This window comes from Streptomyces paludis (genome assembly GCF_003344965.1).
Classification (GTDB): domain Bacteria; phylum Actinomycetota; class Actinomycetes; order Streptomycetales; family Streptomycetaceae; genus Streptomyces; species Streptomyces paludis.
On sequence record NZ_CP031194.1, the window covers coordinates 341764 to 399434 of the forward strand.

A 57671-nucleotide genomic window follows, 5' to 3' on the forward strand; every position below is an offset into this window, starting at 1 on the left:
CGGGCTCGCCGCCCTCCGGCAGGCCAACCGCGATGTCAGCGACAGCTGCCGCGAGCTGTCCGGCCCGCTCGCCGACCACATGGACACCGCGAGCGTCGTCCGTGACATGGACGCGATACGGGCGGCGCTCGGCGAGCGGCGGATCAGCTATTACGGCGCCTCCTACGGCACCCTCATCGGCCAGCAGTACGCCGAGCGCTACCCGCGCCGGCTCCGCGCGATGGTCCTGGACTCGAACATGGACCACAGCCTCGACGCGCGCGGTCTGCTGCGGACCCGGGCCGAGACGCTGGAGGGGGCGTTCGGCCAGTTCGCCGAGTGGTGCGGCCGGACGGCGGGCTGCGCGCTGCGCGGACGCGACGTACCGGCCCTCTACGACTCGTTCTACCGGCGCGCCGAGGCCGGGGAGCTGGCCCTGCCCAACCCGCACCGGCCCGTCACCGTACAGACCCTGCGCAGCATCACGTTCAGCCACATGTACAACCCCGCGGACTGGTACTCCTTCGCGACCATCCTCGCCTCCATGGACGAGGGCACGGCCGGCACGGATACCGTTCCGGACAGCGCACTCACCGCCGCGGCGGCCGGCACGCCGGTCACCTTCCCGTACTCCCCCGTCCTCTGCCAGGACTACGACCTCGACATGCCGTCGTACGCGACGATGGCCGGACTCCAGCAGGAGCTGGCTCAGCTCGCGCCGCTCACCCGGCTGCCCTCGCTCGGCTGGTCCGATCTGACCGGCTGCCAGAACTGGACACCCCGGGTCGCCAACCCCCAGCGCCCCCTCCACATCGAGGGCGCCCCGCCCATCCTGCTCGCCAACAGCCGCTGGGACGTGGCGACTCCACACGCCTGGGCCGCCAACGCCGCCCGCCAGATCGGCCGGGAGGCCGTCTCACTGACGTACGAGGGCGTGGGCCACGGCGTCTACTGGCTGAGCCCCTGCGCGCGCGGCGCGATAGACACCTACCTGACCACCCTGGACACCACGTCCCTGGCAACCCACTGCCCACCCGCCTGGCCCGGCGCCACGAGCACATCCTCAACCGACAACCCCCTCCCCACCCCCTTGACCGGGCCACCGGCCGCGCGGGCCGAGGGGGTCATCCCGTAGCCGCCTCGACGCGGGGCTCCTCCGGAGCCGTCCGGTGCGCGCAACTCCGCTCGGACACGCGTGTCGCCGCTTCGAGCGCCCAGTAGTACGCGGCGGGGCGCTGCGCGAAGTCCGCCCGGGCGGCTAGCCCTTCGGGGTCCGGATCGGCGCCGCGCAGCAGCTCGACCGATGCCTGTGCGAGGTGGCGGGCGAGGTGCTCCTGCCCTGCCTGGGCCAGGACACGGTGCAAGGTCCGGGCGGCGACGTGCCCCTCGGCCTGCTCCCGCTCGCTCGCCCAGCGCCCGCTCCGGCGGGGGCGCGCGGCCGCGGCGATCAGCTCGGGCGTGAGGTGGACGCCGAGGGCACGGGCCCGCTCCACCGCCCAGTACGTCTCGGGCCCCGCCGCCACCAACACCCGTAGCGCGCGGAGCAGCGCGGTGGTGTCCTGTCCGGGGCGCTCCGCGTCGAGGCGTACGGCCGCGCGGTCGCATGCCTCGGCGGTGGTGTGTTCCAGCGCGGCAAGCACCTCTTCGGTGGCCCGCCGTCCAAGTCCGGGCAGCCGACCGGGGTACCGCACGGCCGCGTCACGCACCGCGTTCACCGTGCTCAGGTCCTGCTGCCGGAGCGCTCGCGCGTGGGGCAGGCCCCGGACGGTGAGGCCGTCGAGTGTGGCACGCACCTCGGCCGTGTGAACGGGGGCCCAGGCTGCCACGACGGCTTCGACCGCGCGGCGGTGGTCCTCGTGGACCCGGGCGGCGCTCTCACGCAGTTGGTGTGCCCGCCGTACCGTCGCGCGGCTCACGCCGCCCGTCCGCAGCTCTACCGCACGCAAACCCCCGGCGATCAGCCCCACGAGGGTCACGGGCAGCCCCAACAGCAGCAGGATGTCACTGGCGTCGCCGAGCGCGCCGCCGACGTCCTTGTCCTGGTCGAACGAGTACAGCTCACCCTTGTGGGCACCCTCGGCAAGAACCCAGCCGCTGTCCCAGCCCTCGCCGCTCTCCGGGTCGTGGAGCGAGTCCTTGAGGATGTCGTCCCGGTCGGGGTCGCACTGGTAGGCATCCTCGCGGTCCCTGTCGGTGTACGGGTCGCGCCAGCGCACCTGGCAGCTGCCGTCCGGCTTCTCCGCGAGGACGGTCAGTTCGACCTGGCGGATCTCCGGGAGGTCGGGCGTCGCCGCGTACATGCCTGCCGACAGCGCGATCAGGGCGACCCCCACCACCACGACCCACCGGGGCCACCGCACCTTGTCCACGCCGCCCCCTGCCCACCAGCGCCGTCGCGCTCGTACGGAAACAGCATGAAGGGGGACGGTTCGAACGGCCAGCGACCCGACCGGCAGCGTTGAGGGCTCCCACCTGCCGTGTTCCGGCAAGAGCGGTGTTGTACGGGACCGTGGCTTCGAGCCGGAGCCGGCTCAGTCGGCCGGGTCGGTGAAGAGTGCGCGGTGCAGCATGGTGCGGGCGCGGTCGGCGGCTTCGGGGCGGCCTGCGCGGTCGCTGTCCGCCATGGCTCCGGCCGCCATCGGGAAGGCCAGCATCACATCCTCGACGTCGACCGCCGGACGTACGATGCCGGCCGCGCGGCCCCGGGCCAGGAGGGGTTCGAAGGCGGCGATGGTGCGGGCCGACAGTTCGGTGAGCCAGGTGAGGTCGGCGGCGGACAGCAGCCGTTCGAATCCCCGGTTGGCCCGTTGCTGGTCGAGCACGAAGCCGAACAGCGTGACGATCCCGTCGTCGGCGTCCCGCAGTTCGACGGCGCGGCGCTCGATCAGCGCCACGTTCTCCTCGAAGACCGCCGCCGCGAGCTGCTCGCGGGCCGTGAAGTGCCGGTAGAGCGTGGTGCGGCTGACCTCGGCCAGCCGCGCGACCTCCTCCAGGGCCACATCGGCCCCCCGCTCCGCGAAGACCTGGCGGGCCGCGGCGAGGAGCCGCTCACGGTTGCGGATGGCGTCGCGCCGGGGGGCGCGCTGTGCGTCGTCTGGCATACCCCGCAGACTACTGGCAGCTTTCCGTACACCGGTGTACGTTTTCTTGTGACACCAAGGAGAGCAATGAAAAGCGTGACAGTGACCGGTCCTGGCCGGCTTGAGACCGTCGAGATCCCGCGGCCGGTGACCGGCCCCCGTGACGTCCTCGTGAAGATGAAGGCGTGCGGCATCTGCGGCGCCGACCCGCACGCCCTCCAGGAGGGCGGCATCATGCCCGGCGCCGCGTCCTCGCCCATGGGCCACGAACCGGCCGGGGAGATCGTCGAGGTCGGCGCCGAGGTCACCGGGCTGCGCGTCGGAGACCGGGTGGTCATCGATCCGACCGGGGTCGCCGACGCCATCATCGGCGGCGGCGGACCGCAGGGCGCCCTCAGCGAGTACCTCGCCGTCCGGGAGGCGACCGCCGGCAGGAACGTGATCGTCATGCCCGACCACGTCCCCTGGCACGTGGCCGCGCTCGCCGAGCCCCTCGCCGTCGCCCGCCGCTGCGTGGACAAGACCGGCCCCCGGCCCGAACACCAGGCGGTCGTCTTCGGCGCCGGACCCGTCGGCCTCGGTGCCCTGCTCGCCCTCAAGGCCCACGGCGTACGGCACGTCGTGGTCGCCGACGTACAGCCGAACCGCCTGGAGAAGGCCATCGCGCTCGGCGCCGACGCCGTCATCGACTCGCGTACCGAGGACGTCCGCGCCCGGCTGGTCGAACTGCACGGCGAGGGCACCGACGCCTTCGGGCGCCCCGGGCTGCCCGGCACCGACATCTACCTCGACGCGGCCGGCGTCCCGGCGGTGGCACAGACCGTCTTCGCCGGTCCCAAGCTCGGCGCGGTCTTCGGCATCGTCGCCATCTACCACCAGAGCGTCGAGGTCGACTTCCAGCAGCTGATCCCCTCGGAACTGACCATCGTCCACTCGATGGGCCACCCCACCGAAATGGCCGCGGTCGCCCAGGACATCGCCGAGAACACCGACAAGTACGCCCTCATCGTCAGCGATGTCGTCCCCTTCGCCGAGACCGCCCGCGCCATCGACCTCGCGGGCAGGCCCGGCGCCACCGACAAGGTCGTCGTCACCTTCGACTGATCCCCCGATCCCCAAGTGCCCCTCCCCGGCGGCCGGCAGGCCCCACCGGCCGGCGCGCGGTGCGGTGATCGGCTGCGATCGGCGGTGATCGCGGGCCTACGCCGTGTGCCCGGCCCGTGGGTCAGTAGAGTGATGCCGTGACAGCGAGACCGTTGAGTGAAGTTGTTGAGCCGGGATGGGCACAGGCACTGGGTCCTGCCGCCGAACGGATCGCCGCGATGGGGGACTTCCTGCGGGCGGAGGTCGCCGCGGGGCGCACCTATCTGCCGTCCGGCGCGAACGTACTGCGCGCCTTCCAGCAGCCCTTCGACGAGGTGCGGGTGCTCATCGTCGGACAGGACCCCTATCCGACCCCCGGCCACGCGGTGGGGCTGAGTTTCTCGGTGGCGCCGGAGGTGCGTCCGCTGCCGGGGAGTCTGGAGAACATCTTCCGGGAGCTGCACACGGACTTGGGGCTGCCGCGTCCCTCGAACGGTGATCTGACACCGTGGACACAACAGGGCGTCCTCCTGCTCAACCGGGCCCTGACCACGGCGCCGCGCAAACCGGCCGCGCACCGGGGGAAGGGATGGGAAGAGGTGACCGAGCAGGCCATCCGCGCGCTGGCCGGCCGGGGCAAGCCGCTGGTCTCGATCCTGTGGGGGCGCGACGCCCGCAACGCCCGTCCCCTGCTGGGCGATTACCCCGCCATCGAGTCCGCCCACCCCTCCCCCATGTCCGCCGACCGCGGCTTCTTCGGCTCGCGTCCCTTCAGCCGGGCCAACGACCTGCTGATCGGCCAGGGCGCCCAGCCCGTGGACTGGCAACTGCCGTGAGCGGACGCCTGGTTCGGCCGGATTCCGGGGGCCGGCCGTGAGCTGGGTGCTGGGCGTGGACTCGGGCGGCTCCGGGCTGCGCTTCGCCCTGGGGCGCACAACCGACACAGGCGGTACGGGCGCGGTCGCCCCGGTCGCCACCTGTTCCTCCGCGGAGCCGGTGCGTACCGGTCCCGGCGGGATCGATCCCGTACATCTGCTGTCGCGGCTGGTGCCCGCGGTGGACGAGCTGGCGGCGCGGGCCGGGGTGGCCGGGCCCGTCCCGCTCGGCGCGGTCGCGATCGGCGCGGCCGGGATGGCGACGCTCGGCGACCGGCTGCGCGCGGAGCTGCCCGCCGCGCTGGAGCGCTCCCTCGGCGTACGGCGCCTCGCGCTCGCCGCCGACGCGGTCACGGCGTACGCGGGCGCCCTCGGACAGCGCCCCGGAGCGGTCGTCGCGGCCGGTACGGGGCTGATCGCGCTGGGTACGGAGCTGCGCCGCTGGCAGCGCGCCGACGGGTGGGGCCACTTGCTCGGCGACTGCGGCGGGGGTGCGTGGATCGGCCGGGCGGGGCTCGAAGCGGCGCTGCGCGCGTACGACGGCAGGCCGGGCGGTTCGCCCGTACTGCTGGCCCGGACGGAGGCGTTTTTCGGTCCCGCGCCCGAGCTGCCCGGGCTGCTCTACCCCCGGAGCGACCGGCCCGCCGTACTCGCCTCGTTCGCGCCCGAAGTGGCCGCCGCGGCGGCCGTCGATCCGGTGGCCGCGGGGGTGCTCGCGGCGGCGGCGCGGCATGCCGTGGAGGCCGCCGCCGCGGTCTGCCCGCCGTCCGGACCCTGCGAAGTCGCTTTCACCGGAGGTCTGTTCAAGCTCGGCGAGCCGCTGCTCGGCCCCCTGCGCGCGGAGCTGGCCGAACGGCTCCCGCGGGCCACCCCGGTGGCCGCCGCGGCCGGTCCGCTGGACGGCGCGCTCCTTGTCGCGGGGGCGCTCGCCACGGACTCGCTCGCGCTGCCGCAGGACCCGCGTCTGCTCACCACCCTGACAGACCAGGACAGATGAGGGGAAAAATACCTAACGGATAAATAAGGACAGATGGCTCGCGACCTGCCCCTCCCCGAACAGCGGCCCCCACAAAGCCAGTAGCATTCGACGCCATGAGCACCCCCACTGGGCCCGCATCCGGCCTGCCTGTACGAATGCCGCGACCCCGCCAGTCGGGGCGCCACCGCCGACCCGAACCGGTGGCGGCCCCCGAAGGGGCGCCCGCGCTGGTTCTGGCCGTGCCCGGAACCCCCTCTTCGGCCGTCCGCGGGCTGGCCGAAGAGGTCATCAGCATCGCCCGTTCGGAGCTGCCGGGCCTCGACGCGGCCATCGGTTACCTGGACGGTGACGACGAGGAGTACCCCACGCTGCTGAGCGTCCTGACCGGGACCGCCGCGCTGCGTACCGAACGCTACGAGCAGGCCCTGGCCGCCGGGCGCGAGGCGGAGGAGCCCCAGGGCCCCTCGGCCGTGGTCGTCCCGCTGCTGGCCGGTCCGGACCGCTCCCTGATCGCGCGGATAGGCGAAGCCGTCGCGGAGAGCGGCACGGCCGTGGAGCTGACCGATGTGCTCGGTCCGCACCCGCTGCTCGCCGAGGGCCTGCACGTACGGCTCTCGGAGGCCGGTCTCGCCCGTGCCGACCGCGCCAGGCTCTTCACCGTGGCCACGGCGGCCGACGGGATCATCCTCGGCACGGTGGGCGGCGCCGAGGCCGTCCAGACCGCGGGGATCACCGGGATGCTGCTGGCCGCGCGGCTCGCCGTACCGGTGATGGCCGCCGCGCTCGACGAGCACGGCTCGGTCACGGCGATCGCGGAGGAGCTGCGCGGGGCCGGTTCCACACAGCTCGCGCTCGCGCCGTACCTGGTCGGGCCGGAGCTGCCCGAGGGGCTGCTCGACGCGGCGCTCAAGGAGGCGGACTGTGCCGCCGCCGAGCCGCTGGGCGCGTACCCGGCGATCGGCAAACTGGTGCTGTCGAAGTACGCGTCGGTGCTGGGCATCAGCACCCAGCCGCAGGGGGCGCCCGCGCACTGAACCCGGGGATGCGCGGCCGGGGATGCGTGAACAGCCGGGACAGGGCCCGTACGGGGAGCGATCGCTTCCCGTACGGGCCCTTCCGTATGCCCGTCGCGCCTCACCCTTTCGGCTGATGGGCGGTGGGCTGTGGGGGTTATCCGTGGGGGTGCTGGTCCGTGCGGGGCGTGCGGTGTGTCAGGTGGTGGTGCAGTTGCCGATGGTGGGGGGTTGGGTGTTGCCGTTGGTCATGATGGTGAAGCCGAAGGTGGTGGAGGCGCCGGGGGCGAGGGTGCCGTTGCCCGCGGGTTTCATGGTCATGATGTTGCCGGTGGTATCCCAGGTGGGGGTGCCGTTCCAGGTGGTGGAGATTTTCTGGGGGGAGCGGACGGTGACGGTGGTGGTCCAGGTGGTGATCGCGGTGGTGCCGGCGGTGATGGTGACCTCGCCGTTGAAGCGGTCGGCCCAGGAAGTGCCGGCCCGGTAGGTCGCCGTACAGGTCGCACCGCCCCCGCCGCCACCGCCGCCGCCCGACGAGCCGGCGAGGCCGAAGAAGGCGATGGCCTCGGCGGCCATGCCGGACTGGGGCAGGTCATGGCCGCCGCCCTGGACGCTGATGGCCTCGACCGGGGCCTGCGCGCCGGTGGCGCCGTAGCGGGTACGGATCCGGTTGGCCTGCGGGTAGTCCGTGGCGGCGGGTGTCTGGCTCACCCCGAGGACATTGGTCCACTGCTTGATCTCTTCGCCGAAGTTGTTGTAGTGGAGCGTGCCGTCGTTGGTGCCGTGCCACAGCTGCATGCGCGGGCGCGCGCCGGTGTAGCCCGGGTGGCCGGAGCGGGCGAGGTCGCCCCACGCCTGCGGGGTCCTGCTGATCTGGCCGTTGGCGCAGGCGCTGTTCCAGCCGGAACCGTCCGTGGTGGCGAAGCAGCCGAAGGGCACGCCCGCGAAGGCGGCGCCGGCCTTGAAGACGTCCGGGTAGTCGCCCAGCAGGACGTTGGTCATCATCGCGCCGGACGAGGCGCCGGTGACGTACACCCGGTCGGGGTCGCCGCCGTAGCGCTGCTGCGCGTAGGTGACCATCGACATGATGCCGACGGGGTCGCTGCCGCCGCCCCGCCGGAGGGCCCCCGGGGAGGACACGTCGTAACAGCCGCCGGAGCGGGTCGCGGTGGGGTAGATGACGAGGAAGCCGTACCGGTCGGCGAGCGAGGCGAACTCGGTGCCCGCGTAGAAGCCCGGACCCGTCCCCGTGCAGTAGTGGATCGCCACCACGATCGCCGGGCGGGCGGGGGCGCTGTCGGGTACGTACACGTGCATCCGCAGATTGCTCGGGTTGGTGCCGAATCCGGTGACCTCGGTGAGGGACGCGGCCGAGGCGGTGGGGGCCGAGACGGTGTTCAGCAGCAGCGCCGCCAGCAGTGGCAGGACCGCCGTGAGCAGGGTGGTCGCCAATGTGCGTGGCTTTCTGGACGCGGGCATGGGTTTCCCTTCCCGGGACTACGAAAGTTTCGCCACTTGTGCGAGAGATTTCGGGAACCGTAGGGCTGTCCCGAGGGGGCGTCAAGGGTTCCGGACGTCACCCACCGGAGTCCGCCGGACCGCTCGCGACCGTATGCCGTCCGCGCGCCGTTCACACCGGCGGCGCGCACCTCGCCGGAGCTGGAATTTCCCTCAACTGCCTTTGACCAGAGGTCGACTGACAGAACATCACCAGTTGACTGATCGTCCATACATTTCGAAGACTTTTCGGAAATACGTCGTTGACGTAAGGCGGCCCCGGCGCAACACTCGTCAGCAATCCTCTCCCCCACACACCCACCGAGGTCGCGATGAACACACACGCACACACCACCAACGGCCGCGCTCCGGACCGGAGTCCGCGCCGGAGCCGCCTCCGCGCACCGCTCGCGGCGGCCCTGGCCGGGCTGGTCGCCACGGGCAGCCTGATCGCCCTGGCGGGCACCGCGCAGGCCGCCAGTACGCTCGGGGCCTCGGCCGCGGCCTCGGGCCGGTACTTCGGTACGGCGGTCGCGGCGAACCACCTCGGCGAATCGGGGTATGTCTCCACCCTGAACACCGAGTTCAACTCCGTGACCGCCGAGAACGAGATGAAGTGGGACGCCACCGAGCCCTCCCGGGGCTCCTTCACCTTCGGCGGCGCCGACCAGGTCGTCAACCACGCGCGGGGCCAGGGCATGCGGGTCCGCGGCCACACGCTCGTCTGGCACTCGCAACTGCCGAACTGGGTCGGACAGTTGGCCACCGCCGATCTGCGGACCGCCATGAACAACCACATCACCCAGCTCATGAACCGCTACAAGGGCCAGATCCACTCCTGGGACGTGGTCAACGAGGCGTTCCAGGACGGCGGCAGCGGCGCCCGCCGCAGCTCGCCCTTCCAGGACAAGCTCGGCGCCGGCTTCATCGAGGAGGCGTTCCGCACCGCCCGCGCCACCGACCCCAACGCCAAGCTCTGTTACAACGACTACAACACCGACGGTGTCAACGCCAAGAGCAACGCGGTGTACGCCATGGTGCGGGACTTCAAGGCGCGCGGTGTGCCGATCGACTGCGTCGGCTTCCAGTCCCACTTCAACAGCCAGTCCCCCGTCCCCGGCGACTACCAGCAGAACCTCCAGCGCTTCGCCGACCTCGGTGTCGATGTGCAGATCACCGAACTCGACATCGCCGGCTCCGGAACCGCCCAGGCCAACAGCTACAGCTCCGTGATCAGGACCTGTCTGGCCATCAGCCGGTGCACCGGGGTGACCGTGTGGGGCGTCACCGACAAGTACTCCTGGCGCAGCGGTGACACCCCGCTGCTCTTCGACGGCAACTACGCCAAGAAGGCCGCCTACACCGCCGTCCTCACCGCTCTCGGTGGTTCGCCGGGCGGCGGCGGTGGTGGCGGGGGCAGTGCGAGCTGTACGGCGACCTACCGGGCCGGCACTTCCTGGGCCGACCGCTTCAACGGCGAGGTCACCATCACCGCCGGCACCACCGCGATCACCACCTGGACCACCACCGTCACCGTCCGCTCCCCCCAGAAAATCTCCACCACCTGGAACGGCACCCCCACCTGGGACACCACCGGCAACATCATGACCATGAAACCCGCGGGCAACGGAACCCTCGCCCCCGGCGCCTCCACCACCTTCGGCTTCACCATCATGACCAACGGCAACACCCAACCCCCCACCATCGGCACCTGCACCACCACCTGACACACCGTCAGACAGCGAGCGGGGTGCGCGGGGCGGCCCGCAGGGGCGCGGACAGCTCGGCGAGCGCCCCTTCCAGCCGGTGCAGATGAGCGAGCGCCGGCTCGGCTCCGGGATGGTGGGCCGGCGCCCGGCCCGCTGTCCCGGCGGGCCGGTGGGCCGGCTCCGCGGCGGGCGGTACGAGGGCGTGTACGGCGTCCTCGACGCGCCGGCAGGCGGCGGCGAGCCGCGCGTCGTGCGGCCCCACCGGACCCGCGGCGGCGGCCACGGCGGCGAATCCGCGCACTTCGCGGGCGCAGTCGTCGAGCAGGAGCAGCACCTGCCGGGCACGCCGGCCCCGGGCGCGCAGCGGGCTGAGCGGGTGGACGAGCGGCGCCACCGAGGTCCGTACCCGTCCGAGGAGCACCTCCAGCTCCGCGGCGGCGGCCACCGGGTCCGCCCGCTCGTCCCCGGCGAGCCGGCGGGCGGCCGTGGTGGTGCAGGTGTGGACGCTCGTCAGCGCACGGCGGATCCAGGCGTCGGTGGCGGCGTGGGTGGTGACGGGCAGGATCAGGGCGACGGCGAGCGCGGCGCCCAGCGCGCCCGCGGCGGTCTCCTCGAACCGGAGCAGAAGGAGCCCCGGGCGCAGCACACCGAGCAGGCCGTAGAGGAGGCCCGCCATGACCGTCACGAAGAACATCATCCAGGAGTAGGAGACCGGGGCCGTGTAGAAGATCCCGAAGACGCAGCAGGCGATCAGGGCGGCGGCGGGGGTGAGCGCCCCGTCGAGCGGGACGGCGACGAGCAGTCCGGCGGCGATGCCCGCGACGGTGCCGACCATCCGGCGGAAGCCGCGGACGAGCGTCTCGCCGCGCGAGGCGGTGTTGACGAAGATCCACCAGGCGGTGCCGACGGCCCAGTACCAGCGGTCCTCGGACAGCAGCTGCCCGGCGGCCAGCGCGAAGGCGCAGGCGGCGGTGGTCTGGACGGCCTGGCGGGTGGTCGGGCGGGACAGGCCGCGGCCGGTGAGCGGCGCGGGTACGGCGGCGGGCGGCAGCCGGCGCTCGAAGCACCAGCAGCCGAAGCGGACGGCCGAGGACACGGCCAGGGCGAGCGTCATCGCACCGTACAGCTCGGGCAGTTGGCCCGGTACGGCGTGCAGGAACTGCGCCATGAAGAAGGCCATGAACGCGAAGATCCCCAGGGCGTGGCCGCGCGGTCCCCAGCGGCGGGCGTACACCCCGGCGCAGACGACGGCGAGGAACACGGTGTCGCGGGCGCCCGGGTGGCCGTGCAGGGCGGTGGCGAGCGCCAGTACGGGGAAGCCGACGGCGGGCAGCAGGGCGGTGGTCAGGGCCTGGCCCCGGACGGTGGCGTCGGTGACGGTGAAGAGCGCGAGCAGCGCGGCGAGGCCGCCGGCGATCACGGCGGTGAGCGCGTGCCCGGCGAGGCCGGAGGCGGCCGTGGCCGCTCCGATCCCGACGACGGCCCGGGCGGCGGCGCGCAGTCTGCGGCGTTCCGGGTCCGGGGCCACGAACATCCTGGTCAGCATGGTTCCCGCCTTCTGGGCGTGCCTTCCGTGCTTTCCGGATCCGGCACGGAAAAGGCGCCGCGGAGGTCCGCGGCGCCATCGACGCGCCCATCACAGCATCCGCCGGGGCCGTGGCTCAAGTGGATCCCCGAACGCTGTGCCATTGGTCCAGTGGGGCTCATGCGCCGCCCGCCGGGCCAGGCCAACGGATCAGTCGAGGAGGCGGCCGGGCGCGGCCTGCCGCCAGGAGTCCTCGACGATGTCGCGCAGCTCGTCCAGGTCCTCCAGCGCCGCGATCCGTACCCGTACCCACGACGAGGACGCCTCGTGCGGCGGCACCCAGAACTTCTCGGGCTCCGCCGCGATCAGCTCCTCCCTCTCGTGGCGGGGGCAGCGCACCGCGAACGACGTCCCGTCGTCGGGCACGGTGACGAACATCTTCCCGGCGACCCGGAACGTGGGCATGCTCCACGCCTCCTTCTCCAGCGTCTCCGGCAGGCTCAGTGCGGTACGGCGCACATCCTCGGCGTCCATGGCGTTCATGGTCCCCATCATGGTCGGCGCCGGCGGGCTCCGGCAATTGGCCCAGTGCGCGGTCCCGGGCGGGTGCCATCGGTACAGTGGGAGCCGTACGGGGTGCGGACAGCGGAAGGTCTTGGCGGACGATGGCGGTGGACGCGCTCGACACCCGGATCCTGCGGCTGCTCATCGAGCGTCCGCGCACCTCCGTGCGGGAGTACGCGCGGCTGCTCGGGGTCGCCAGGGGGACCCTCCAGGCGCGGCTGGACCGGTTGGAGCGCACGGGAGTGATCGCCGGCAGCGGCCCGTATCTCTCGGCCGCCGCGCTGGGGCATCCGGTGCTGGCGTTCGTGCACATCGAGGTGACGCAGGGGCATCTCGACGAGGTCGGGGACGCGCTGGCGGCGGTGCCCGAGATCATCGAGGCGTTCTCGATCACGGGCGCCGGCGATCTGCTGACCCGGGTGGTGGCGCGGGACAACGGCCATCTGGAGGACGTGGTCCAGCGGCTGATCCGGCTGCCCGGGGTGGTCCGTACCCGTACCGAGATGGCGCTGCGCGAGCGGGTGGCGCACCGGATGCTGCCGCTGGTGGAGTCGGTGGGCCGGGACGCGGCCGACCGGACGCGGTAGCCGACCGGACGCGGTAACTGCCGACCGACCGCGGTAACTCGGGAAATGTCGGAATCCGATTCACTTTAACGTTCTCCGCGCGGAACATACAGATAAACGCGCCCAAAAGGCACCGGAAATCCTTTCCCAGAAGAAGATCCGACGGCCATTGACACGTGCCGACGCGCTGATTGATCATCGTGGTGTAGACCATGTGACATGCACAGCACCCCAGTTGGACGCTGTGCAATTTTAGCCGTCTTCAACTTGATTTCTCAGGCAAGAAATTCATTCGGTACCTCGTGTGAATAATTCTCCCGCCAAGGGGAAGGGCCGGCTTTGCCCATACAGCACACCGTCAGCAATTCACGCTCCATTTCTTTCGCACAGCAGCGGTTGTGGTTCCTCGCCCAGTTGCCGGGCGCGAACGAGGCGTACAACGAGGCGATCGCCTACCGGCTGAGGGGCCCCCTGGACCGTCCGGTGCTCGCCCGCGCGCTCGACGCGGTGGTCGCCCGGCACGAGGTGCTGCGGACCCGGCTGGTCGACGGCGACGGCTCCGTACGGCAGGTGATCGATCCGCCGGAGACGGGCTTCGCCCTGGTGGTGGACGATCTCAGCGGGCTTCCCGGTGCCGACGGCGAGGCGCGGCTCGACGCGCTGCGGCGGGCGGAGGCCGCGGCGCCGTTCGATCTGGGCCGGGGTCCGCTGGGGCGCGGCCGGCTGGTCGTGCTGGCCGAGGACCATCATGTACTGCTGCTGACGTTTCATCACACCGTATTCGACGGCTGGTCGTTGACGGTGCTCCTGCGTGAACTGGGCGTGATCTACCCGGCGTTGCGGCGCGGCATGGCCGATCCGCTGCCGCCGCTGCCCCTCCAGTACGCCGACCACGCCGCCCGCCAGCGGGAGTGGATGTCCGGAGCCGAATGCGCCGCACAGGCCGCCCACTGGCAGCGGAATCTCGCCGGCGCCCCCGCCCTGCTGGAGCCGCCGGCCGACCGGCCGCGCCCGCCCGAACAGGACCACCGGGGGGACCGGGTGGCGATCTCGCTGGACCGGGAGCTGACCTCGGGGCTGCGGTCCCTCGCGCGGCGCGGCGGCGGCACCCTGTTCGTGGCCGTGCTGACCGGCTGGTCCATCGTGCTGTCGCGGCTGACGGGACAGACCGATGTCGTCGTCGGCACCCCCGTGGCGAACCGGCGTGGCCGCGAACTCAACGATCTCATCGGCTTCTTCGTCAACTCCCTCGCGCTGCGCACCGATCTGTCGGACGACCCGACGGGTACCGAGCTGCTGAAGCGGGTACGCGGGACCGTACGGTCGGCGCTCGACCACCAGGATCTGCCCTTCGAGCGGGTGGTGGAGCTGGTCAATCCGGTGCGCGGCACCGACCGCACTCCGCTGTTCCAGACGATGTGCGCCTGGGTGCCGTCCCGGAAGGGGCTGCTGGCGCTGCCGGGGGTCGAGGCGGAGCCTCTCCCGATCCCGTACGCGCCGGCCAAGTTCGATCTGGCGCTGTCGATGGCCGAGGAGGACGGCCGGCTGGTCGGCCATCTGGACTACGCCACCGCCCTGTTCGACCGTGCGACGGCCGAGCGCTACGCCGGGTATCTGCGGCGGGTGCTGGCGCAGCTGGTGGAGCGGCCGGAGCTGCCGGTGACGGATCTCGCGCTGATGGACGAGGCGGAGACGCGGCGGCTGCTCGCGGACTGGGACGCCACCGAGGGCGCGGCAGCCGTGCCGCCGTCCGGGCTCGGCGGGCTGGTCGAGCGTTTCGAGGCGTGGGTGCGGGAGCGGCCGGACGGGCCGGCCCTCGTCGGCCCGGCGCACGGCACTGCGGCTCCGGACGGCCCGGCCCCGGGCGGCGACCCCGCCAAAGACGGCGTTCCCGCCCCGGACACCCCCGCCACCGGCGGCGCGGTGCACCGGCTCGACTACGCCGCGCTGGACCGGCGGGTGAACCGGCTGGCGCACGCGCTGATCGCCCGGGGCGTCGGGCCGGATCAGGTGGTGGGCCTGCACACCGGGCGCTCCGCCGAGCTGGTCGTGGGCATCCTCGGCATCCTCAAGGCGGGCGCCGCGTATCTGCCGCTCGACCCCGCGCAGCCCGCCGAGCGGCTGGCCGCGATGGTGGCGGACGCCGCACCGGCCCTGGTGCTGACCGACGCCGCCGAACCGGCCGAGGGCCGCCACTCACTGACCGCCGTCGAGTCCGAGGGCCTACGCGACGACGCGCCCGGCGTCCGGGTCGGCCCGGACCGTCTCGCCTATGTCATCTACACCTCGGGCTCGACGGGCCGCCCCAAGGGGGTGGCGGTGACGCACGGGAATGTCATCAACCTGTTCGACACCTGGCTGGCGCGGTTCGGGGCCACGCCAGGGGAGGCCACATCGGCGTGGTCGAACATCGGCTTCGACGCGTCGGTGCACGAGATCCTGCTGCCGATGACCACCGGGGCCGTACTGCATCTGGTCCCCGACGAACTGCGCGCCGATCCGGCCGCGTTGATGGAGTGGCTGCGCCAACACCGGGTCGTACAGGCGTTTCTGCCGCCCTCGTACATCACCTGGATCGACGAGGATCCCAAGGAGCGTCTCGACGGGCTGGCGCTGCGGCAGTTGCTCACCGGGGTGGAGTCCCTGCCCGAGCGGGCCCTGCACCGGATGACCCAGGTGCTGCCCGGGCTGCGTATCTGCTTCGGTTACGGGCCGACCGAGACCACGCTCTACAGCACCGCCTACACCGACCCCCGGCCGCTGGACCGGCAGTGCCCCATCGGACGGCCGCTGGGCAACACCCGGCTGTATCTGCTGGACGAGCGGCGGCGGCCGGTGCCGCCCGGGGTGACGGGTGAGGTGTACATCGGGGGCGCGTGTGTGGCGCGCGGCTATCTCAACCGGCCGGAGGAGACCGCCGAGCGGTTCCTTCCGGACCCCTTCGTGCCCGGCGGGCGTCTCTACCGCACCGGCGATCTGGCCCGGCGGCTGCCGGACGGCAATGCCGAGTACGCGGGCCGCCGTGACAACCAGGTCAAGCTGCGCGGCTTCCGGATCGAGTGCGGCGAGGTGGAGGCGGCGCTGCTCGCGCTGCCGGACGTACGGGAGGCCGTGGTGCTGGCCGACCACGATCCGGCGGGCCGGCCCCGGCTGGTCGCGGCCGTCGGCCGGGAGGCCGCGGAGCCCCGGCAGGCGGGCGAGTGGCGGACCGCGCTGGCCCGGCGGCTGCCGGACTACATGATCCCGGCGCTCGTCGTCGAACTCCCGGCGCTGCCGCGCACCCGTAACGGCAAGGTCGACCGCGCGGTGGTGCTGGAGCGGGTACGGACCGCCGCCTCCGCCCAGGTCAACCAGGCCAGCCCGCGCGACCACATAGAGCTGACGCTCTATCAGATATGGCAACAGGTGCTGGTGGAGCCGGACATAGGGATCCGTGACAGCTTCTTCGACATCGGTGGCACCTCGATCTCCGCGATCAGGATGGTCCACGCCGTCCGGGAGGCGTTCGGCGAGACACTGCCGTTCCGGGAGCTGATGCTCCATCCGACCATCGAGGCCCTGGGCGGCCGGCTGCGGGCGGGCGCACCGGAGCGGCCGGCCGACAATCTGATCGAGTTCCGCGCGGGAGGCGGTCCCGAATCCGGTGGGCCGCCGGGGGAACCGGACGCGGTACCGGGGCAGGCGCGGCCACCGGGCCGGGTGGTGTGTGTCCATCCGGCGGGGGGCACCGCCTTCTGCTATCTGTCGCTGGCCAAGGCGCTGCCGCCGGAGTTCGGCGTCTACGGAATCCAGTCCCCCGGGGTCAACCCCGGCGAGGAGTTCCTGCCCTCGGTGGAGGCGATGGCCGAGGCGTATCTGCGTCTGGTGACACCGCTCCTCGACGCGCCGCTGGTCATCACCGGGCTCTCGTACGGCGGTCTGGTCGCCCACGAGATGGGGCGCCGGCTGGCACTGGCCGGGCACACCGAAGTGAGTGTGGTCCTGCTGGACACCCAGGCCACCGGCGGACCCCTCGCCCCGGAGCTGACCGCGCCGGTGGAGATGGCCGAATTCCGCGACAAACTCGTCAAGTTCAACGGAATGTACCCCGGCATCGACGACGAACAGATCGACCAGTACTTCCGGATCTACAACCACAACCGGTCGACCGTGCCGGGCTACACCGTGCCCGTGTCGCCCGCCCGGCTGGTGCTGGTCCAGGCCGCCGCCGAGGGCGCCGACGAGGAACAGCTCCGTGACGTACGGGAGTTCTGGCGCGGCCGTGCCGGCGGCGGCTTCCTGGTGGAGCGGGCCGACTGCGGCCACTGGGAGATGCTGGAATCCGCCGAGGCGGTACGGGTGGCCGCGCTGCTCGAAGCCGAGCTGGCCCGGTTCGCGCCCGCCCCCGCCGCCCTGACCCGGGAGGCGTGATGACCTCCGCGGTGACAGCGCCGGACGGCGCCCCGGACCGTACCACCACGACCGGAGGACTGGCCGCCGCCGTCCTCGCGCGGGCCCGCCGCCATCCGGCCGCCGTGGCCGTGACCGACGGCGAACAGACCCTGACCTACGCGGAGTTGGCCGATGCGAGCGGCGCCGTCGCCCGCGCCCTGCACGGCGCGGGGATACGGCCGGGCGAGGCGGTGGCGGTGTGTCTGCCCCGGTCGTGGCGGCTCGTCTGCGCCATGCTCGGACTGCTGCGGCTGGGCGCGGTGGTCGTCCCGCTCGACGCGCAGAGCCCGCCCGAGCGGCGAGGCCATATCCTGGCCGACTCGGGGGCCGTGGCCCTGATCCACGGCGACGGGACGCCCGGCCTACCGGAAGGGCTGCCGGGCGGTGTGCGTCCGCTCGATGTGACCGTACTCCTCGGCGCCGGTCCGGCCGACGGGCGGGAGCCGCCCGCGCCGGCTCCTCTCCCGGCGGTGCCCGCGACCGCGCCGCCGGTCTCCTTCGTCTTCTACACCTCGGGCACCACCGGCCGGCCCAAGGGTGTCGAGGTCCGGGACGCGGGCGTCCTGCGGCTGGCGCGGCCCGGATATCTGGATCTGCCCGAGGGGGCCCGCTACTCCTGCCTCGCCAACCCGGCCTTCGACGCGCTGAGTTTCGAGGTCTGGGTGCCGTTGCTGACCGGCGGCCGGTGTGTGATCCTCCCCGACGAGACGGTGCAGACACCGCATCTGCTGGCGGCGGCGCTGCGGCGCGAGCGCGTCGACACGGTCTTCATCACGGTGGCGCTGTTCAACGCGGTGGTCATCGCGGTGCCGGACTGCTTCGCCGGGGCCGGTCAGGTGCTGGTGGGCGGTGAGCAGCTGAACGCCCGGCTGATCCGGCGCTGGTACCGGGACAACCCGACGAGCCGGACCCGGCTCCACAACGTGTACGGCCCCACCGAGACCACTACCTTCGCCCTCTGCCATCCCGTGCCGCGCGACTTCACCGGCGACGTGGTGCCCATCGGCCGCCCGCTGCCGGAGACCGGGACGCTCCTGCTGGTGGACGGCGGCCGGCCGGCCGCGCCGGGCGAGGTGGCCGAACTCCTGCTGTCCGGAGCCGGGTTGGCGGCCGGATACCGGGGGCTGCCCGAGGAGACCGGCCGCGCGTTCGTCACCCTCCCCCGGCCCGACGGGGACGGCGGGGACCGCTACTACCGCACCGGCGATCTGGTACGCGGCGACACCGACGGCCGGATCACGTACGTGGGCCGTGCCGACCGCCAGGTCAAGGTCCGGGGCTTCCGGATCGAACCGGGCGAGCTGGAACAGCGGATCGTGGCCCACCCCGCGGTACGGCAGGCATACGTGTGCACGCGCCGCGACCCCGCGGACGGCGGAAACGAGCTGCTGGCCCATGTGGTGCTCGGTGCCGATCTGTCCTTCGAGGAGTTCGACCGCCATCTCGCGGCGGGCCTGCCCGCGTACATGCGCCCGCACCGGGTCCATCTGGTCGAGTCCCTGCCGCTCAACGCGAACGGCAAGGTCGACGAGGCGGCGCTGCTGCGGTGGGACCTTCCGCCGTGGCGGGGCACCGCCCCCGGACCCGGTCCGGACGCCGTCACACCGTGGCAGCGCGAAGTGCTGGAGCTGGCGGGCGAGGTGCTGGGCGTGCCGGGGCTGCGGCTCGGCGACCGCTGGACGGCCAACGGCGGCGACTCACTGAAGGCGCTGCGGCTGCGCTTCGAGGTACGGCGGCGCTGGGGCCGCGAGGTGCCCCAAACCCTGGTCCTGGGCGAGGACTTCGCCGCACTGGCGGCGGCGATCGGACCGGACGGCCGGGCGGGGGCGGACACCGTCTCCCCCTATCCGGCGGTGCCCGCTCCGACGGGCGCGCGCTCCGGGCCCACCACCTCCGAGCAGCAGCGGCTCTGGCTGCTCCAGCAGCGCGATCCCCGCTCCACCGCCTACAACGTCCCGCTGGCCTTCCGGCTGCGCGGCACGGTCGACACCGCCGCGCTGCGCCATGCCCTGCGCCGGCTGGTGGCGCGCCATCCCGCGCTGCGGACGTCGTACGAGGCGACGCCCGACGGGCTGCGCCAGGTGGTGGCGGAGCCGTACGACCCATGGACCGAGCGCGCCCTGCCGGGCCCCGGCGACACCGGGACCGACGACGGCGCGCTCGCCCTCGCCGCCGAACTCGGCTCCGTACCGTTCGACTTGACGGACCCGCGGCTCCTGGAAGCGTGCTGGCTGCCCTCGGACGACGGCGGTGTGCTGCTGCTGCGGCTGCACCACATCGCGGTCGACGGCTGGTCGCTCAATGTGCTGTTCCGGAGTCTCTCGGAGGACTACGCGGCCGCGTCGGCCGGGGCCCCGCCGCCCGGGACCGGGTCGGCCGATTCGGCACCCACACCGCTCGACCACGCGGTCTGGCAGGCCGAGTGGTTCACCCGCCCCGGCTATCTCGCCCAGCGTGCCGCGCTGCGCACCCACCACGCGGGGTCGGCCGAGGCCGGCGAGCCGCTGGAGCCGGCCGGCTCGGGTGCGGCCGTGCGGCCGGACGCCCGGGGCAGACTGCTGCACACCTCGCTCGACCGGGGCCGGCGCGCCGTGCTCGACCGGCTCGGCGCCGAGCTGGGACTCACCCGCTTCCAGCTGCTTCTGGCCGTCTTCTCCTGGAGCCTGTACGGGGTGACGGGCCGCGCCCGCCCCCGGATCGCCGGGCCGGTGGCCAACCGGCCGGTGGAGGACTTCGCGGACAGTGTCGGCATGTTCGCCAACACCGTGCTGCTGCCGCAGAGTCCGGTGCCGGAGGAGGATCTGCGCACCCTGCTGCGACGGCAGGGGGACGAAGTGCGGGCGGTGCTCGACCTTCAGGACGTGGCACTGGCCGACGCGCTGGCCGACCGCGCGTTCCCCACGGAGGGCGGCCCGTTCGACTTCCTCTTCGTACTGGAGAACACCGACTTCTCCGCGCTGTCGCTGCCGGGCTGCGACAGCCGTCCCCTCTGGCCGGCGCCCGCGCACGCCAAGTGCCCGCTGACACTGTCGGTGGTCGAGCGCGAGGAGGGCTTCGACTGCCTGTGGGAGTACGACGCGGACAGCTTCGAGGCACCCGAAGTGCGGGCGATGGACGGCCTGTTCCGGCAGGCCCTGGACCGACTGGCCGAGAGCGCCGGGGAAACGGACGAGGGCGTCGGAGAGGAGGCCGGGGGTCACGTCGGGCAGGCAGGCGGGCCGGTCACACTGGCCGACCTGGTCGGACCGTACCGCCGCTCCCTGGACGAACCGGGGCGCGCGCTGCCGGCGCCGCCCGGCTTCGCCACCGTCGCCGAGGGCTTCGCCCGGCAGGTACGGCTGAGGCCCGACGCGATCGCCCTCGTCTCCGCCGGCCGGGAGGTGTCCTACGGCGAACTCGACGCACTGGCAGACGCGTTGGCCCGCGAGCTGTGGGCGCGCCATCCGCTGCCGCCGGGCGACGACCCCACGGGCTGTGTGGCGCTCCACTTCGAGCCGTCGGTCGAGCATGTGGTGGCGCTGCTGGCGTGCGCCCGGCTGAATCTCACCGTCGTCCCGCTCGATCCGGCGTACCCGCCCGCGCTGTTGCGGCAGATCATGGATCAAGTCGACCCACTGTGCGTGCTGTTGGCGGCGGACAGTGAGGGCGCGTTCGACGCCGTCGACCCGGGCGGGCCGCTGCCGCGTCTCACCGTGACCGCCGAGCTGTCGCCGGAGCCGGCCTCCGGCCCGCCGCCGGAGCCGCCCCGGGACCTGCCGCCGTATGCCGGACGGCCGCTCTACACCCTGTTCACCTCCGGCTCCACCGGCACCCCGAAGGGGGTGCGCGTACCCGATCGGACCCTGTGCGACCTGCTGCGCTGGCAGAGCGGGCCGGGCGGGCTGCCGGACGGCGCCGTCACCGCGCAGTTCTCGGCGCTCTCCTTCGACGTGTCGTTCCAGGAGATCTTCTCCGCCCTGTGCGGCGGCGGCACCCTGCATCTGGCCCGCCCCGGTCTGCGGCAGGACGTCCCGGCGCTGCTGGCGCACCTCGAAGTGTCCGGTGCCGAGCGGGTCTTCATGCCGTACGTGGCGCTCCAGCTGCTGGCCGAGTACGGCGTCCGGCTGGGCCGCTACCCGTCGCGGCTGCGTGATGTCGTCACCGCCGGTGAACAGTTGGTGTGCACGGACGCGATCCGGCGCTGGTTCGCCGGTCTGTCCGGCGCCCGGCTGTTCAATCACTACGGCCCGACCGAGACCCATGTGGTCAGCGCGCTGTGTCTCGACGGGGATCCGGCGCTCTGGCCTGCCCGGCCCGCGATCGGCCGCCCGGTGGCGGGCGCCTGGCTGCGCGTCGTCGACGAGGCCGATCGGCCCGTACCGCCCGGGTGCCCCGGCCGGCTGCTGATCGGCGGGCCGATGGCGGCCCCCTGCTACACGGGCGATCCCGCGCTCAACGAACGGCACTTCGTCGAGCTGCCCGGACTGGGCGTGTTCTACCGCAGCGGCGACCGGGCGCGGTTCGACCGGCAGGGGCTGCTCCACTGTCTCGGCCGGGACGACCAGCAGATCAAACTGAGCGGCCATCGGCTGGAGTTGGGGCAGGTCGAAGCGGCGCTGCTGCGTCATCCGGCCCTCGTCAACGCCGTGGTCGTACGGGACGACGAGCGACTGACGGCGTGTGTGGAGTGCCGCGCCGGGGAGCCCGTGCCGACGACGGCGGAACTCGCCGGCCATCTGGCGCCGCTGCTCCCCGCGTACGTACGGATCGACCGGTTCCGGCGGCTGGCGGCGCTGCCCCGCACCCCCAGCGGCAAGCTGGACCGGCGGGCGGCGCTGCACGCCCCCGGGGAAGAGCTGGACCGGGGACAGCGCCCCGGCCCTGAGCTGTCGGCGCGCGAGGCACGGCTGTCCGCGCTGTTCGAGGAGGTGCTCGGCCGTCCCATCGGGCGTGACCAGCGCTTCTTCGACGCGGGCGCCTCCAGTCTCGATCTGATGCGCTTCCATCTGCGCTGCACGGCCGAACTGGATCTGCCGCTGACGATCCCCGATCTCTTCGAGCATGTCACCGTCCGCCGGCTGGCCCGCTTCCTGGACGCCTCGGACCCGGCCGTACGGGACGATCGCGCTCCCGGCGGTACGGGAAGCGGCGGGCCCGCGGACGAGCCGGTGGCCGTCGTCGGCATGGCGGTACGGCTGCCCGGCGCCACCGATCTGGCCGGTTTCTGGGCGATGGTGAACGGCAACGGCCGGGGCATCGAGCACTTCGACGCGGCAGACGGGCTGGTGGGCGCCCGCAGCATGATGGACGGACCGCTGGCCTTCGACCCGCGCCGGTTCGGCATCGGTCCGGCGGAGGCGCGGCTGATGGACCCGCAGCAGCGCCATCTGATGATGAGCTGCGCCGAGGCGCTGGCCCACGCCGGGATCGCCGATCCGGACGGGCGGGGAGTGGGGCTCGTCGCGGGGTGCGGCGAGAACACGTACTTCCAGTCGATGCTCCGCGAAGCCGACCCCGAGCGGCTGCCCGACAGATTCCAGCTGGCCCTCCACCACGACAAGGATTTCCTCGCCACCAAGACGGCGTACCACCTCGGGCTGACCGGCCCGGCCTTCACCGTGCAGGCGGCCTGCGCGAGTTCGCTGGTGGCGGTCCATGTCGCGGCCGGAATGCTGCGGCAGGGCGACGCCGAGGTGATGCTCGCCGGGGGCGTCCTCGTCGACACCACGCTGAGCGACGGCTACGCGTACCGGCCGCAGCACATCCTGTCCCCCGACGGATACTGCCGACCGTTCAGCGACGACTCCGACGGCACCATCGGCGCCAGTGGTGTCGGTGTGGTGGTGCTCAAGCCGCTGAGCGCCGCGCGGCGTGACGGTGACACGGTGTACGCGGTGATCACCGGCTCGGCGCTCAACAACGACGGTTCCGCCAAGATCGGTTACAGCGCGCCCTCACTGCCGGGACAGCGGGAGGTGATCCGGACGGCGCTGCGTCGCAGTGGCCGCTCGGCCGCCGAGCTGGGGTACGTGGAGGCACACGGCACCGGTACGCGGCTGGGCGACCCGGTCGAAGTCGGCGCGCTGCGGCAGGCGTTCGGACTGGAGTCGGGCGACGGCGACCCCGGGTCCGGTGGCGACGACCGTAACGGCGGCGGTGACGGCGGCTGCGCGCTGTCCTCCGTGAAGAGCCAGATCGGCCATCTCGGCGCAGCCGCGGGCGTGGTGGGGCTCGTCCGGGCGGCTCTCGCGGTCCACCACGGGGTCATCCCGCCCAACGTCGGCTTCCGGCAGCCCAATCCGCGGATCGGCGCGGATGCCGCGCCCTTCCGCTTCCCGGCGGAGGCCGCGCCCTGGCCGGCCGGCCGGGACCGGGTGGCGGCGGTGAGCAGCTTCGGAATCGGCGGCACCAACGCCCATCTGATTCTGGAGGCGGCCGACCTCACTTCCCCGGTCGGTCCTTCCGCCTCCTCGAACTGTCTGCTGCTCTCCGGCGACAGCGAGGTGGCGCTGCGCGCCGACGCCGCCCGTGTCGCCGACTACCTGGCCGCCCGTCCGCAGGCGTACGGCCAGGTGCTGCGGCACCTCCAGGCCGGGCGTCCGGCCGGCCGGCTCCGTATGGGCGCGGTGTGCGCGGACGCCGCCGACGCCGTGGCGTGGCTGCGTACGGCGGCCGGGGCGGAAACAGCGGAGGCGCGGAACGGGGTGGCGGCCGTGGAGGTGGTCCCGGGCGAGGAGATACGGCCCGCCGGGGACCGGTCGGCGGCGGCGCTGACCGCCGCGTGGCTGGCCGGTGAGCGGATCGGCTGGCCCGAGGGCCCCGCGCAGGCGCCCTGGGACTTCCCGCCGCCCGCCTTCGAGCTGGCCGACTACGACTTCGAGCGCGCCGCGCCCGGGGCCGCCGAGGAGCGGACCGTACGGCTGCCCGAGTCGGACTGGCTGCACCAGCCGCACTGGGTACGCCGGGGCCGCGCCACCGCCGTACCGCGCGTCTCTGGCGTACCGGGCTCGCCGGGGCCGCTGGTGGTGCTGACCGCGTCCGAGCCGCTGGGGCGGGAGGCGACGCGGCTCCTCGAAGCCGTCTCCGGCCGGGTGGTACGGGTCGTGGCGGCCGGGGCCTTCGCCCGGCTCGCGGACGGCACGTACGAGGTCGACCCGGCCGATCCGGCCTCACTGCGGCAGTTGCTCGACGCGCTGGCCGGAGCGCCGGACGGCGCCGCGGCGGAGGCGCGTATCGACTGGCTGCACGCGCTGCCGCTGGCGATCAACGGACCCGTCGGCGAGGACACACTGGACCGCGCCCACTGGGCGTGTGTCGACACACCGGCGGCGCTGTTGTCGGCCGTGGCCGGGATGGACCGGCCGCCACGGCTGCGGCCCTGGTGGCTGTCGTACGGGGCGCAGCCGGTGGAGGGCTTCGTGGACCGGCCCGAAGCGGGGCTGCTGGCGGGGGTCTGCGAGGTCGCGCCGCAGGAGCGCGGTGTCGAGGGCCACTGGCTGGACCTGCCCGGTGCCGACCCGGCGGAGTGGGCGGCGCCGCTGTCCGCGCTGCTGGCTGAGACATCTGCCGGGTCCGGCGCAAGTGCCGACGGTGTTTTGTCGCTGCCCCGGCGGCTCGCGCTCCGCCAGGGTTTCTGGTGGCAGCAGGCGCTGCTGCCCGTGGCCGCGTCCCCCTCGGCCGGTCTCCCGCCCGATCTCCCGCCGCTCCTGGACAAGGGCGGGGTCCATCTCCTCCTGGGCGGCACCGGCGGTATCGGCGCCGCGCTCGCGGCCCGGCTGCTGGAGGGGACGGACCACCGGGTGGTCCTGCTGGCCCGGCACCCCCGCGTACCGGCGGCCCTGTCGCGGTGGGCCGACCGGATCGAACTGGTCGACGCCGATCTCGCCGAGACCTCGATGGACCGGATCCACGCCAGGATCGCCCGTATCGCCCCTCGCCTCGACAGTGTGATCCACACGGCCGGGACGGCGTCCGGCGGTCTGATCACCCACCGGGACCCCGGAAAGATGCGGCGGGCGACGGCGGGCAAGGCGCGCGGCGCCCTGCTGACTGAGCGGCTGATCGAGAGCCATCGCCCGTCCGTCGTCGTCTACTGCTCCTCGATGTCGGCGCAGTTCGGCGGCGTCGGCCAGCTCGACTACGCCGCCGCGAACGGCTTGCTGGACGGCTTCGCCCGCCGCCGGCCCGGCGCGGCGGAGACCACACTGCGGATCGGTGTGGACTGGGACATCTGGCGCGAGGTGGGCATGGCGCGGCACGCCCTGCGGACGGACGCGCGCCATCAGGAGCATCTGGCGGTAGGACTCGAAGTGGCCGAAGGCCAGCGGGTGTTCGACCGGGCGCTACGGCTTCAGCTGCCGCAGCTGCTGGTGTCCACGACCGCCGTCGAGCGGGCCCGTGACTTCTACGCGCCGCCCGCCACCACGCCCGACACCACAGCCACGGCAGCAGTCACAGCAGCGTCCACCGAACAGCAGCTCGTCGAGCAGCTCACGGAGTGGCTGCGCGACTGGCTCGGTCTGGACCGGCTCGACCCGGACGCCTCGCTCTACGAGCTGGGCGCCGACTCGCTGACACTCCTCGATCTGATCGGCGAGGTGAAACGGCTCTTCGGGGTGGACATCGAGCTGTCCCAGCTCAACCACCGGGCCAGCCTCGCCGACGTACTGGCGCGGCTGGACGAGGAGACCCGGCCGGCCGCCGGGGTACGGTCCGCCACCGGCGATCCGGTGGAGCTGGAGATCTGGCAGGAGGGCGAGGGCGACGGGCGCGATGTGCTCTGTCTGGTCCATCCGGTCGGCGGCGACATCCAGGCGTACCGGACGCTGGTCTCCGCGCTCGATCCGCGCCTCACCGTCTGTCTCATCGCGGATCCGGCGCTGCGCCTCCCCGGACTGCCCGCGTGGTCCCTGGCCGAGCGGGCACGCCGCTACCACGCGGCTTTCGCGGCACGCTTCCCCGCCGGGCAGTGGCGCCGGCGGCTGGCGGGCTGGTCGTTCGGCGGGTGGGCGGCGCTGGGGATGGCCGCCGAGGCCGAGGCGGCGGACGAGCCGGTGGCCGGGCTGTATCTGCTCGATCCGCCGCCGCCGGACGCCGGGGAGGTCTTCCGTACGTACGACGAGAGGGGGCTCGAAGCGGTCTTCGCACACGAGCTGAACAACGCGAGCGCGGGTACGGGGACGGGTGCAGACGCCGGCAGAGGCGCCGGCCCCGAAGCGCGCGCGTACGCCGAGCGGCTGGCGCACTGCTGCCGGGCCAATGTGGCCGCGATGGCCGCGTACGAGCTGCCCCGGCTGTCCCGCACACCGAGCCGGCTGTGGCTGGCGAACACACCGGTGGACGGCCTGCCCCCGACCGGTACGCCGGACGAGCTGCGGCGGCAGTGGCAGGCGTGGCTGCCGGACCTGACCGACTGCCAGTACCTGGACACCACACACTACGGCGTTCTCGGACCGCCCCATGTGGCGAAGGTGGCCCGGACGGTCAACTCGACCTGAGTGGAAGGCCGTAGGGCCGGTGCCGCCGACTTCCCTTCCCCCCAACACCGACACACCGCGGGAGACCTCATGGAACAGTACGCACTCGACGCGATGGAACGCCTCACCACCCGGCCCCCGGAGGTCTACGAGACCATCGGAGTCGATCCGCTGACCCCGGCGACCGGGGCCGAGGTGTCCGGGATCGATCTCTCGGAGAAGCTGTCGGACACTCAAGTCGCCGAATTGAAGCGGGCCTTCCACCTCCACCATGTGCTGGTCTTCCGTGACCAGGAGCTGACGGGCGAGGACCACAAGCGGGTGGCGGGCCACTTCGGGGGGCTGCATCCCGTGGCGCTGCCGGCCGAGGGCTCCGACCCGCACATCCTGGAGATCCGTGCCACCGGCGAGTCGCGCGCCGTGGCCGGGGACGGCTGGCACTCCGACGGCACCGCCGACGCGGAGCCGTCGCTCGGCTCGATGCTCTACATCACCCGCACCCCGGAGATCGGCAGTGGCGGGGACACCCTGTTCGCCAATATGCATCTGGCGTACGAGCTGCTGTCGCCGCCGATGAAGGCGTTCCTGGAGGGCATGACGGCGGTGCACGACGGGCTGCTGCCCTGGGGAGGTGTCACACCGCCGCCCGAGTACGACGTCCCGAAGAACGAACACCCGGTGGTGGTACGGCATCCCGAGACCGGGCGTCCGCTGCTGTTCGTCAACGGTGCCTACACCTCGCACCTGACGGGGCTGACCCCGAACGAGAGCCGGGCCGTGCTCGACATGCTGCTCGCGCACATCGCCCGTACCCCGCTGCTGACCTGCCGGGTCCGCTGGACGCCCGGCACCCTGGTGTTCTGGGACAACCGCTGCCTTCAGCACCACGCGACCTGGGACTACTACCCGCACCACCGCTACGGGCAGCGCGTCGCGATCAAGGGCGCGCGGCCCCTGGCCTGAGACAGACCCCGCACAAAGGCGCCGCACGGAGGCGGCGCGGGGACCACCGCGCCGCCTCCATCACGATCCGGTCTCGGAATGCCCGCGGGCTCTTGCCAATCCTCCGTGTAATCGATTCCAATCCTCGTTGTAATCGATTCCACAAGGAGGTGGACCGACGATGGCAGGCATCAAGGATGTCGCCGCCGAGGCGGGTGTGTCCGTCGCCACGGTGTCGCGCGCGCTCAACGGCCATCCGTCGGTCAGCCCGGCCGCGCGGGCCCGGGTGCTCGCCGCCGTGGCCGCGCTCGGCTACCGGCCCAACGCCGTGGCCCGCTCCCTGCGCACCGACCAGACGCGCACCCTGGGCCTGGTCATCAGCGATGTGCTCAACCCGTACTTCACCTCCCTCGCCCGCGCCGTCGAGGAAGAGGCGCGGGCGCTCGGCTACAGCGTGATCATCGGGAACGCCGACGAGCGGCCGGAGCTTCAGGACCATCATGTCCGCACCCTGCTGGACCGCCGGATCGACGGGCTGCTGCTCTCGCCCACCGACCCCGGCTCGCCGCTGATACCGGACGCCGTGCGCGCCGGCACACCGATCGTCTTCGTGGACCGCTGGGTGCCGGGCGTACAGGTGCCGGTGGTACGGGCCGACGGGCGCGGCGCCGTCGCGGACCTGGTCGGCCATCTGCTGGGGCTCGGCCACCGGCGGCTGGCGATCATCGCCGGTCCGGCGGCCACCACCACCGGCAGCGAGCGCGTCGACGCCTTCCGCGCGGCGCTGCGCGAGCACGGGGTGGCGCTGCCGGACGCGTACATCGGCCAGGGCGACTTCCAGGCGGAGAGCGGGCGCCGGGCGGCCGAGCGCTTCCTCGATCTGCCGGAGCCGCCCGACGCCGTGTTCGCCGCGGACAATCTGATGGCGCTCGGCGCGCTGGACGCGATCCGTGCCCGGGGGCTCACCGTCCCCGGTGACATCGCGCTCGCCGCCTTCGACGACATCCCGTGGTTCGTCCACACCGACCCGCCGATCACCGCCATCGCCCAGCCCACCGAGGAGCTGGGCCGGGCCGCCGTACGGGCGCTGGTCGAGCGGATCGGCGGCCACTCCCCCGACTCCGTGACACTGCCCGCCCGGCTCGTCGTACGCCGCTCCTGCGGCGCGTCCGGCCCGGTGGAGGAACCGCACACGGCCGCCCCGATCGCACACCCGCATCCGCATCCGCACACCACCGTACGAAGGAGCAACCCGTGAGCCATCCGGACGAGTTGCTGCGTATCGAAGGGATACGCAAGACCTTCCCCGGCGTGGTCGCGCTCGACAGCGTCGACTTCGACCTCCGCCGGGGCGAGGTGCATGTCCTGCTCGGCGAGAACGGCGCCGGCAAGAGCACCCTGATCAAAATGCTCTCCGGTGCCTACCGGCCGGACGCCGGGCGGGTGCTCGTCGACGGCCAGGAGGTACGGATCCACGGCGCGCAGGACGCCGAACGGCTCGGGATCGCCACGATCTACCAGGAGTTCAACCTGGTGCCCGAGCTGACGGTGGCCGAGAACATCTTCCTGGGCCGCCAGCCGCGCCGCTTCGGCCTGATCGACCGCAAGAAGATGTACGCGGACGCCGCCGAGCTGCTGGAGCGCGTCGGGGTGGCCACCGCGCCGGACACCCTCGTCCGTGAACTGGGCATCGCCCGGCTCCAGATGGTCGAGATCGCCAAGGCGCTCAGCCTGGACGCGCGGGTCCTGATCATGGACGAGCCGACCGCCGTGCTGACCTCCGAGGAGGTGGAGAAGCTCTTCCGGATCGTGCGCAGGCTGCGCGAGGACGGGGTGGCCGTCGTCTTCATCACCCACCATCTGGAGGAGATCGCCGCGCTCGGCGACCGGGTCACCGTGCTGCGCGACGGCCGCAGTGTGGACCAGGTGCCCGCGTCGACCCCCGAGGACGAACTCGTCCGGCTGATGGTGGGCCGCTCCATCGACCAGCAGTACCCGCGCCGGGCCGCCGAGGCGGGCGAGCCGCTGCTCAGCGTCGCCGGGCTGACCCGGCAGGGCGTCTTCCACGACATCGGGTTCGAGGTGCGCGCCGGTGAGGTCGTCGGTATCGCCGGGCTGGTGGGCGCGGGCCGTACCGAGGTCGTCCGGGCGGTGTTCGGCGCCGACCACTACGACGCCGGTACGGTCAGGGTCGCGGGCGCGGTGCTGCCGGCCCACGATGTGAGCGCGTCGCTGGCCGCCGGGATCGGGCTCGTACCGGAGGACCGCAAGGGGCAGGGGCTGCTGCTGGACGCCTCCGTGGCGGAGAATCTGGGCCTGGTCACCCTGCGCGCGGCGACCCGCGGCGGGCTGGTGGACCGCAAGGCGCAGCACACCGCCGCCGAGGGGATGGCGGAGCGGCTCGGGGTGCGGATGGCCGGCCTCGGCCAGCGGGTGGGCACCCTGTCCGGTGGCAACCAGCAGAAGGTCGTCATCGGCAAGTGGCTGCTCGCCGAGGTGAAGGTGCTGATTCTCGACGAGCCGACGCGCGGTATCGACGTCGGCGCGAAGGTCGAGATCTACGAGCTGATCAACGCGCTGACCGACGCCGGGCACGCGGTGCTGATGATCTCCAGCGATCTGCCCGAGGTGCTCGGTATGAGCGACCGGGTGCTGGTGATGGCGCAGGGCCGGCTGGCCGGTGAACTCGCCGCGCACGAGGCGACGCAGGACGCGGTGATGGCGCTCGCCGTCGGCGCGACGGACACGACCCGTACGGCGGACATGTCCCGTACGGAGAACGACGAAGGGGTGGAGGGCTCCCGTGGCCACTGACACGCTGAAGAACACGAAGGGGGCCGGTGGCGCCTCGGCGATCCGCCGCGTACTCCTCGACAACGGCGCGCTCAGCGCGCTGGTGGTGCTGGTGGTGGCGATGTCGCTGCTGTCCGGCGACTTCCTCACCACGCAGAACCTGCTCAATGTCGGTGTGCAGGCCGCCGTGACGGCGATCCTCGCCTTCGGTGTCACCTTCGTCATCGTCTCGGCGGGCATCGATCTGTCGGTGGGTTCGGTGGCGGCGCTCTCCGCGACCGTGCTGGCGTGGGCCGCGACCTCCGAGGGTGTGCCGGTGGTGCTGGCGGTCGTGCTGGCCGTGGTCACCGGTGTGGCCTGCGGTCTGGTCAACGGCGCGCTTGTCTCGTACGGCAAACTGCCGCCGTTCATCGCGACGTTGGCGATGCTGTCGGTGGGCCGCGGGCTCTCGCTGGTGATCTCGCAGGGCTCTCCGATCCCCTTCCCGGACTCCGTCTCCCATCTCGGGGAGACCCTCGGCGGCTGGCTGCCGGTGCCGGTGCTCGTGATGGTCGTGATGGGGCTGATCACCGCGGTGATCCTGAACCGCAGCTATCTGGGCCGGTCGATGTACGCGATCGGCGGCAACGAGGAGGCGGCGCGGCTGTCCGGGCTGCGGGTCAGGCGGCAGAAGGTCGCCGTCTACGCGCTGTCGGGGCTGTTCGCCGCCGTCGCGGGGATCGTCCTGGCCTCCCGGCTCTCCTCGGCGCAGCCGCAGGCCGCGCAGGGGTACGAGCTGGACGCGATCGCGGCGGTCGTCATCGGCGGCGCCAGTCTGTCCGGCGGGGTCGGCAAGGCGTCCGGGACGCTGATCGGCGCGCTGATCCTCGCGGTGCTGCGCAACGGCCTCAACCTGCTGTCGGTGTCGGCGTTCTGGCAGCAGGTGGTCATCGGTGTGGTGATCGCGCTGGCGGTGCTGCTGGACACCGTACGCCGCCGGGCCGGTTCGACGCCGGCCGCCAACGAGGCGTCGGGCGGGGGCGGTTCGGGCGGCAAGCGGGCCCGTACGGTCCAGTACACGGTGGCCGCCGTGCTGGTGGCCGCGATCCTGGGCGGTATCTCGCTGTGGAACGGCGGTTCGTCCGCCGGTGGCACGACCAAGCTGGGGCTCTCGGTCTCCACGCTCAACAACCCCTTCTTCGTCCAGCTGAAGGAGGGCGCCCAGGCCGAGGCGAAGGCGAAGGGCGTCGAGCTGACGGTCACCGACGCGCAGAACGACGCCTCCCAACAGGCCAACCAGATACAGAACTTCACCAGCGAGGGCATGTCGGCGGTGATCATCAACCCGGTCGACTCGGACGCGTCGGGTCCCTCGGTGCGCGCCGCGAACAAGGCGGACATCCCGGTGGTCGCCGCCGACCGCGGGGTGAACAAGGCGGATCTCGCGACGCTCGTCGCCTCCGACAACGTGGCCGGCGGCCGGCAGGCGGCGCAGGCGCTGGCGGAGAAGCTCGGCGGCAAGGGGAAGGTCGTGGTCCTTCAGGGCACCGCGGGCACCTCGGCCAGCCGTGAGCGCGGCCAGGGCTTCACCGAGGGCATCAAGACGTACCCCGGTATCCAGGTGGTCGCCCGGCAGCCCGCGGACTTCGACCGCACCAAGGGCCTCGATGTGATGACGAACCTGCTCCAGGCGCACGGTGATGTGAACGGTGTGTTCGCCGAGAACGACGAGATGGCGCTCGGCGCCGTCAAGGCACTGGGGGCCAGGGCGGGTACTTCGGTGCCGGTCGTCGGCTTCGACGGGACGCCGGACGGGCTGAAGGCGATCGAGGCGGGCACCCTGTACGCGTCGGTGGCGCAGCAGCCGAAGGAGCTGGGCCGACTGGCGGTGCTCAACGCGATCGGGGCGGCGGACGGCGAGAAGCTCAGCGCCGAGGTCAAGGTCCCGGTCAAGGTGGTCACGGCGGAGAATGTCGCCGACTTCTCCTGATGACCGCGCGCCGTTCGGTGCCCTCCCGGGCAGGCTCTGCCCCCGACCGACACCCCCGACCGACACCCGCACTCCCCGACGGAAAGAGACAGTGATGTACGACTACGACCTGCTGGTCGTAGGGTCGGCCAACGCCGACCTGGTGATCGGCGTCGAACGGCGCCCGGGCGCGGGCGAGACCGTGCTCGGCTCGGACCTGGCCCTCCATCCGGGCGGCAAGGGCGCCAACCAGACGGTCGCCGCCGCCCGCCTCGGCGCCCGTACGGCCCTGCTGGCCCGGGTCGGTGACGACGCGCACGGCCGGCTGCTGCTCGACTCGCAGCGCGCGGCGGGCGTCGACACGACCGGGGTGCTCTCCGGCGGGGCGCCCACCGGGGTCGCGGTGATCACGGTGGACCCGTCGGGTGACAACAGCATCGTGGTGTCCCCGGGCGCCAACGCCCGGCTCTCCCCGGCGGATGTCGCCGCCGCGGCGGACCGGATCCGGGCCGCGCGGGTGGTCTCCGTACAGTTGGAGATCCCGCTGGAGACGGTCGCCGAGGTGGTACGGACGCTGGCGCCCGGCACCCGCCTCGTCCTCAATCCCTCACCGCCGGTGGAGCTGCCGGCCGAGATCCTCGCCGCGTGCGATCCGCTGATCCTCAACGAGCACGAGGTACGGGTGGTGCTCGGCCGGACGGCGGAGGCGCCCGGGGCGCGCGAGGACGACGGCCCCGAGGAGTGGGCGCGGGCGCTGCTGGCGCTCGGTCCGCGGTCGGTGGTGATCACCCTGGGCGAGCGGGGCGCGCTGGTGGCGGACGCCGGTGCGACGGAGCTGGTGGAGTCCGTACGGGTACGGGCCGTGGACACGACGGGCGCGGGTGATGCGTTCACGGCGGCGCTGGCCTGGCGGCTGAGCGCCGGCGAGGCGCCGGCGGACGCGGCGCGGTACGCGGCGCGGGTGGGGGCGGCGGCCGTCACCAAGGAGGGCGCGCAGGCGTCCTTCCCGACGGCGGCGGAGGTGGCGGCGCTGACCGGCGCCCCCGGACCGGAAGAGGCACCGGAAGAAGCGCCGGAAGCGGTGGAGCGATGAAGCGGCACGGGATTCTGAACCGCCATCTGGCGGGCGCGCTGGCCGAGTTGGGCCATGGGGACGGGGTCCTGGTGTGCGACGCGGGGATGCCGGTCCCGGCGGGCCCGCGCGTGGTGGACCTGGCGTTCGTGGCCGGGGTGCCGTCGTTCGCCGAGGTGCTGAGCGGTCTGCTGGCGGAGCTGGTGGTGGAGGGCGCGACGGCGGCGGGCGAGGTGCGGGAGGCGAATCCGGCGGCGGCGGCGCTGCTGGCGGACCTGCCGGAGCTGCGGTTCGTCACGCACACGGAGCTGAAGGAGCTGTCGGCGGGCGCGCGGCTGGTCGTACGGACGGGTGAGGCGCGGCCGTACGCGAATGTCCTGCTGCGGTGCGGCGTGTTCTTCTGACGGCCCGGACGGAGAAGAAGGGCGGTCGCCCGGGGGTTTCCCCGGGTGACCGCCCTTCTGTCTGTCCGCGTCCGGATCAGGCGAGCGTGGCGAGCGCCTGGTTGAGCGTGGCGGACGGGCGCATCACGGCGGCGGCCTTGGCCGGGTCGGGCTGGTAGTAGCCGCCGATGTCGGCCGGCGAGCCCTGTACGGCGTTCAGCTCACCGACGATGGTGCTCTCCTGCTCGGTGAGCGTCTTGGCGAGCGCCTCGAACGCCGCCGCGAGCTGGACGTCGTCGGTCTGCGCGGCCAGCTCCTGGGCCCAGTAGAGCGCCAGGTAGAAGTGGCTGCCGCGGTTGTCGATGCCACCGACACGGCGGCTGGGCGACTTGTCCTCGTTGAGGAAGGTGCCCGTGGCGCGGTCCAGGGTGTCGGCGAGCACCTGGGCGCGCGCGTTGTCCGTGGTCTGCGCGAGGTGCTCGAAGCTGGCCGCGAGCGCGAAGAACTCGCCCAGGCTGTCCCAGCGCAGGTAGTTCTCCTTGACGAGCTGCTGGACGTGCTTGGGCGCGGAGCCGCCGGCGCCGGTCTCGAAGAGTCCGCCGCCGTTCATCAGCGGGACGACGGAGAGCATCTTGGCGCTGGTGCCCAGCTCCAGGATCGGGAAGAGGTCCGTGAGGTAGTCGCGCAGCACGTTGCCGGTGACCGAGATGGTGTCCTCGCCGCGGCGGATGCGCTCCAGGGAGAACGCCGTCGCGTCGACCGGCGACATGATCTCGATCCGGAGACCCTCGGTGTCGTGCTCGGGCAGGTACGCCTTGACCTTCGCGATGAGCTGCGCGTCGTGCGCGCGGTTCTCGTCGAGCCAGAACACGGCCGGGACGCCGGTGGCGCGGGCGCGGGTGACGGCGAGCTTGACCCAGTCGCGGATCGGGGCGTCCTTGGCCTGGCAGGCGCGGAAGATGTCCCCGGCGGCGACGGTCTGCTCCAGGACGGTGTTGCCGGCCGTGTCGACCAGGCGGACCGTGCCGGCGGCCGGGATCTCGAAGGTCTTGTCGTGGCTGCCGTACTCCTCGGCCTTCTGCGCCATCAGACCGACGTTGGGCACCGAGCCCATCGTGGACGGGTCGAAGGCGCCGTGGGCGCGGCAGTCGTCGAGGACGGTCTGGTAGACGCCGGAGTAGCTGTGGTCCGGCAGCACCGCGAGGGTGTCGGCCTCCTGGCCGTCCGGGCCCCACATGTGGCCGGAGGTGCGGATCATGGCCGGCATGGAGGCGTCGACGATGACATCGCTCGGTACGTGCAGGTTGGTGATGCCCTTGTCGGAGTCGACCATCGCCAGCGCGGGACCTTCGGCGATCTCGGCGTCGAAGGACGCCTTGATCGCGTCACCGTCGGCCAGCGTCTCCAGGCCCTTGAGGATGCCGCCGAGGCCGTCGTTGGGGCTGAGACCGGCGGCGGCGAGGGTCTCGCCGTACGCCGCGAAGGTCTTCGGGAAGAAGGCCCGCACGACATGGCCGAAGATGATCGGGTCGGAGACCTTCATCATCGTGGCCTTGAGGTGTACGGAGAACAGCACGCCCTCGGCCTTGGCACGGGCGACCTGCGCCGTCAGGAACGTACGCAGCGCGGCCACGCGCAGCACCGACGCGTCGAGGACCTCGCCCGCGAGGACCGGGACCGACTCGCGCAGCACGGTGGTGGTGCCGTCCTCGGCGACCAGCTCGATACGCAGCGTGCCGTCCTCGGCGACGACGACGGACTTCTCGGTGGAGGCGAAGTCGTCGGCGCTCATGGTGGCGACGTTCGTCTTCGACTCGGGGGTCCAGGCGCCCATACGGTGCGGGTGGGCCTTGGCGTAGTTCTTCACGGCCGCCGGGGCGCGGCGGTCGGAGTTGCCCTCGCGCAGGACCGGGTTGACGGCGCTGCCCTTGATCTTGTCGTAGCGCGCGCGGACATCGCGGTCCTCGTCGCTCTTGGGGTCGTCCGGGTAGTCCGGCAGCGCGTATCCCTGCTGCTGGAGTTCGGCGACGGCCGCCTTGAGCTGCGGGATCGAGGCCGAGATGTTCGGCAGCTTGATGATGTTGGCACCGGGGGTCCTGGCCAGCTCGCCCAGCTCCGCGAGCGCGTCGTCGATCCGGCGGCTCTCCTCCAGGTACTCGGGGAAGGCGGCGATGATCCGGCCGGCCAGGGAGATGTCCCGGCTCTCCACGGCGACCCCGGCCGTCGAGGCGTACGCCTCGACCACCGGCAGGAACGAATACGTCGCCAGGGCCGGGGCCTCGTCGGTGTGCGTATAGATGATGGTCGAGTCAGTCACCGGTGCTCCGCTCCACGTCTGCAACATTGCTCGACATCAAGATATCTCGTGACCCCGCTCCCCGGGACAGGGCCCCGCCCACCCCGGCCGGGGTGGGCGGTCCGGGCCGGTCAGGGGGTCCGGTCGGCGGCGGCCAGGAGCGCGGCGATGTCCAGCTTCTTCATCCCGAGCATGGCCTTCATGGCCCGCTGGGCACGCTCCTGGTCCGGGTCGGTGAGCAGCTCGGCCATCGCGTCGGGCACCACCTGCCACGACAGGCCGTACCGGTCCTTCAGCCAGCCGCAGGGGCCCTCCTCGCCGCCTGCGGAGAGGGTGTTCCAGTAGTAGTCGACCTCCTCCTGGTCCGCGCAGCCGACCGAGAACGAGACGGCCTCGCTGAAGGTGAACTCCGGGCCGCCGTTGATCGCGGTGTATGCCTGGCCGTCGAGGACGAAGTCCACGGTCAGGGTGGTGCCGGCGGGCCGGGGACCGGCCTCCCCGTAGTACGAGATACCGGTGATCCGGGAGTTCGGGAAGACGGACACATAGAACTCCGCGGCCGCCTCGCTCTCGGTGTCGAACCAGAGGTTGGGGGTGATCCGGGGCATCGCTCTCTCCTCCACGTCGGTACGCGCCGGGCGGGGCGGTGGCACCACCCGTTGTCAGTTCCGACCGCCGCCGAGGCGGAAACTCATCGCCGGGTGCGCCGCGGAATTGGTTTTGCCGGCGGGGCGGTGCCCGGGGAGACTGGGGCGTCCGCCTCCCCGTACCCCCACGAAAGCAGTCTGACCGCACATGCACGACATAGCATCCGCTCCCCCGTCCTCTGAGCAGCTCGCCGGAGGGCTGAAGCAGCGGCATCTGACCATGCTGGGGCTCGGCGGCGTCATCGGGGCCGGGCTCTTCGTCGGTTCGGGCGCGGGGATCGCGGTGGCCGGGCCCGGGATCGTCGTCTCGTATCTGATCGCGGGCGCGCTGGCGATGTGTGTGATGCGGATGCTGGGCGAGATGTCGGCCGCGCTGCCCGCGTCGGGTTCGTTCTCCGTGCACGCCGAGCGGGCGCTCGGGCGGTGGGCCGGGTTCACGGTGGGCTGGCTGTACTGGTTCCTGCTGGTGGTCGTGCTCGCGGTGGAGGCGACGGGGGCGGCGGGGATCGCGCACGGCTGGGTGCCCGGTGTGCCGCAGTGGACGTGGGTGCTGCTCTTCATGGTGGTCTTCACCGGCGCGAACCTCGTCGCGGTGAAGAACTTCGGCGAGTTCGAGTTCTGGTTCGCGATCATGAAGGTGGCCGCGATCGTCGCGTTCCTGGTCCTCGGGGTGCTCGCGATCCTCGGTGTCCTGCCCGACACCGCACCGGTCGGGCTCGCCAATGTCACCGGGCAGGGCGGCTTCCTGCCGGGCGGCTGGCAGGGGGTGATCTCGGGGGTGCTCGCCGTGATCTTCGCCTTCGGCGGTCTGGAGGTCGTCACGATCGCGGCGGCGGAGTCGGACGATCCGGTGCGGTCGGTGGCGCGGGCGGTGCGCAGCGCGATGTTCCGGATCCTGTTCTTCTACGTCGGATCGATGGCCGTGATCGTGACCGTGCTGCCGTGGACCGCGCAGAAGGCGGGGCTGAGCCCGTATGTCACCGTGCTCGACGCGATCGGGGTGCCGTCCGCCGGGCAGATCATGAACATCGTGGTGTTCGTGGCGCTGCTCTCCGCCCTCAACGCCAATCTGTACGGCTCGTCGCGGATGGTCTTCTCGCTGGCCGAGCGGGGCGAGGCACCGCGCTCGCTGCTCAAGCTGGGCGGCGGGGGTGTGCCGCGGCGGGCGGTGCTGGCGTCGGTGGCGTTCGGCTTCTGCTCGGTGCTGCTGAATCTGCGGTGGCCGGACTCGGTCTTCCTCTACATGCTCAACGCGGTCGGCGCGGTGCTGCTCTTCGTCTGGGCGCTGATCGCCGTGTCGCAGCTGCGGCTGCGGCGCGTCATCGAGGCGCGGACGCCGGAGCGGCTGGTCCTGCGGATGTGGCTCTTCCCCTGGCTGACCTGGGCGGCGCTGCTGGCGATGGCGGTGGTGTTCGGGCTGATGCTGGCCGACGACACGGCGCGTCCGCAGCTGCTGTGGTCGCTGGGCGCGACGGCGCTGGTCCTGGCGGTCGCGGGGGTACGGGAGTGGCGGGCGCGGCGCGCCTGACGCCCGGCCGGCGTCGGGGCACCGCGCCCGCCGGTGTGCGGGGGCCGGTGGGGGAAGCCGTCAGGCGGCCGTACGGTGGCAGCGGATCCACGCGGCCTGTCCGCCGTCGACCAGCAGATCCGTACCGGTGATGTAGAGCGATCCGGGGCCGGTGAGGAAGGCGACCGCCTCGGCGATCTCCCCGGGGGTCCCGGTGCGGCCCGCGCCGCAGTCCTCCAGCATCTTCATCATGTGGACGCCGGACGCCGAATCGGCCTCCGCCTTGGCCATCGCGGTGGAGACGACACCCGGGCTCACGGTGTTGACCCGGGCGCCGAGGCGGTTCCAGGCGAGCGCGGCGGCCTGTACCCGCAGATGGTTGGAGCGCTTGGTGACGCAGTACGCGGAAGTCGCGTCGGCGCCGATGGCGGTGACCACACCGAGGCCGGGGAGCCGGTCCGTCGGGGTGGTGGCGAGCGCGAACTCGTCCTCCCGGCTGAGCTGCGCGTAGTGCCCGGCCATGCTGGAGACGCACACCAGTGACGTACCGCGGGTCGCCACCGTCTCGAAGACGTCGATGACATGGGCGGTGCCCATCATGTTGACGTCGATGATCGCCTCGGCCGGGGCGGTCGCGGGCGAGAGCCCGGCGGTGTGGACGACGGCGGTCACCCGTCCCTCACCGGCCGCGGTCGCGGCGAGCTTCTCGACCGCGGAGCGGTCGGAGACATCGGTGACCACGCCCCGTACCGCGTAACCCTCGGCGGTGAGCGCGCCGAGGGTCTCGTCGAGCCGCCGTTCGGAGGCGTCGGCGAGGATCACGGTCCGCCCGCCGCCCAGCCGGCGCGCGATCGACGCGCCCATGCCTCCCGCGCCCGTGACCACGACCACGTCACGGCGTTCTGTCTGCTGGCCGTCCACCACGGTGCAACTCCCTGGACTCGGTTGAAGGTTGAAGGTCGGGGGCGCTGGGCCCTGACTCCGGCGCCCCCGGGTCCGCCGGCCGGTGACCGGCGGACGGCGCTATGTGTCAGACAGGCCCTAGACGACCCCGGCGGCCGGGGCGAGGGTGCGTACCGCCTCGGCCCATGGCGTGCGGGCCGCGATGGCCGCGCGCCAGGGCCGGATGGCCCTCGGCGGCAGGCCGACCACGAGCACCCCGGACAGCCGGTCGCCGGTGCGGTACGCGACCATGAACCGGCGCTCGTCCAAGTCGCCCTCCACGACGGTGACTTCGTCGTGGCCCCGCAGATATCCGAACGCCTGGACCTTCATGTCGTACTGGTCGGACCAGAAGTACGGCACCGGCGCGAACGGCTTGCGGGCCTCCGGACGCAGCAGGTTGCGGGCGGCGGCCATGCCCTGCTCGGCCGCGTTGGTGCGGTGCTCGATCCGCATCCGCGCGCCGAAGAGCGGGTTGTGCCAGTGGGCCACGTCCCCGGCGCCGTACACACCGGGGGCGGCGGCGCTGTACTCGTCGCACACCAGCCCGTTGTCGACGGTGAGGCCGCTGTCCGCGAGCCACTCGGTGTTGGGTACGGAGCCGATGGCCACCAGCACCTCGTCGGCCCCGACCAGCTCGCCGTCGGCGAGCCGTACCCCGCCGTCGGTCACCTCGCCGACGGTGACCCCGGTGCGCAGGGTCACCCCGTGCTCCCGGTGGGCGCCCGACAGGACGCGGCCGACCTCCTCGCCGACCGCGTGGGCCAGCGGTACGGGCGCCGGTTCGAGGAGGGTGACCTCGCAGCCGAGGCCCCGCGCCACGGCGGCGGCCTCCGCGCCGAGGAACCCGGCCCCGACGATCACCAGGCGCCGCCCGGGCCCCAGCCGGTCCCGCAGGGCCAGCGCGTCGTCGAGGGTACGGAGCACATGCGCGTGCCCCGTGCCGGGCAGCCGGCGCGGCCGTACCCCGGTGGCCACGACCAGACCGTCGTACGGTACCCGGGAGCCGTCGCCCAGCAGCACGGTGCGCGCGGCGAGGTCGAGGCCGGTGGCGCCGATGCCGAGGCGCAGATCGAGGCCGAGGGCGTCCAGGTCGGCCGGGGAGCGCAGGGGCAGCCGGTGCGGCTCCCACTCCCCGGAGAGGATCTGTTTGGAGAGCGGCGGCCGGTCGTAGGGGGCGTCCGGCTCGTCGCCGACGAGGGTCAGCTCGCCGTCGTATCCCTCCCGGCGCAGCGCCTCGGCCGCCGCGAGCCCGGCGGCCGAGGCGCCGACGACCAGGATCCGGTTCACTTCTCCACCAGCCGGATCGCGGCGGCCGGGCAGAGGCCGGCGGCTTCCCGTACCTCCTCGTCGAGGGCGGTGTCGGGGTCGCTGTCGAGCAGGATCACCACGCCGTCGTCGTCGCGCTGGTCGAATACGTCGGGGGCGCTCATGACGCACAGGCCCGCCGAGACACACTTCGGTTCGTCCACTTCCACATGCATGGTCTTGTCCTCGTTCCTCGTCCTCGTCCTGATGGGGGGTTGTCCAGTGCCGGTCGCGTCCGGTGACGGTCGCGTCCGGTGCGGCGTGAACTACCAGGTGACGGGCAGGGAGCGGACGCCGTAGGTGGTGCCGCTCTCCTCGAACTCCAGCTGGTCGAACGCGGTGGCCAGGCGCAGGGTGGGAACGCGCCGGTAGAGCGTGCTGTAGACGACCTGGAGTTCCACCCGGGCGAGCGACTGGCCGAGGCACTGGTGGGGGCCGAAGCCGAAGGCGTTGTGCAGCCGGGCGTTTCGGGTGAGGTCGAGCCGGTCGGCCCCGGGGAACGCCTTCGTGTCCCAGTTGGCGGCGGAGATCTCCACCACCACGCCCTCCCCCGCGCGGATGAGCTGCCCGTCGATCTCGATGTCCTCGCGGGCGACCCGGCGCAGCCCGGAGTGGACGATCGACAGATAGCGCAGGAGTTCCTCGACCGCGCCGGCGACGAACTTCGGGTCGTCGCTGTCGCGGAGCAGCTCCAGCTGCTCCGGGTTCTGGAAGAGCGCGAGGGTGCCGAGGCTGATCATGGTCGCGGTGGTCTCGTGACCGGCGATGAGCATCGCGACGCCCATGTGGACCGCTTCGGTGTGGGTCATCTCGCCCGCGGTGACCCGGGCGGCCATCTCGGACATCGCGTCGTCGCCGGGAGAGGCAAGCTTCTCGGTGAGCAGCTTGTCCAGATAGCCGGACAGGGCGGCGCTCGCGGCGCGGGCCACCTCCGGTGCCACATCACGGTCGAGGGCGGTGCTGCTGTTGTGCTGGAAGAACTCGTGGTCCTCGTAGCGCACTCCGAGCAGCTCGCTGATCACGAGGGACGGTACGGGCAGCGCCAGCGCCGTGAGGAGGTCGGCGGGCTGGGGGCCGGCCAGCATGTCGTCGATCAGATCGTCGACGATCTTCTGGATGGCGGGCCGCATCTTCTCGACGCGCTTGAGCAGCAGCGGGCCGTTGACCATACGGCGCAGCCGGGTGTGCTCGGGGGCGTCGGTGTTGGTGATCAGCTTCGGGGTGTGCGGGGCGATCTGCGCGCGGTAGGCGCTCACGTGCGGGAAGTCGCCGATGTGATCGTCGTTGCTGAGGCGGGGGTCGGTCAGGATCGCCCGCTGCTGCGCGTGTCCGGTGATGAACCACGGTGTGCTGCCGTCCCAGATACGGACCTTCGCGACCGGACTGGCGTCGCGCAGCTCCTCCAGGGCGGGCGGCGGGGCGAACGGGCAGCCGGCCGCCCGGGGCATCGGGAATTCGGGGCCCGGCCCGCCCGCGGTGTCCGCGGTGTCTGTCTGTGTCTCGGCCATGTTCACTCCTCGGTGGGGGGTCTCCGCCGGAGCGGAGAGGGAGATGGGGGGTCCGATGTTCTGTTGTCGCTGTGCTGTTCCGCTGTGTCCCGCTGAGCTGTTCCGCTGTGCTGTTCCGCTGTTTCCGCGACGCTGTTCCGCTGTGCGCCGTCTCTGTGCGAGATACAACCGGAGCGGGCTGACACCTTCCGGCCGGTTACCTGACGGCAAGCTGACGTGACGACGATCACAGACCGTCGGGGCAGGTCAGCGGCCGAGCCGGTAGCCGAAACCTCTGCGGGTGTGGATCAGTGGGGCTCCCTCCTGGTCGACTTTGTGGCGGAGCCGGGAGACGAGTTTCTCGATGGCGTTGCCGGCGCGGTCCTCGCCCCAGACATGCCGGCAGATCTGCTCCTTGGACAGCACGTGGTCCGCGTTGACCAGCAGATGACGCAGCAGCCGGTACTCGGCGGGCGTGAGGTCGAGGGCGCGCTGGCCGCGCCACGCCTGGCAGGTGGCGTCGTCGAGGGCGAGGTCGTCGTAGCAGGGGCCGCGGCGCACCGGGCCCCGGTCACGGCCGCGCAGCAGCACCCTCGCCCGGGCCAGCACCTCGGCGATCCGGAACGGCATCGTCACGTAGTCCTCGTGACCGGGGCCCAGTTCGGGTACGAGGCTGTCCAGGTACTCGCACACGGTCAGAAAGAGCACCGGCGGGCGCTCGACGGCGGGGCGCAGCCCCCGGGTGAGCCCGATCAGGTCGGGCAGTGTCGCGTCCAGGACCACCAGATCGAACCGGTCCGCGACGATCCGGGCCATTCCCTCGGCGCCGGTGCGCGCCGTACCGACCCGGTAGCCGGCCAACTCCAGCGTGGTGGAGAGGAGTTCGGAGACTCCCTGGTCCCCGACGACGACCAGCACCCGCTGGCCGTCGCCCCGGACCGCCGACGGTCGCTCGTCGGTCCCGCTCCGCGTTCCGTACACCCCGTACTCCCCGTACCTGGAAGACTCGGAAGGGCCACTTCGGGCAGTGCCTCGCAGCAGGCTCACGCCTCACCTCCGGCCGGCGGAGCGCCCGCGGTGCCCGGGGCCCGGGGCGGGGCCGTCAGGCGGGACGGAGCGGCCCGGCATCCCGGTCCCCGGCGGTCGTGGTGCCGGTCCCCGTACCCGTACCCGTACCGGCCACGAGTTCCGGGTCGGGGCCCGGGTAACCGAGGAAGTCGTCGACCATCCGGTGGAAGAGGGTGGCCAGCTGCCGCAGCTCCTCCGGCGACCAGTTGGCCAGGGCCGCCTCCATCCCCCGGTAGCTGACCTGCCGGATGCGGTCGGTGGTCTCGCGGCCCAGTTCGGTGAGCTGGATACGCTGCGCGCGGCGGTCGTCCGGGTCCGGGACCCGGGTGACATAGCCCGCCTTCTGCAACTGCTGCACCTGCCGGGTGATGTGGGACGCCTCCACGGCCAGCCGGTTCGCCAGCTCGCTGGGGCGCAGCGGCTCGGAGTCGGCGATCTGCCGCAGCAGTGTGACGGCGGCGCGGTCCAGCGAGACTCCCACCAGGGCCATCAGGCGGTCGTGCTGCCGGACGCGGCTGGAGAGATAGGCGATGCGGCTGAGCGCCCGCTCGATCTCGATCACATCGGTCGAGAGGGGGGCGGTGGCTGGCGGTGGTGTGGACATGCATACACTTTACCATCTACTTGCCTAACTCAAGCAAATTCGAATGAGTTTGCTTGACTCAAGTAACTCACACATGTTTGCCTGACTCAAGCAAGTCGCTGTCGGCCACACTCGGCACCGGCCGGATCTCATCCCCGGCAGGCACCGTGGCCGCACGGACCGGGGCCGTCCCGAGCGGAGGCGGCCCCGCCGCGCCCGCCCGTGGGGACGGGGAACGGCGCGGTCCCGGGCCCGGCGGCGCGAGCCCACGGGCTCCGCCACCGGGCCGCGGGGACATTGACCGGAAGACACACTGACCGCCGCCCGGCGGCCGACCGAAGGACCGGAGACCGGAGACCGATGAGAATCTGTGGACAGGCATCGCTCGCCGGAGGGCTCGCGTGCGGTGTCTTCCTCACCGCGGTCTTCGTCGGCCGGCCCGGCGACGACGGTACGGCCGCCCCGGCGCCGCCCAGGGGTCCGTACGTCGCGATGGGCGACTCGTACACCTCCGGGCCCCGGATCCCCGACCGGACGGGGCTGCCCGCCGGGTGCGACCGCTCCGACCGCAACTATCCGGCGCTGGTCGCCGAGCGGCTGGGCATCGGCCCGGCCGACTTCCGTGACATGAGCTGCGGCGGCGCGACCGTCGCCGACCTCTCCGGCCCGCAGAGCACCGACGAGGGCACCAATCCCGCGCAGCTCTCGGCGCTGTCCGCCACCACCCGGCTGGTCACGGTCGGTATCGGCGGGAACGACCTGGGCTTCGCCGACCTGGTCACCCGGTGCGTCGAGGCGGGCGTCCTGCACAGCCTGCTCGGCGGCGCGGCGGGCGGCTCGGCGGACGACGCGCCCTGCCGCGACACGTACGGCGCCACCGGCGCGGACGGGATACGCCGGCGCGTCGACGCCGCGGGCGAGCGGCTGTCCAGCGCCCTCGACGAGATGCGACGCCGGGCCCCGCACGCCCGGATGTACGTCGTGGGCTACCCGGCGGTCCTGCCGCCCGGCGGATCCGGCTGCGACGGCGAAATGGGCCTCGCCGAGGGCGATGCCGCCTTCCTGCACGGCGAGGAGCAGCACCTCAACGCCGTGCTGCGGCAGCGGGCGGAAGCCGCCGGCGCCGGCTATGTCGACACGTACACGCCCTCCGTCGGCCACGACGCCTGCTCGGCGCGGGAGACCCGCTGGATCGAGCCGCTCGTCCCGCGCTCCCCCGCCGCCCCCGTGCACCCCAACGAGCGCGGCGAGAGCGGCATGGCCGACGCGGTCCTGCGCACGATCGGCGCCGCGGCGTGAGCGCCGCGTGAGGCGCGTGCGCGCGCGAGCCACTGAGACCACGGCCCGGGGCACCCGTCCCGGGCCCGACCCATCGATCGATCCGCGTACGGCGGAGAGAAGGAGTGCCCCATGAGCAGCACCGGTTTTGCGGGACGCAGCGTCGTCGTCACCGGAGCGGGATCGGGTATCGGCAGGGCCGCCGCCCTGCGCTTCGCCCAGGAGGGCGCGAAGGTACTGGTCGCGGATCTCAACAAGGAGACCGCCGAGCAGACCGTGGAGGAGGTACGGGCCGCCGGCGGCACCGCGCTCGCGGTGATCGGTGACCTCAGCGAGCAGGCGGTGGTGGACGAGATCGTCGCCACGGCCGTCGCCACACACGGCGGTCTGGACGTGCTGGTGAACAACGCGGGCATCATGGACCGCATGTCGGCGGCGGGCGAGACCGACGACGCGGAGTGGGAGCGTGTCATACGGGTCAACCTGACGGCGCCGTTCCTGCTGACGCGGGCCGCGCTGCCGCACATGCTGGCCAAGGGCGGCGGCGCGATCGTCTTCACGGCCTCGGAGGCGAGCCTGCGCGGCAGCGCGGCCGGCGCGGCGTACACCGCGTCCAAGCACGGGATCGCGGGGCTGACGAAGTCCCTCGCCGTGATGTACCGGAACGAGGGCATCCGTACCAACGCCATCGCTCCCGGCGCGACCGTGACCAATATCCAGCTGGATGTCCAGCCGGACGCTCACGGCCCGGCCGCCCTCCGGCCGTACTTCGTGGGGGCCGGCAAGCCGGCGGACGCCGCCGAACAGGCCGCCGCCATCGTCTTCCTGGCCTCCGACGCCGCCGCCAACATCAACGGCGCCATCCTGCCCGTCGACAACGGCTGGTCGGCGGTCTGACCGACCGGCACACCGCCGGCACACCGCGGCCGGCCGCGCCGGGGCGGCTCAGCCCTTCCCCGGCCGGCCGCGGTCCCGGACCAGCGAGGTGCCCGCACCGAGGGAGACCACGCCCATGCCGACGCTGGTCATGATCCCCTGCGTGCCGTCCACGACAAAGGGAGCGACGGCGGCGACCGCGAGGTTGAACAGGAACAGGAACCAGAGGACCGGCCTCGACGAAAGCAGCGTTTTCATGGGTGTTTCCCTCTCCGTGGGCGTGTTGTGGCCTTTCGGGAGCAACGATGCCGCCGCCGGAGCGCCGCCACGAGGGAGCGTTCTCCCGGATCGGTGGTGGAGCGGGCTCCACCATCCGCGGGCCCGCTGAACGCCCCGCTCCACACCGCCGTATCCGACACCGACCGCCCAAAACGACCGACCGTGACCGAAGGAGAGCCACCGTGCGTGTGGTGATGGCCGAGGACAACGCCCTGCTGCGGGAGGGGATCGTCATGCTGCTGACCTCCGCGGGGCACGACGTGGTGGCGGTCGCGTCCAGCGGCCCCGAGGTGCTGCCCGCGCTGCTGACACACCGTCCGGACATCGCCGTGCTCGACGTCCGGATGCCGCCCGGCTTCCGCGACGAGGGCCTGCGCGCGGCGGTCGCCGCGCGCGAGCGGATCCCCGGGCTGCCGGTGCTCGTACTGTCGCAGTACGTCGAGGAGTCCTACGCGGCCGAGCTGCTGGCCGGGGGCGCGAGCGGGATCGGCTATCTGCTCAAGGACCGGGTCGGCCGCGTCGACGAGTTCCTCGACGCGCTGGAGCGCGTCGCCGCCGGCGGCACGGCGCTCGACCCCGAGGTCGTGACGGAACTCCTCACCCGCCGCAAGGACTCCCCCGTCGACTCGCTGACCCCGCGCGAGCGCGAGGTCCTCGAACTCATGGCGGCCGGGCTCGACAACACCGCGATCGCCAAGTCCCTGACCGTCACGGAGCGTTCGGTCAGCAAGCACATCGGCAATGTGTTCCTCAAGCTGGGGCTGCCACCGAGCGACAGCGGCCACCGCCGGGTCCTGGCGGTCCTGGCCTATCTCAACGACCGGCGCGACCCGGCTCCCGTCGCCCCGCGGCCGACGAGGCAGCGCCGCGGCTGACGCCAGACGATGGAAGGCCCGGCGAGGCTTGGTGATTGAAGCTTCACCAACCCGGTGGGACATTCGGTAAGGCTTGCCTTATATGCTGACTCGGCCCGCGCCGCCGCATCCGCTGTGCCGGGGGCACCGACCATCCCTCCCGCACGACAGGACCCTTCATGCGCACCCCCACCCGCGGCCTCTTCGTGGTGCTCGCTCTCGCCCCGCTGCTGACCGGATGTTTCGTGTCGGGCGAGGACGGCAAGGACACCGCCGCGACGGGAGGAGGCGCGGCGGGCCGGCTGAAGGTCGCCCTCGCGATTCCGCCGGTGCAGGCGCTGTCCCCGTACAGCAATGACGCCACCGTCCTGAGCAAGCTCTCCGTGGCCGAGGGCCTCACGGCGCTCGACGAGGAGGGCGCCGCCGCCCCGGCGCTCGCGAGGTCCTGGACCCGGAAGTCCGCCACCACCTGGTCCTTCGAGCTGCGCGAGGCCACGTTCCAGGACGGCACCGAGGTCACCGCCGAGTCGGTCGTGAACGCGCTCGACCACGCGGGCGCCGCCGAGGTCAAGCCCCGCGTCCTCAGCGACGTGTCCCTGACCGTCAAGGCGCAGGGCGCCCGCACGGTCGTGATCAGCACGAAGACCGCCGACCCGGTGCTCCCGATGAGGCTCGCCAGCCCCGCGCTCGGCATCCTCGCCCCGAAGGCGTACGCGAAGGACGGGACCGTCAGCCCGATCGGCGCCGGCACCGGCCCCTTCGAGATCACCAAGCTCACCGGGAAGACCAAGGCCGCCCTCGGCCGCTACGACAAGTACTGGGGCGGCCGGGCCAAGGCGTCCGGCATCGATGTGACCTGGATAGCCGACGGCACCGCCCGCGCCAACGCCCTGCGCGGCGGCGACGTCGACATCGCCGAGTGGATCCCCACCGCGCAGGCGAAGCTGCTGGCCAAGGACACCCGTCACGAAGTGCCCTCCGTACGCACCGACAGCCTGGTCCTCAACACCGCGAGCGGTGTCTTCACCGACCCGGCGCTCCGTGCGGCGGCCCGCGAGGCCGTGGACAGTTCCGCCCTCGTCGGCTCGGTCTTCGGCGGTTACGCCGACCCCGCGCAGGGCCTGTTCGGCCCCGCCGTCCCCTGGGCCGCCGGCCGGCGCGCCGAGGTGACCGGCCGGACGAAGGCCGCGACCCGTGAGCAGGTCACGAAGGAGACCAAGGGCCGGACGCTGCGCCTGGCCACGTACACCAACCGCGCGGAGCTGCCCGAGGCCGCGACCGTCCTCCAGCAGCAGTTGGAGAAGGCCGGCTTCACCGTGAAGCAGGACGTGCGCGAGTACACGCAGATGGAGGCCGACCTCCTCGCGGGCAAGTACGACGCGCTCGTGCTCTCCCGGGTGACCCTCCTCGACACCGGCGACGCGGTCTCCTACCTCGCCAGCGACTACACGAGCGACGGCGTCTACAACATCGCCGGGCTGAAGGACGCCAAGGTCGACAGCGCCATCAAGTCCGCGGCGGCGGAAGGCGGCACGGCCGAACGGCAGACGAAGATCCTGCGGGCCGAGGCCGGGATCCTGCGTACCGACGCCGTGGTGCCGCTGGTCCACGAGAAGGTGGTCCAGGGCGTCGGCGCCAACGTCGAGGGTGTGATCCTCGACCCCCGCGAGCGCTCCCTGGTCAACGTCGACACCCACCTCAAGTAGCGGCGGATGAGCCGCACATCGGCCGGCGCCGGTGTCCGCCCGGCCCCGTGGCGCACCGGGGCCGGGCGGTTGGCCGCCGGCGGCGGACTGCTGGCGGCCGTCGCCCTGCTGCCCTGGCTGTCCGGGACGGACCCCGCGCTGACGGTGCTGCGGGCCCGCGCCGCCGACCAGGACCCGACCCCGGCGCAACTGGCCGCCGTACGGGAGGAACTGGGCCTGGACCAGGGGGCGTTCACGCACTTCGCGCAGTGGCTGGGCGGGTTGCCGCGCGGCGACGCGGGCACCTCCTGGGTGTCGGGCGAGCCGGTGCTGCCCCAGGTGGCGACGGCCTTCACGGTCTCCCTCACCCTGATGCTCGGCGCGCTCGTGGTGACGGTCGTGGTGGCCGCGCTGGTCTGCGCCCGCACCCTGTACCTCGGCTCCCGGCGGCGGCTGCGCAAGGCGCGCGCGGGGACCGGGGCCGCCGTCCTCGCCGCACTGCCCAAGTTCCTGCTCGCGTCGCTGCTCGCCACCGTGTGCGGGGTGTGGCTGGGCTGGTTCCCGTCCAGCGGCTGGGAGGGGCCGGCGTCGATGGTGCTGCCCGCGCTCGCGCTCGGCGTACCGTCCGGGGCGATGATCGGCGGGCTGCTGGACCGGGATCTGCCCGCCGCCTTCCACGAGCCGTGGGCCCGGACCTGGCACGCCTTCGGGTTCCCGCCCGGCCTCACCGCCCGGAACGCGGTGCGCCGTACGCTGCCCGGGGTCCTTCCGCAGCTCCTGCCGACCGTGGTGGCGCTGGTGGGCGGCGCGGTCGCGGTGGAGAAGATCTTCAATGTCCCGGGGCTCGGCCGGCTCGCGCTGGACGCCGCCATGACCCAGGATCTCCCGCCGCTCCAGACCGCGGCGCTGGTCCTCGTCCTGCTCGGGGTCGCCGCCGGCGCGCTCGTCCAAGCGCTGCGCCGCGGGCTGCTCGGCCCCGCGCTGCGGGCCGGCGCCCTGCCCGCGCTGCACGCGCCGGCCCTCCCGCACCGGCGCTCGCCCCGGCTGGTCGCGGGAGTCTGCGCCGCCGCCCTGCTCGCCCTGGTCGTGGCGGGGCTGCTGCGCGACCCGCTGTACGTGGACACGGCGGCCCGGCTGCTGCCGCCCTCCGCCGCGCACCCGCTGGGCACGGATTCGCTCGGCCGCGATCTGCTGGCCCGCCTCGGCCACGGGGCGCTGCGTACCGCCGGGGTGGCCTTCGCGGTGACGGCCGTCTGCGCGCTGACCGGGCTGCTGCTCGGGATGTCGGCGCGGGTGGGCCTGGGGCTGACGGAGGTGGTGGCGACACTGCCGGCCGTGCTCGCCGGACTGCTGACGACCGCGGTGACCGGTCCTTCGGTCTGGGGCGCCGCGTGCGCGGTGTGCCTGGTCGGCTGGACCCCGTACGCCGCCCAGACCGCCGCCCTGCTCGAACAGGAGCGGGCCAGCGGCCATGTTCTCGCCTCGGTCGTGATCGGCGCCGACCGGCCGTATCTGCTCCGCCGTCATCTGCTGCCCGCGGTGCTCCCGGCCCTCCTGCGCAACGCCCTGCTGCGGCTGCCCACCACGGTCCTCGTCCTCGCCTCGCTCGGCTTCCTCGGCCTGGGCGAGCAGCCGCCCACGCCGGAGTGGGGCCGGCTGCTGTCGGAGAACCAGCCGTACGCGGAGCTGGCGCCCTGGACCGTGCTGGGCCCGGCCGGCGCGCTCGTCCTCCTCTCCGTACTCGCCGTGTCCGCGGCGGCCTCGGCGGGCGGGGGCCGGCGCACCAAGGCGATACGGGTCAGATGACGGTGCGGACGGCCCGCTCGAAGCCCTCGACATGGCCGCGGGCGAGCCGTGACGCCCGGTCCTGGTCGCCCGCGAGGATCGCCTCCAGCAGGGGGCCGTGTTCGCCGACGTGACCGGCCATGCCGGGCAGCCGGTCGACGAACAGGCACCAGATACGGGTGGCGAGGTTGTCGTAACGGACGAGGGTGTCCGCCAGATACGGGTTGCCGGTGGCGGCGTAGACGGCGCGGTGGACCCGGAGGTCCAGGCGCATCAGCCCGGCGGCGTCGTGCCGGCCGGACGCCACACCGGCCAGCTCGTCCCGTACGGCCGCCAGGCCCGCCCGCTGTGTCTCCGTGGCGCGCCGCGCGGCCAGGGCCGCGGCCAGCGGCTCCAACTCCTGGCGCACTTCGGAGATATGGGCCAGGTCGGTGATGTTGACGTCGGTGGCGAAGGTGCCGCGCCGGGGGTAGGCGGTGATCAGACGCTCGTACTGGAGCCGCTTGAGCGCCTCGCGCACCGGGGTCCGTCCGACGCCGAGGGACTGGGCGAGCTGGTCCTCGTTGACCGGCGCGCCGGGGCGGATCTCCAGCATCACAAGCCGGTCGCGGAGGGCGCGGTAGGCGTGTTCGGCGAGGGACAGCTCCTCGCCGCCGGATCCGACCGGACCGTTCGCATCGACCGGATGGTTCGTATCAACCGCATCGACCGGATCGGCCGTCGTGCCGGTCGCATCGGCCGGATCCGTCGTGCCGGTCGCCGTGTACCGCATGAGGCCCCCTTGACCCGTCCCACAGGCTCCCCTACCTTACCGCGAGGAACGACTGATATATCAGTTGCTCATCAGGTGACTCTCAGCTCTCAGGATGGTGGTCGGATGGCAACGGACTTCCTCTGGCGCAACCCCGAGCCGCGCTCCTCGTACGACGTCGTCATCATCGGCGCCGGGGGCCACGGTCTGGCCACCGCCTACTACCTCGCCGCGCAGCACGGCATCACCAACGTCGCCGTCCTGGAGAAGGGCTGGCTGGCCGGCGGCAACATGGCGCGCAACACCACGATCATCCGGTCGAACTATCTGTGGGACGAGAGCGCGGCGATCTACGAGTACGCGCTCAAGCTCTGGGAGCGGCTGCCGGCGGAGCTGGACCACGACTTCCTCTTCAGCCAGCGCGGTGTCCTCAACCTCGCGCACACCCTCCAGGACGTCCGCGAGGGCACCCGCCGGGTCAACGCCAACCGGCTCAACGGCGTCGACGCCCAGTGGCTCGGGCCCGAAGAGATCGCCGAGGTCTGCCCGATCGTGAACGTCTCCCCCGCCACGCGGTATCCGGTCCTCGGCGGCACCTTCCAGCCCCGGGCCGGTATCGCCAAGCACGACCAGGTCGCCTGGGCGTTCGCCCGCCGGGCCGACGCGCTGGGCGTCGATCTCGTCCAGGGCTGCGAGGTCACCGGGTTCGTCAAGGACGGCGACCGGGTCGTCGGTGTCGAGACCGGTCGCGGACGTATCCTCGCCGGCCGGGTCGGTCTCGCCGCCGCCGGACACAGCGGTGTGCTGGCGGAGCGGGCCGGATTCCGGCTGCCCGTGCAGTCCCATCCGCTCCAGGCGCTGGTCTCGGAGCTGCACGAGCCGGTGCACCCCACGGTGGTGATGTCGAACCATGTGCATGTCTATGTCTCCCAGGCGCACAAGGGCGAGCTGGTGATGGGCGCCGGGGTCGACGCGTACACCGGCTACGGACAGCGCGGCTCCTTCCATGTGATTGAGCGTCAGATGGCCGCCGCCGTCGAGCTGTTCCCCGTCTTCGCGCGGGCGCATGTGCTGCGGACCTGGGGCGGCATCGTCGATGTCACCCCGGACGCCTCCCCCATCGTCGGCACCACACCCGTCGGGAACCTGTACGTCAACTGCGGCTGGGGCACCGGGGGTTTCAAGGCCACCCCGGCCGCCGGGTGGACCTTCGCGCACACCATCGCCACGGGTGAGCCGCATCCGCTGAACGCCCCCTTCTCCCTCGAACGCTTCACCACAGGGGCGTTGATCGACGAACACGGCGCGGCGGCCGTGGCCCACTGAGCCGGACCACCAAGCAGGACCCACCGAGGAGGACGCCGTGCTGAGGAGGATGCCGTGCTGCTGATCAGCTGTCCCTGGTGCGGACCGCGCGACGAGACCGAGTACCACTACGGCGGGCAGGCCCATGTGCCCCACCCCGAGCACCCGGCCGATCTCGACGACCGGCAGTGGGCCGAGTACGTCTTCTACCGCGAAAGCCCCAAGGGCCCCTTCGCCGAACGGTGGATGCACCGCACCGGCTGCCGCCGCTGGTTCAACGTCGTGCGCGACACCGTCACATACGAGGTGCTGGCCTCCTACCGGCCCGGCGAGCCGCGCCCCGAACTGCCCCGGACCGGAGGCCCCCAATGAGCGACCAGCGCTTCCGGCTCCAGCAGGGGGGCCGTATCGACCGCGCCGCCGTGCTGCGGTTCACCGTCGACGGGCGGGAGCTGACCGGCCATCCCGGTGACACCGTCGCCTCGGCGATGCTCGCGCACGGTCTCGTGGAGGTCGCTCCGTCGATCCACCGCGGCCGTCCGCGCGGCATCGTCGCCGCCGGCGCGGAGGAGCCCAACGCCCTGGTACGGATCGACGGGCCCTGCGCGGAGGGCATGCTCCCGGCGACGACGGTGGAGCTGTACGACGGGCTGTCCGCCACGACGCTCTCCGGGCGGGGCCGGCTCGACCCGGCCCCCGACCCCGCCGTCCACGACAAGAAGTACGTCCACACCGACGTCCTGGTCATCGGCGCCGGACCGGCCGGGCTGACGGCCGCCGCCACCGCCGCCGGCTCCGGCGCCCGGGTGATCCTCGTGGACGACCAGCCCGAGACCGGCGGTTCGCTGCTCTCCGAACGGAGTGTGCCCGCGTGGGCCGCCGAGGCGCGGGCGGCACTCGACGCCGCCCCCGAGGCCGTCGTCCTGCGGCGCACCACGGCCGTCGGCTCGTACGACGACAACTATGTACTGGCCCTGCAACGGCGCACCGACCACCTCGGCAGCGCCGCCCCCGGACCGGCCACCGGTGTCTCGCGCCAGCGGCTGTGGCACCTACGGGCGCGCCAGGTGGTCCTGGCGACCGGCGCGCACGAACGCCCGCTCGTCTTCGCGGGCAATGACCGCCCCGGTGTGATGCTCGCCGGGGCGGTGCGCACCTACCTCAACCGGTACGCGGTGGCACCGGGTTCGCGGGCGGTGGTGAGCACGACCAACGACAGCGCGTACGACACGGTGGCCGATCTGCGCGCCGCCGGGATCGGTGTCGCCGCCGTCGTGGACGCGCGCCCCGCGCTGTCCCCCCGGGCGGCCGAGGTCGCCGTGGCGACGGGGGTACGGGTGCTCACGGGCAGCGCGGTGGTGGGGAGTGCGGGCGACGGGCGTCTCACCGGTGTCACCGTCCAGGGCATCGACGGCCGGGGTCAACTGACCGGCACCCCGGAGTCGTTCGGCTGCGATCTGCTCGCCGTCTCGGGCGGGTGGAGCCCGGTGACGCACCTCCACAGCCAGCGCCAGGGCCGGCTGCGCTGGGACGAGGATCTGGCCGCGTTCGTCCCCGACGGGGCCGTACGGAACCAGCGGGTCGTCGGCGCGGCCCGGGGGACGTACGGACCCGACGGCGCTCGGGCCGAAGGGGCACGGGCCGGCGCGCTGGCGGCGACGGACGCCGGATTCCCGGTGCCCGTACCGGATCCGCCGGCCGAGGAGGCCCGGTCCGGGGGGCCGGTGCGCGCGCTGTGGCTGGTGCCCGGCATCGGCGGCGGCAGTGGCAGCGGCAGCGACGGTGAGGACACCCACTTCGTCGACCTCCAGCGCGATGTCACGGTCGCCGACATCCGGCGCGCCATCGACGCCGGTATGCGCGGTGTCGAGCACGTCAAGCGCCACACCACGCTCGGCACCGCGGCCGACCAGGGCAGGACGTCCGGTGTCAACGCGATCGGTGTGATCGCCGAGATCCTCGGCACGGGCGCGTCGCCCGGGGACATCGGCACCACCACCTACCGGGCGCCGTACACACCGGTGGCCTTCGCCGCCCTGGCCGGACGGGAGCGCGGCGAGCTGTTCGATCCGGAGCGTACGACCGCCGTCCACCACTGGCATGTCGCGCACGGAGCGGTGTTCGAGGACGTCGGGCAGTGGAAGCGCCCCCGGTACTACCCCTTGCCCGGCGAGGACATGGACACAGCCGTGGCCCGTGAGTGCCGGGCGGCCCGTGAGGGCGTGGCGGTCATGGACGCCTCCACCCTCGGCAAGATCGAGATCCGGGGCCCCGACGCCGGTGAGTTCCTCGACCGCGTCTACACCAACGCCTTCAAGAAGCTCAGGCCCGGACTCGCCCGTTACGGTGTGATGTGCCGACCCGACGGGATGATCCTCGACGACGGTGTGACCCTGCGCCTCGACGAGAACCGCTACTTCATGACGACCACCACCGGCGGCGCGGCGAACGTCCTGGAGTGGCTGGAGGAGTGGCTCCAGACCGAGTGGCCCGGACTCGACGTCCACTGCACCTCGGTGACCGAGCAGTGGACGACGATCGCCGTCGTCGGCCCCCGGGCGCGCGCGGTCGTCGCCCCGCTCGCGCCCCAACTCGACCTGTCCGCAGAGGCGTTCCCCTTCATGACGTTCCGCGGGACCACGCTGGCGTCCGGTGTCCCGGCCCGTGTCTGCCGGATCTCCTTCTCCGGCGAACTCGCCTACGAGATCAATGTCCCGGCGTGGTACGGCCGGGCCGTCTGGGAGCAGGTGTACGAGGCCGGGCGGCCCCTCGGCATCACCCCGTACGGCACGGAGACCATGCATGTGCTGCGGGCGGAGAAGGGCTTCATCATCGTCGGCCAGGACACCGACGGCACCGTCACACCGCAGGACGCGGGCATGGACTGGGTGGTGTCGAAGCGGAAGGACTTCATCGGCAAGCGGTCCCACTCCCGCGCGGACACCTCCCGGGCCGACCGCAAGCAGCTGGTCGGTCTGCTGCCGTGCGACCGCCGGACGCGGCTGCCCGAGGGCACCCAGCTCGTCGCGCCGGATGTGCCGGTGACACCGGAGGCCGGGCCGGTGCCAATGCTCGGCCATGTCACGTCCAGCTACCACAGCCCGGCCCTGGGGCGGCCCTTCGCGCTCGCCCTCGTCGCCGGCGGGCGGGCGAGGATCGGTAAGACCCTGCTCGCTCCGGTGGGCGAGGAGCTGGTGCCCGTCCTGGTGACCGGCTCCGTTCTTTACGATCCCGAAGGGACCAGACGAGATGGCTGAGGCGACGACCGGGACCGGCAGCGGGACCGGCAGCGGCGGTGGCAGCGGCGCGGGACCGGCGGCCCTGCGCGGAAGCCCGCTGGCGCATCTGACGGAGCGGATGCGGGCCGCCGCCGTCACCGGCGCCCGTGGTGTGACGCTGGCCGAGCGCCCGTTCCTCACCATGGTGAATCTGCGTGTGGACCCCGCTTCCGAGGCGGCCGGCCGGATCGGGAAGACCCTGGGCGCGCCGCTCCCGGGGCTGTGCGGACACACCGCCGCGGCCGGGTCCCGTACGGTCGTCTGGCTCGGTCCCGACGAGTGGCTCGTCCTGTCCCGGGCCGAAGCGGCTTCTGTGGCGGCCGAGTTGGCGGAGGCCCTCGGCGCGGACCCCGGCTCGGTGGTGGATGTCTCCGCGAACCGCACCACACTGGAGCTGGCCGGCCCGGCCGCCCGGCAGGTGCTGGAGAAGGGCTGCCCGCTGGATCTGCACCCCCGGGCCTTCGGCCCCGGCCGGGCGGTGTCGACCACCGTGGGGCCGGTCGCCGTACTGCTCCAGCAGGTCGACGCCGCGCCGACGTACCGGCTGTATCCGCGTGCGTCGTTCGCCGACTACCTGGCGCGCTGGCTCATCGACGCGATGAGCGAGTACGGCGGTCCCGAGCTGCCCTGAGCCGCCCTGAGCCGCCTGCGCCGACCGAGCCGCCTGAGCACCTCTTACGATGGGCCCATGTCCGGTCGCCAGCAGTCCTCACCAGCACACGATGCGCATCAGCACACCCCCGGCGTCCGCGAACTCACCGCGGCGGCGTCGGTCTTCTCGCTGCTCTCCGATCCGACGCGTCTGCAACTGGTGTGGCTGCTGACCCGCGGCGAGGCGGATGTGACCGCGCTGGCGGCGGCGTGCGACGCGGCGCGGCCCGCCGTGAGCCAGCATCTGGCCAAGCTGCGGCTCGCGGAGCTGGTGCGCGCGCGCAAGGACGGCCGGCATGTCGTCTACGCGCTTACGGACGGGCATCTGCGCCGTCTGGTGGTGGAGGCGATCGGCCACGCCCAGCACCAGGTCAGCGGGGAGCCCTGGCACGACTGATCCCGGCGGGCGGGGCGTTGTCGCGCCTTGCCGACACCTTGCCATCCCCTACATGTGCACAGGTGCGCACACATGCATTAGATTAAGAGCCGCGTGGCCCGGGCCCGCCGCGCACCCGCCATGCCCCGCCACGCCCAAGGAGGCGCCGCATGCTCTCCGTGCTGCGCGACCGCACGTACCGGCATCTCTTCGCCGCCCAGGTCATCGCCCTCGTCGGGACCGGGCTGGCGACCGTCGCCCTGAGCCTGCTCGCCTACGACATGGCCGGAGCGGACGCGTCCGCCGTGCTCGGCACGGCCCTCGCGATCAAGATGGTCGCGTACGTGGGGATCGCGCCCCTCGTTGGCGCCCTGGCCGGGCGGATTCCCCGGCGCACCCTGCTCGTCTCGATGGATCTGACCCGGGCCGCCGTCGCCCTCGCCCTGCCCTTCGTGAGCCAGGTGTGGCAGGTCTATGTGCTGGTCTTCGTGCTCCAGTGCGCCTCGGCCGCCTTCACCCCGGCGTTCCAGGCGACGATTCCGCGGGTGCTCCCCGACGAGCGCGACTACACACGGGCGCTGTCGCTCTCCCGGCTCGCGTACGACCTGGAGAGCCTGTTCAGCCCGGCCCTCGCGGCGGCCCTGCTCTCGCTGATCTCGTACAACTGGCTGTTCGCGGGCACCACGGTGGGTTTTCTGGCCTCCGGCGCGCTGGTGGTCTCCGTACTGCTGCCCGCGCCCTCGCCCATACCCGTCGCTGAGGGGCGGACCGGTGGTGTGTACGCGAAGGCGTCCTTCGGGACCCGGCTCTTCCTCGCCACG

General features: G+C 72.7%; 42 protein-coding genes (2 of these 42 only partly in view). 27 read left to right on the plus strand and 15 right to left on the minus strand.

The window, feature by feature from the left end:
- On the plus strand, positions 1-1114 hold the 3' portion of the coding sequence (locus DVK44_RS01495; RefSeq protein ID WP_228446946.1) for an alpha/beta fold hydrolase. The gene continues 551 nt to the left of window position 1, outside the view; 1114 of the gene's 1665 nt are visible here — the last part of the coding sequence; its start codon lies off the left edge, out of view; its stop codon occupies positions 1112-1114.
- Here DVK44_RS01495 and DVK44_RS01500 read toward each other — a convergent pair.
- Positions 1104-2348, minus strand: a complete 1245-nt coding sequence (locus tag DVK44_RS01500) for a hypothetical protein (protein ID WP_114657928.1) — start codon at positions 2346-2348, stop codon at positions 1104-1106. The genes DVK44_RS01495 and DVK44_RS01500 overlap by 11 nt on opposite strands.
- Before the next feature lie 162 nt (positions 2349-2510).
- Positions 2511-3080, minus strand: a complete 570-nt coding sequence (locus DVK44_RS01505) for a TetR family transcriptional regulator (protein WP_114657930.1) — start codon at positions 3078-3080, stop codon at positions 2511-2513.
- Positions 3081-3146: 66 nt separating this feature from the next.
- Here DVK44_RS01505 and DVK44_RS01510 point away from each other — a divergent pair, with 66 nt between their 5' ends.
- From DVK44_RS01510 to DVK44_RS01525, 4 genes are all read left to right on the plus strand, one after another.
- Positions 3147-4163 carry a zinc-dependent alcohol dehydrogenase gene (locus DVK44_RS01510; RefSeq protein WP_114657932.1) on the plus strand — a complete coding sequence of 339 codons (1017 nt, stop codon included), beginning with the start codon at positions 3147-3149 and terminating at the stop codon, positions 4161-4163.
- Between the two features lie 137 nt (positions 4164-4300).
- The gene (locus DVK44_RS01515) at positions 4301-4978 is read left to right on the plus strand and encodes a uracil-DNA glycosylase (RefSeq protein ID WP_114657934.1); all 678 of its coding nucleotides are present in this window, start codon (positions 4301-4303) and stop codon (positions 4976-4978) included.
- Between the two features lie 37 nt (positions 4979-5015).
- Positions 5016-6014, plus strand: coding sequence for an N-acetylglucosamine kinase (locus DVK44_RS01520; protein WP_114657936.1), 999 nt, complete (start codon positions 5016-5018; stop codon positions 6012-6014).
- A 95-nt stretch (positions 6015-6109) separates the two neighbouring features.
- A complete protein-coding gene (locus tag DVK44_RS01525) occupies positions 6110-7030 on the plus strand; it encodes a sirohydrochlorin chelatase (protein ID WP_114657938.1) in 921 nt (306 codons plus the stop codon).
- Positions 7031-7207: 177 nt separating this feature from the next.
- Here the strand turns inward: DVK44_RS01525 and DVK44_RS01530 are convergent, their stop codons facing one another.
- Positions 7208-8488 (minus strand): extracellular catalytic domain type 1 short-chain-length polyhydroxyalkanoate depolymerase, encoded by a 1281-nt coding sequence (locus DVK44_RS01530; protein WP_114657940.1) that lies wholly within the window; start codon positions 8486-8488, stop codon positions 7208-7210.
- A gap of 350 nt (positions 8489-8838) precedes the next feature.
- Here DVK44_RS01530 and DVK44_RS01535 point away from each other — a divergent pair, with 350 nt between their 5' ends.
- Positions 8839-10233: an endo-1,4-beta-xylanase gene (locus tag DVK44_RS01535; RefSeq protein WP_114657942.1), complete on the plus strand. Its 1395-nt coding sequence runs from the start codon at positions 8839-8841 to the stop codon at positions 10231-10233.
- 7 nt (positions 10234-10240) lie between these two features.
- On the opposite strand, the gene DVK44_RS01540 is transcribed toward DVK44_RS01535, so the two are convergent.
- Together DVK44_RS01540 and DVK44_RS01545 are read right to left on the minus strand one after the other, a co-directional pair.
- Positions 10241-11761, minus strand: a complete 1521-nt coding sequence (locus DVK44_RS01540) for an FUSC family protein (protein ID WP_114657944.1) — start codon at positions 11759-11761, stop codon at positions 10241-10243.
- Between the two features lie 189 nt (positions 11762-11950).
- Entirely contained in the window at positions 11951-12283 is a 333-nt protein-coding gene (locus DVK44_RS01545; protein WP_228446947.1) for an MmcQ/YjbR family DNA-binding protein, read from the minus strand.
- Between the two features lie 122 nt (positions 12284-12405).
- On the opposite strand from DVK44_RS01545, the gene DVK44_RS01550 reads away from it, so the two are divergent.
- The 9 genes from DVK44_RS01550 to rbsD all read left to right on the plus strand — a co-directional run bounded on the left by DVK44_RS01550 (position 12406) and on the right by rbsD (position 33915).
- Positions 12406-12891: an Lrp/AsnC family transcriptional regulator gene (locus tag DVK44_RS01550; RefSeq protein ID WP_114657948.1), complete on the plus strand. Its 486-nt coding sequence runs from the start codon at positions 12406-12408 to the stop codon at positions 12889-12891.
- 318 nt (positions 12892-13209) lie between these two features.
- Entirely contained in the window at positions 13210-17280 is a 4071-nt protein-coding gene (locus tag DVK44_RS01555) for a non-ribosomal peptide synthetase (protein ID WP_228446948.1), read from the plus strand.
- Positions 17280-26777: a non-ribosomal peptide synthetase gene (locus DVK44_RS01560; protein WP_114657950.1), complete on the plus strand. Its 9498-nt coding sequence runs from the start codon at positions 17280-17282 to the stop codon at positions 26775-26777. The genes DVK44_RS01555 and DVK44_RS01560 overlap by 1 nt, the downstream gene beginning before the upstream one ends.
- A gap of 69 nt (positions 26778-26846) precedes the next feature.
- Complete coding sequence (locus tag DVK44_RS01565) at positions 26847-27719, plus strand: TauD/TfdA dioxygenase family protein (protein WP_114657952.1); 873 nt, start codon at positions 26847-26849, stop codon at positions 27717-27719.
- 160 nt (positions 27720-27879) lie between these two features.
- The gene (locus tag DVK44_RS01570) at positions 27880-28956 is read left to right on the plus strand and encodes a LacI family DNA-binding transcriptional regulator (RefSeq protein ID WP_114657953.1); all 1077 of its coding nucleotides are present in this window, start codon (positions 27880-27882) and stop codon (positions 28954-28956) included.
- A complete protein-coding gene (locus DVK44_RS01575; protein ID WP_114657954.1) occupies positions 28953-30512 on the plus strand; it encodes a sugar ABC transporter ATP-binding protein in 1560 nt (519 codons plus the stop codon). The genes DVK44_RS01570 and DVK44_RS01575 overlap by 4 nt, the downstream gene beginning before the upstream one ends.
- Positions 30502-32460 carry an ABC transporter permease/substrate-binding protein gene (locus DVK44_RS01580; RefSeq protein WP_114657955.1) on the plus strand — a complete coding sequence of 653 codons (1959 nt, stop codon included), beginning with the start codon at positions 30502-30504 and terminating at the stop codon, positions 32458-32460. Before DVK44_RS01575 ends, DVK44_RS01580 begins: the two co-directional genes overlap by 11 nt.
- A gap of 94 nt (positions 32461-32554) precedes the next feature.
- A complete protein-coding gene (locus DVK44_RS01585) occupies positions 32555-33532 on the plus strand; it encodes a ribokinase (RefSeq protein WP_114657956.1) in 978 nt (325 codons plus the stop codon).
- Positions 33529-33915: a D-ribose pyranase gene (rbsD, locus tag DVK44_RS01590; protein WP_114657957.1), complete on the plus strand. Its 387-nt coding sequence runs from the start codon at positions 33529-33531 to the stop codon at positions 33913-33915. The genes DVK44_RS01585 and rbsD overlap by 4 nt, the downstream gene beginning before the upstream one ends.
- A gap of 76 nt (positions 33916-33991) precedes the next feature.
- On the opposite strand, the gene DVK44_RS01595 is transcribed toward rbsD, so the two are convergent.
- Both DVK44_RS01595 and DVK44_RS01600 read right to left on the minus strand, forming a co-directional pair.
- Positions 33992-36211 (minus strand): NADP-dependent isocitrate dehydrogenase, encoded by a 2220-nt coding sequence (locus tag DVK44_RS01595; protein ID WP_114657958.1) that lies wholly within the window; start codon positions 36209-36211, stop codon positions 33992-33994.
- 110 nt (positions 36212-36321) lie between these two features.
- A complete protein-coding gene (locus DVK44_RS01600) occupies positions 36322-36798 on the minus strand; it encodes a VOC family protein (protein ID WP_114657959.1) in 477 nt (158 codons plus the stop codon).
- 187 nt (positions 36799-36985) lie between these two features.
- Between DVK44_RS01600 and DVK44_RS01605 the strand changes: the two genes are divergently transcribed.
- Complete coding sequence (locus DVK44_RS01605; protein WP_114657960.1) at positions 36986-38365, plus strand: amino acid permease; 1380 nt, start codon at positions 36986-36988, stop codon at positions 38363-38365.
- A gap of 60 nt (positions 38366-38425) precedes the next feature.
- Here the strand turns inward: DVK44_RS01605 and DVK44_RS01610 are convergent, their stop codons facing one another.
- The 6 genes from DVK44_RS01610 to DVK44_RS01635 all read right to left on the minus strand — a co-directional run bounded on the left by DVK44_RS01610 (position 38426) and on the right by DVK44_RS01635 (position 43753).
- Entirely contained in the window at positions 38426-39265 is an 840-nt protein-coding gene (locus tag DVK44_RS01610; protein WP_114664834.1) for an SDR family oxidoreductase, read from the minus strand.
- Between the two features lie 120 nt (positions 39266-39385).
- The gene (locus tag DVK44_RS01615) at positions 39386-40576 is read right to left on the minus strand and encodes an NAD(P)/FAD-dependent oxidoreductase (protein WP_181957379.1); all 1191 of its coding nucleotides are present in this window, start codon (positions 40574-40576) and stop codon (positions 39386-39388) included.
- Complete coding sequence (locus DVK44_RS01620) at positions 40573-40770, minus strand: ferredoxin (RefSeq protein ID WP_114657961.1); 198 nt, start codon at positions 40768-40770, stop codon at positions 40573-40575. The genes DVK44_RS01615 and DVK44_RS01620 overlap by 4 nt, the downstream gene beginning before the upstream one ends.
- A 90-nt stretch (positions 40771-40860) precedes the next feature.
- Positions 40861-42102: a cytochrome P450 gene (locus tag DVK44_RS01625; RefSeq protein ID WP_114657962.1), complete on the minus strand. Its 1242-nt coding sequence runs from the start codon at positions 42100-42102 to the stop codon at positions 40861-40863.
- A 246-nt stretch (positions 42103-42348) separates the two neighbouring features.
- Positions 42349-43062, minus strand: coding sequence for a response regulator transcription factor (locus tag DVK44_RS01630; RefSeq protein ID WP_114657963.1), 714 nt, complete (start codon positions 43060-43062; stop codon positions 42349-42351).
- A 121-nt stretch (positions 43063-43183) separates the two neighbouring features.
- Complete coding sequence (locus DVK44_RS01635; RefSeq protein ID WP_114657964.1) at positions 43184-43753, minus strand: MarR family winged helix-turn-helix transcriptional regulator; 570 nt, start codon at positions 43751-43753, stop codon at positions 43184-43186.
- 339 nt (positions 43754-44092) lie between these two features.
- Here DVK44_RS01635 and DVK44_RS01640 point away from each other — a divergent pair, with 339 nt between their 5' ends.
- Entirely contained in the window at positions 44093-45031 is a 939-nt protein-coding gene (locus DVK44_RS01640; protein WP_114657965.1) for an SGNH/GDSL hydrolase family protein, read from the plus strand.
- Positions 45032-45142: 111 nt separating this feature from the next.
- Positions 45143-45907 carry an SDR family NAD(P)-dependent oxidoreductase gene (locus tag DVK44_RS01645; RefSeq protein ID WP_114657966.1) on the plus strand — a complete coding sequence of 255 codons (765 nt, stop codon included), beginning with the start codon at positions 45143-45145 and terminating at the stop codon, positions 45905-45907.
- 48 nt (positions 45908-45955) lie between these two features.
- On the opposite strand, the gene DVK44_RS01650 is transcribed toward DVK44_RS01645, so the two are convergent.
- Positions 45956-46144, minus strand: a complete 189-nt coding sequence (locus tag DVK44_RS01650) for a hypothetical protein (RefSeq protein WP_114657967.1) — start codon at positions 46142-46144, stop codon at positions 45956-45958.
- Positions 46145-46347: 203 nt separating this feature from the next.
- Here DVK44_RS01650 and DVK44_RS01655 point away from each other — a divergent pair, with 203 nt between their 5' ends.
- The 3 genes from DVK44_RS01655 (at position 46348) to DVK44_RS01665 (ending at position 50510) form a co-directional block, all read left to right on the plus strand.
- Positions 46348-47040 (plus strand): response regulator transcription factor, encoded by a 693-nt coding sequence (locus DVK44_RS01655; RefSeq protein ID WP_114657968.1) that lies wholly within the window; start codon positions 46348-46350, stop codon positions 47038-47040.
- 158 nt (positions 47041-47198) lie between these two features.
- The gene (locus DVK44_RS01660) at positions 47199-48725 is read left to right on the plus strand and encodes an ABC transporter substrate-binding protein (protein WP_114657969.1); all 1527 of its coding nucleotides are present in this window, start codon (positions 47199-47201) and stop codon (positions 48723-48725) included.
- Positions 48726-48731: 6 nt separating this feature from the next.
- Entirely contained in the window at positions 48732-50510 is a 1779-nt protein-coding gene (locus DVK44_RS01665; RefSeq protein ID WP_114657970.1) for an ABC transporter permease subunit, read from the plus strand.
- On the opposite strand, the gene DVK44_RS01670 is transcribed toward DVK44_RS01665, so the two are convergent.
- On the minus strand, positions 50503-51261 hold the full coding sequence (locus DVK44_RS01670) for a GntR family transcriptional regulator (protein WP_114657971.1): 759 nt from the start codon (positions 51259-51261) through the stop codon (positions 50503-50505). The two genes, DVK44_RS01665 and DVK44_RS01670, sit on opposite strands and share 8 nt — an antisense overlap.
- A gap of 105 nt (positions 51262-51366) precedes the next feature.
- Here DVK44_RS01670 and DVK44_RS01675 point away from each other — a divergent pair, with 105 nt between their 5' ends.
- The 6 genes from DVK44_RS01675 to DVK44_RS01700 form a co-directional block, all read left to right on the plus strand.
- The gene (locus DVK44_RS01675) at positions 51367-52566 is read left to right on the plus strand and encodes a sarcosine oxidase subunit beta family protein (protein ID WP_114657972.1); all 1200 of its coding nucleotides are present in this window, start codon (positions 51367-51369) and stop codon (positions 52564-52566) included.
- 54 nt (positions 52567-52620) lie between these two features.
- On the plus strand, positions 52621-52917 hold the full coding sequence (locus tag DVK44_RS01680) for a sarcosine oxidase subunit delta (protein ID WP_114657973.1): 297 nt from the start codon (positions 52621-52623) through the stop codon (positions 52915-52917).
- The gene (locus tag DVK44_RS01685) at positions 52914-55802 is read left to right on the plus strand and encodes a sarcosine oxidase subunit alpha family protein (RefSeq protein WP_114657974.1); all 2889 of its coding nucleotides are present in this window, start codon (positions 52914-52916) and stop codon (positions 55800-55802) included. The genes DVK44_RS01680 and DVK44_RS01685 overlap by 4 nt, the downstream gene beginning before the upstream one ends.
- Positions 55803-55902: 100 nt before the next feature.
- Positions 55903-56454: a sarcosine oxidase subunit gamma gene (locus tag DVK44_RS01690; protein ID WP_181957603.1), complete on the plus strand. Its 552-nt coding sequence runs from the start codon at positions 55903-55905 to the stop codon at positions 56452-56454.
- A 57-nt stretch (positions 56455-56511) separates the two neighbouring features.
- A complete protein-coding gene (locus DVK44_RS01695) occupies positions 56512-56871 on the plus strand; it encodes an ArsR/SmtB family transcription factor (RefSeq protein WP_114657976.1) in 360 nt (119 codons plus the stop codon).
- A gap of 149 nt (positions 56872-57020) precedes the next feature.
- Positions 57021-57671, plus strand: the start of a protein-coding gene (locus DVK44_RS01700; RefSeq protein WP_114657977.1) for an MFS transporter. The gene runs 726 nt beyond the window's last position; the window shows 651 of its 1377 coding nt (coding positions 1-651); it begins with the start codon at positions 57021-57023; its stop codon lies beyond the right edge, outside the window.

Excerpts from the sequence above, each read along its gene's own strand:
- DVK44_RS01505 (WP_114657930.1), bottom strand. The coding sequence starts at position 3,080 with ATGCCAGACGACGCACAGCGCGCCCCCCGGCGCGACGCCATCCGCAAC.
- DVK44_RS01510 (WP_114657932.1), top strand. The coding sequence starts at position 3,147 with ATGAAAAGCGTGACAGTGACCGGTCCTGGCCGGCTTGAGACCGTCGAG.
- DVK44_RS01525 (WP_114657938.1), top strand. The coding sequence starts at position 6,110 with ATGAGCACCCCCACTGGGCCCGCATCCGGCCTGCCTGTACGAATGCCG.
- DVK44_RS01530 (WP_114657940.1), bottom strand. The coding sequence starts at position 8,488 with ATGCCCGCGTCCAGAAAGCCACGCACATTGGCGACCACCCTGCTCACG.
- DVK44_RS01535 (WP_114657942.1), top strand. The coding sequence starts at position 8,839 with ATGAACACACACGCACACACCACCAACGGCCGCGCTCCGGACCGGAGT.
- DVK44_RS01540 (WP_114657944.1), bottom strand. The coding sequence starts at position 11,761 with ATGCTGACCAGGATGTTCGTGGCCCCGGACCCGGAACGCCGCAGACTG.
- DVK44_RS01545 (WP_228446947.1), bottom strand. The coding sequence starts at position 12,283 with ATGAACGCCATGGACGCCGAGGATGTGCGCCGTACCGCACTGAGCCTG.
- DVK44_RS01550 (WP_114657948.1), top strand. The coding sequence starts at position 12,406 with ATGGCGGTGGACGCGCTCGACACCCGGATCCTGCGGCTGCTCATCGAG.
- DVK44_RS01560 (WP_114657950.1), top strand. The coding sequence starts at position 17,280 with ATGACCTCCGCGGTGACAGCGCCGGACGGCGCCCCGGACCGTACCACC.
- DVK44_RS01565 (WP_114657952.1), top strand. The coding sequence starts at position 26,847 with ATGGAACAGTACGCACTCGACGCGATGGAACGCCTCACCACCCGGCCC.
- DVK44_RS01570 (WP_114657953.1), top strand. The coding sequence starts at position 27,880 with ATGGCAGGCATCAAGGATGTCGCCGCCGAGGCGGGTGTGTCCGTCGCC.
- DVK44_RS01585 (WP_114657956.1), top strand. The coding sequence starts at position 32,555 with ATGTACGACTACGACCTGCTGGTCGTAGGGTCGGCCAACGCCGACCTG.
- rbsD (WP_114657957.1), top strand. The coding sequence starts at position 33,529 with ATGAAGCGGCACGGGATTCTGAACCGCCATCTGGCGGGCGCGCTGGCC.
- DVK44_RS01600 (WP_114657959.1), bottom strand. The coding sequence starts at position 36,798 with ATGCCCCGGATCACCCCCAACCTCTGGTTCGACACCGAGAGCGAGGCG.
- DVK44_RS01605 (WP_114657960.1), top strand. The coding sequence starts at position 36,986 with ATGCACGACATAGCATCCGCTCCCCCGTCCTCTGAGCAGCTCGCCGGA.
- DVK44_RS01620 (WP_114657961.1), bottom strand. The coding sequence starts at position 40,770 with ATGCATGTGGAAGTGGACGAACCGAAGTGTGTCTCGGCGGGCCTGTGC.
- DVK44_RS01625 (WP_114657962.1), bottom strand. The coding sequence starts at position 42,102 with ATGGCCGAGACACAGACAGACACCGCGGACACCGCGGGCGGGCCGGGC.
- DVK44_RS01635 (WP_114657964.1), bottom strand. The coding sequence starts at position 43,753 with ATGTCCACACCACCGCCAGCCACCGCCCCCCTCTCGACCGATGTGATC.
- DVK44_RS01640 (WP_114657965.1), top strand. The coding sequence starts at position 44,093 with ATGAGAATCTGTGGACAGGCATCGCTCGCCGGAGGGCTCGCGTGCGGT.
- DVK44_RS01645 (WP_114657966.1), top strand. The coding sequence starts at position 45,143 with ATGAGCAGCACCGGTTTTGCGGGACGCAGCGTCGTCGTCACCGGAGCG.
- DVK44_RS01650 (WP_114657967.1), bottom strand. The coding sequence starts at position 46,144 with ATGAAAACGCTGCTTTCGTCGAGGCCGGTCCTCTGGTTCCTGTTCCTG.
- DVK44_RS01660 (WP_114657969.1), top strand. The coding sequence starts at position 47,199 with ATGCGCACCCCCACCCGCGGCCTCTTCGTGGTGCTCGCTCTCGCCCCG.
- DVK44_RS01665 (WP_114657970.1), top strand. The coding sequence starts at position 48,732 with ATGAGCCGCACATCGGCCGGCGCCGGTGTCCGCCCGGCCCCGTGGCGC.
- DVK44_RS01670 (WP_114657971.1), bottom strand. The coding sequence starts at position 51,261 with ATGCGGTACACGGCGACCGGCACGACGGATCCGGCCGATGCGACCGGC.
- DVK44_RS01675 (WP_114657972.1), top strand. The coding sequence starts at position 51,367 with ATGGCAACGGACTTCCTCTGGCGCAACCCCGAGCCGCGCTCCTCGTAC.
- DVK44_RS01685 (WP_114657974.1), top strand. The coding sequence starts at position 52,914 with ATGAGCGACCAGCGCTTCCGGCTCCAGCAGGGGGGCCGTATCGACCGC.
- DVK44_RS01690 (WP_181957603.1), top strand. The coding sequence starts at position 55,903 with ATGCGGGCCGCCGCCGTCACCGGCGCCCGTGGTGTGACGCTGGCCGAG.
- DVK44_RS01695 (WP_114657976.1), top strand. The coding sequence starts at position 56,512 with ATGTCCGGTCGCCAGCAGTCCTCACCAGCACACGATGCGCATCAGCAC.